The sequence below is a fragment of the Sphingomonas faeni genome (assembly GCF_040407505.1).
Lineage (GTDB): Bacteria > Pseudomonadota > Alphaproteobacteria > Sphingomonadales > Sphingomonadaceae > Sphingomonas > Sphingomonas faeni_E.
On record NZ_JAPZPQ010000012.1, the window covers coordinates 1 to 54,268 of the forward strand.

At 61.2% G+C, this 54,268-nt stretch carries 37 protein-coding genes, 1 tRNA gene and 2 pseudogenes; 19 read left to right on the top strand and 21 right to left on the bottom strand.

Features of this window, described 5'->3' with window-relative positions:
• A tRNA-Met gene (locus O6X71_RS20450) sits at nt 1–77 on the top strand.
• Here the strand turns inward: O6X71_RS20450 and O6X71_RS20455 are convergent.
• From O6X71_RS20455 to O6X71_RS20470, 4 genes are all read right to left on the bottom strand, one after another.
• Nucleotides 34–1,701, bottom strand: coding sequence for a recombinase family protein (locus O6X71_RS20455; RefSeq protein WP_353467536.1), 1,668 nt, complete (start codon nt 1,699–1,701; stop codon nt 34–36). The genes O6X71_RS20450 and O6X71_RS20455 overlap by 44 nt on opposite strands.
• Nucleotides 1,702–1,950: 249 nt before the next feature.
• Entirely contained in the window at nt 1,951–3,225 is a 1,275-nt protein-coding gene (locus O6X71_RS20460) for a hypothetical protein (RefSeq protein WP_353467501.1), read from the bottom strand.
• Between the two features lie 687 nt (nt 3,226–3,912).
• Nucleotides 3,913–4,878 carry an SAM-dependent methyltransferase gene (locus O6X71_RS20465; RefSeq protein ID WP_353467502.1) on the bottom strand — a complete coding sequence of 322 codons (966 nt, stop codon included), beginning with the start codon at nt 4,876–4,878 and terminating at the stop codon, nt 3,913–3,915.
• 102 nt (nt 4,879–4,980) lie between these two features.
• The gene (locus O6X71_RS20470) at nt 4,981–5,883 is read right to left on the bottom strand and encodes a hypothetical protein (protein ID WP_353467503.1); all 903 of its coding nucleotides are present in this window, start codon (nt 5,881–5,883) and stop codon (nt 4,981–4,983) included.
• A gap of 368 nt (nt 5,884–6,251) precedes the next feature.
• On the opposite strand from O6X71_RS20470, the gene O6X71_RS20475 reads away from it, so the two are divergent.
• The 9 genes from O6X71_RS20475 to O6X71_RS20515 all read left to right on the top strand — a co-directional run bounded on the left by O6X71_RS20475 (nt 6,252) and on the right by O6X71_RS20515 (nt 16,978).
• Nucleotides 6,252–10,109: a MobA/MobL family protein gene (locus O6X71_RS20475; RefSeq protein WP_353467504.1), complete on the top strand. Its 3,858-nt coding sequence runs from the start codon at nt 6,252–6,254 to the stop codon at nt 10,107–10,109.
• Between the two features lie 165 nt (nt 10,110–10,274).
• On the top strand, nt 10,275–10,511 hold the full coding sequence (locus O6X71_RS20480; protein WP_353467505.1) for a hypothetical protein: 237 nt from the start codon (nt 10,275–10,277) through the stop codon (nt 10,509–10,511).
• A 50-nt stretch (nt 10,512–10,561) separates the two neighbouring features.
• Complete coding sequence (locus O6X71_RS20485) at nt 10,562–10,837, top strand: hypothetical protein (protein WP_353467506.1); 276 nt, start codon at nt 10,562–10,564, stop codon at nt 10,835–10,837.
• A gap of 412 nt (nt 10,838–11,249) precedes the next feature.
• Entirely contained in the window at nt 11,250–11,747 is a 498-nt protein-coding gene (locus O6X71_RS20490) for a hypothetical protein (RefSeq protein WP_353467507.1), read from the top strand.
• 1 nt (nt 11,748) lies between these two features.
• A complete protein-coding gene (locus O6X71_RS20495) occupies nt 11,749–12,375 on the top strand; it encodes a hypothetical protein (RefSeq protein ID WP_353467508.1) in 627 nt (208 codons plus the stop codon).
• A gap of 109 nt (nt 12,376–12,484) precedes the next feature.
• The gene (locus tag O6X71_RS20500) at nt 12,485–12,829 is read left to right on the top strand and encodes a hypothetical protein (RefSeq protein ID WP_353467509.1); all 345 of its coding nucleotides are present in this window, start codon (nt 12,485–12,487) and stop codon (nt 12,827–12,829) included.
• Between the two features lie 48 nt (nt 12,830–12,877).
• Nucleotides 12,878–13,396, top strand: coding sequence for a hypothetical protein (locus O6X71_RS20505; RefSeq protein ID WP_353467510.1), 519 nt, complete (start codon nt 12,878–12,880; stop codon nt 13,394–13,396).
• A 213-nt stretch (nt 13,397–13,609) separates the two neighbouring features.
• The gene (locus tag O6X71_RS20510; protein WP_353467511.1) at nt 13,610–14,845 is read left to right on the top strand and encodes an integrase; all 1,236 of its coding nucleotides are present in this window, start codon (nt 13,610–13,612) and stop codon (nt 14,843–14,845) included.
• A 252-nt stretch (nt 14,846–15,097) separates the two neighbouring features.
• Nucleotides 15,098–16,978 carry a sensor domain-containing phosphodiesterase gene (locus O6X71_RS20515; RefSeq protein ID WP_353467512.1) on the top strand — a complete coding sequence of 627 codons (1,881 nt, stop codon included), beginning with the start codon at nt 15,098–15,100 and terminating at the stop codon, nt 16,976–16,978.
• A 148-nt stretch (nt 16,979–17,126) separates the two neighbouring features.
• Here the strand turns inward: O6X71_RS20515 and O6X71_RS20520 are convergent, their stop codons facing one another.
• A complete protein-coding gene (locus O6X71_RS20520; protein WP_353467513.1) occupies nt 17,127–17,351 on the bottom strand; it encodes a hypothetical protein in 225 nt (74 codons plus the stop codon).
• Between the two features lie 408 nt (nt 17,352–17,759).
• Complete coding sequence (locus O6X71_RS20525) at nt 17,760–18,077, bottom strand: hypothetical protein (RefSeq protein ID WP_353467514.1); 318 nt, start codon at nt 18,075–18,077, stop codon at nt 17,760–17,762.
• Nucleotides 18,078–18,316: 239 nt separating this feature from the next.
• Here O6X71_RS20525 and O6X71_RS20530 point away from each other — a divergent pair, with 239 nt between their 5' ends.
• A complete protein-coding gene (locus O6X71_RS20530) occupies nt 18,317–18,616 on the top strand; it encodes a hypothetical protein (RefSeq protein ID WP_353467515.1) in 300 nt (99 codons plus the stop codon).
• 160 nt (nt 18,617–18,776) lie between these two features.
• Nucleotides 18,777–19,754 carry an SDR family oxidoreductase gene (locus O6X71_RS20535; protein WP_353467516.1) on the top strand — a complete coding sequence of 326 codons (978 nt, stop codon included), beginning with the start codon at nt 18,777–18,779 and terminating at the stop codon, nt 19,752–19,754.
• Nucleotides 19,755–19,791: 37 nt separating this feature from the next.
• Here the strand turns inward: O6X71_RS20535 and O6X71_RS20540 are convergent.
• From O6X71_RS20540 to O6X71_RS20580, 9 genes and pseudogenes are all read right to left on the bottom strand, one after another.
• Nucleotides 19,792–19,899 (bottom strand): annotated as a pseudogene (locus O6X71_RS20540) (LacI family DNA-binding transcriptional regulator); the annotation flags it as partial.
• Between the two features lie 192 nt (nt 19,900–20,091).
• A complete protein-coding gene (locus tag O6X71_RS20545; protein WP_353467537.1) occupies nt 20,092–20,916 on the bottom strand; it encodes a class I mannose-6-phosphate isomerase in 825 nt (274 codons plus the stop codon).
• 121 nt (nt 20,917–21,037) lie between these two features.
• Nucleotides 21,038–24,514 (bottom strand): glycosyl hydrolase 2 galactose-binding domain-containing protein, encoded by a 3,477-nt coding sequence (locus O6X71_RS20550; protein WP_353467518.1) that lies wholly within the window; start codon nt 24,512–24,514, stop codon nt 21,038–21,040.
• A pseudogene (gene uxuA / locus O6X71_RS20555) lies at nt 24,511–25,682 on the bottom strand (mannonate dehydratase). The gene O6X71_RS20550 and the pseudogene uxuA overlap by 4 nt, the downstream one beginning before the upstream one ends.
• A 29-nt stretch (nt 25,683–25,711) precedes the next feature.
• Entirely contained in the window at nt 25,712–27,025 is a 1,314-nt protein-coding gene (locus tag O6X71_RS20560; protein ID WP_353467519.1) for a gluconate:H+ symporter, read from the bottom strand.
• Between the two features lie 106 nt (nt 27,026–27,131).
• Nucleotides 27,132–28,277: a hypothetical protein gene (locus tag O6X71_RS20565; protein WP_353467520.1), complete on the bottom strand. Its 1,146-nt coding sequence runs from the start codon at nt 28,275–28,277 to the stop codon at nt 27,132–27,134.
• Nucleotides 28,278–28,370: 93 nt separating this feature from the next.
• Nucleotides 28,371–31,826, bottom strand: a complete 3,456-nt coding sequence (locus tag O6X71_RS20570; protein WP_353467521.1) for a glycosyl hydrolase 2 galactose-binding domain-containing protein — start codon at nt 31,824–31,826, stop codon at nt 28,371–28,373.
• A 56-nt stretch (nt 31,827–31,882) separates the two neighbouring features.
• Nucleotides 31,883–32,902, bottom strand: a complete 1,020-nt coding sequence (locus tag O6X71_RS20575; protein ID WP_353467522.1) for an ROK family protein — start codon at nt 32,900–32,902, stop codon at nt 31,883–31,885.
• Nucleotides 32,866–36,324, bottom strand: a complete 3,459-nt coding sequence (locus O6X71_RS20580) for a glycosyl hydrolase 2 galactose-binding domain-containing protein (protein WP_435368518.1) — start codon at nt 36,322–36,324, stop codon at nt 32,866–32,868. The genes O6X71_RS20575 and O6X71_RS20580 overlap by 37 nt, the downstream gene beginning before the upstream one ends.
• A 254-nt stretch (nt 36,325–36,578) precedes the next feature.
• On the opposite strand from O6X71_RS20580, the gene O6X71_RS20585 reads away from it, so the two are divergent.
• The 4 genes from O6X71_RS20585 to O6X71_RS20600 all read left to right on the top strand — a co-directional run bounded on the left by O6X71_RS20585 (nt 36,579) and on the right by O6X71_RS20600 (nt 44,952).
• Nucleotides 36,579–39,461, top strand: a complete 2,883-nt coding sequence (locus O6X71_RS20585; RefSeq protein WP_353467523.1) for a TonB-dependent receptor — start codon at nt 36,579–36,581, stop codon at nt 39,459–39,461.
• Nucleotides 39,458–40,423 carry an alpha/beta hydrolase family esterase gene (locus tag O6X71_RS20590; protein ID WP_353467524.1) on the top strand — a complete coding sequence of 322 codons (966 nt, stop codon included), beginning with the start codon at nt 39,458–39,460 and terminating at the stop codon, nt 40,421–40,423. The genes O6X71_RS20585 and O6X71_RS20590 overlap by 4 nt, the downstream gene beginning before the upstream one ends.
• A gap of 190 nt (nt 40,424–40,613) precedes the next feature.
• Nucleotides 40,614–43,556 (top strand): TonB-dependent receptor, encoded by a 2,943-nt coding sequence (locus O6X71_RS20595; protein WP_353467525.1) that lies wholly within the window; start codon nt 40,614–40,616, stop codon nt 43,554–43,556.
• Between the two features lie 136 nt (nt 43,557–43,692).
• Nucleotides 43,693–44,952, top strand: coding sequence for an ROK family transcriptional regulator (locus tag O6X71_RS20600; RefSeq protein WP_353467526.1), 1,260 nt, complete (start codon nt 43,693–43,695; stop codon nt 44,950–44,952).
• Nucleotides 44,953–45,019: 67 nt separating this feature from the next.
• Here the strand turns inward: O6X71_RS20600 and O6X71_RS20605 are convergent, their stop codons facing one another.
• Nucleotides 45,020–45,343 carry a dienelactone hydrolase family protein gene (locus tag O6X71_RS20605; protein WP_353467527.1) on the bottom strand — a complete coding sequence of 108 codons (324 nt, stop codon included), beginning with the start codon at nt 45,341–45,343 and terminating at the stop codon, nt 45,020–45,022.
• Here O6X71_RS20605 and O6X71_RS20610 point away from each other — a divergent pair.
• Complete coding sequence (locus O6X71_RS20610) at nt 45,326–45,610, top strand: SDR family oxidoreductase (protein WP_353467528.1); 285 nt, start codon at nt 45,326–45,328, stop codon at nt 45,608–45,610. The two genes, O6X71_RS20605 and O6X71_RS20610, sit on opposite strands and share 18 nt — an antisense overlap.
• A gap of 701 nt (nt 45,611–46,311) precedes the next feature.
• Here O6X71_RS20610 and O6X71_RS20615 read toward each other — a convergent pair.
• The 4 genes from O6X71_RS20615 to O6X71_RS20630 all read right to left on the bottom strand — a co-directional run bounded on the left by O6X71_RS20615 (nt 46,312) and on the right by O6X71_RS20630 (nt 52,512).
• A complete protein-coding gene (locus O6X71_RS20615; RefSeq protein ID WP_353467529.1) occupies nt 46,312–48,924 on the bottom strand; it encodes a TonB-dependent receptor plug domain-containing protein in 2,613 nt (870 codons plus the stop codon).
• A gap of 119 nt (nt 48,925–49,043) precedes the next feature.
• Nucleotides 49,044–50,339, bottom strand: coding sequence for an ABC transporter permease (locus O6X71_RS20620; RefSeq protein WP_353467530.1), 1,296 nt, complete (start codon nt 50,337–50,339; stop codon nt 49,044–49,046).
• A complete protein-coding gene (locus O6X71_RS20625; RefSeq protein WP_353467531.1) occupies nt 50,336–51,775 on the bottom strand; it encodes an ABC transporter permease in 1,440 nt (479 codons plus the stop codon). Before O6X71_RS20625 ends, O6X71_RS20620 begins: the two co-directional genes overlap by 4 nt.
• A complete protein-coding gene (locus tag O6X71_RS20630; RefSeq protein WP_353467532.1) occupies nt 51,772–52,512 on the bottom strand; it encodes an ABC transporter ATP-binding protein in 741 nt (246 codons plus the stop codon). The genes O6X71_RS20625 and O6X71_RS20630 overlap by 4 nt, the downstream gene beginning before the upstream one ends.
• 224 nt (nt 52,513–52,736) lie before the next feature.
• Between O6X71_RS20630 and O6X71_RS20635 the strand changes: the two genes are divergently transcribed.
• The gene (locus O6X71_RS20635) at nt 52,737–52,994 is read left to right on the top strand and encodes a PepSY domain-containing protein (protein ID WP_353467533.1); all 258 of its coding nucleotides are present in this window, start codon (nt 52,737–52,739) and stop codon (nt 52,992–52,994) included.
• 126 nt (nt 52,995–53,120) lie between these two features.
• On the opposite strand, the gene O6X71_RS20640 is transcribed toward O6X71_RS20635, so the two are convergent.
• Nucleotides 53,121–53,702, bottom strand: coding sequence for an NUDIX hydrolase (locus O6X71_RS20640; RefSeq protein WP_353467534.1), 582 nt, complete (start codon nt 53,700–53,702; stop codon nt 53,121–53,123).
• Between the two features lie 3 nt (nt 53,703–53,705).
• On the opposite strand from O6X71_RS20640, the gene O6X71_RS20645 reads away from it, so the two are divergent.
• Entirely contained in the window at nt 53,706–53,867 is a 162-nt protein-coding gene (locus tag O6X71_RS20645; RefSeq protein WP_353467535.1) for a hypothetical protein, read from the top strand.
• The last annotated feature ends 401 nt before the right edge of the window (nt 53,868–54,268 follow it).

The following is a 54,268-nucleotide window of genomic DNA, read 5'->3' on the forward strand; positions in this document are numbered from 1 at the left end:
CGCGGGGTGGAGCAGCCCGGTAGCTCGTCAGGCTCATAACCTGAAGGTCACAGGTTCAAATCCTGTCCCCGCAACCACCACCATAGAACTCGACATGCCGCCCTCACGGGCGGCGTTGTCGTTTGTGGCAAAGGCGACGAGGTCTGCGACCTTAGCGACGACCTCCGCCTCCGGGCCATCCCTGCCGTCCGGGTAGATCGTCACGCTTTCGATGAGCGTCGACAGGATTTCTGCCGCTTCGCCGCGGACCGTCTCAGCGTCGAGCGCCTCGCGCAACCGGCTGACTTTCTCCTTGAACAGTTGCTGCACAGCCGGATGCGACAGGATCGTAGCGGAGGGCGCGACCGCCGTTGGCATACTCAATTGTTTCTCCAGGCGCGCTTTCTCGGACTCGCGGTCGCCAAGGAGCTTCAGCAGGGCGGGGCTGGCCACCGCTGCCAGCATGTTGGCGGCCAGCGTGTCGATCTCGCGGGTGACGACGGCGAGGCGGTCGATGATCGATTGATCCTGCCTCGCCGACGTGCTCGTCAGCCGCGCCAGCTCCCGCTGGAACTCCTCGGCGAACAGCCGAGCATGATCCTCGGTCAGCAACTGGTGTTGGAGAATCGAGAGGGTCGCCGTTTCGAGGGGGCCCTTTCGGACCGAGACCGTGTTCGAGCAGGTGCCGCGCTCCTTCTGGCCGGCGCAGCGATAATAGTCCTTGCCCGAAATAGTGTAGCCCGACCCGCAACAGCTGCAGCGGATGAGTCCCGACAGCAAGTGCTTCCTGCGGTTCTGACGGGCGACCGGAACATCGGTGCTGGGACGCGAACGCTGCTTGATCTGTGTCTGAACCGCGCTCCACTGTGCGTCATCGACGATGCGCAGTTCCGGCACGGCAACCTCGATCCATTCTGAATGTTCGCGTAGGCGATAGCGTCGCTCGCGCTTTTCGCTGTCGGGGTTGCGACGCCATTGCCGGCGTCCCCATACCAGCCGGCCAACATAAAGCGGGTTGTTGAGAATGCCGGTCGCCTTTTTCGGGTCGCCGCGGACCGTAGAGGCATTCCACTGCCCGCCACGTGGGCCAGGCACGCCGTCGGTATTCAGCTTGGTCGCTATCTGGATGGACGAAGCGCCGGCCGCGAACTCGGTGAATATGCGCTCGACGATGGCGGCCTGCGCCTCGTCGATCTCGAGCAGGCCACGAATACGCTCACCGCGGTCATCAAGGCGGATGACCCGCCTGTAGCCGTAGGAGCGACCACCGGCGCACCGCCCCGCAAGCACTGCCGCCTCCATGCCGCGCAGGGTCTTGTCGACGAGGTGTTTGAGGAAGATCGCTCCCAGCAGCCCGGCAACCGCGAACTTGATCTCGTCGACATGGCCCTCGCTCACGGTGTGCAATTGCACACGGTGGTAGGCCAGCTTTTTGCCGAGCCACGCGACATCCTCCGCATCGCGCGCAAGCCTGTCGAGCGCTTCGCAGACGATCAAGTCGACTGTTCCCGACTCGATGTCCGCCAGCAGTTTCCTCAGGCCCGCCCGATCACGGCGATAGCCGGACTGTTCGGGGTCATGATACGTCGCCATCACGGTGCCGCCAACATAGGTGACGAGCTTCATGCACGATTCGGTCTGATCAATACTCGATGTGGCCGTCTGCATCGCGGTCGAGTGGCGCCCGTAGAGGACGATGCGGGGGGCAGGGCGCATCAGCATGGCAGAGGAGCACCTTCTGTCAGGAGTATATTAAGCGGCGGGCGTGCCGGGATCATTGGTTGCCCGAGAGGCGGGCGCGCAGCGTTCATAATGGTCGGCTGCCGCCTGCTTCGCCATCAGCCGGACGAGCTTCGCCATGCCGATGGCGAAGGCCGGATTGGCAGCGTCGGGTGGGGTGGCGCGAACAGGAGTGGCAGCGGGTCTCATCCATGATGGGATGACGACTCGGACGATGAGTGAACAGGGTATCTAAAACTCGCCGTTTCGCCGCAACCACTCTGGCATTAGCAGCTGAAACTGCTCGAGACTGGCTGCTGGCATCGGTTCCGCCAGCCGGGACTCAACGCGGTCAAGCAGCGTCGATCCAGAGTTATTGTCCGAATTGGTACTCCTGTCTCCCACATTACGGTCGCAGCCGCTGATGGCTTTCAGCGCACTGGCGGTGCGGCACACCTTCGCGCGGCCGCCCACGGGAACGGCTGGCACGGGTGAGAGGGCTGGAAGACCGCAACCGCCGTCCAGCGCCTTCATGGCCTTTCGCACCTGCCCCTTGAGGCAGACAAGGTTTATCGCGAGGACGGTAACCGCCTCGGGAACGGACATGCCGAGTTGCGCCTCGGCAAGGGTCTCGCGTCCGAAACCTTCTTTACGTAGCATCGCAGGCGTAATGGCCGTTAACGGGGCTATTTCGGTTCGTATTGCGCGAACGAGCGCAGTGAATGCGTCTCCATGGAGATCGACATCGCTGAGCTGCTCAGAGATTCTTTCGGCCATTTGCAACAGCCGGGGATCATACTCGAACTGCGCGGACGCGAATGCCTCCTGCGGCGTGTCGTAAACTTTGTCGCGGTCTAGCTTGCTCAGGAGCTGGTCAAGGCTTTTTGCAGGTCTGGCGAGACGATCGGCAAACAGGGCCCCGCGCTTTACCCAAATCGGATCGTCGATATCCAGGCGGGGTCCCATCGGCTCGGTTGCCATACGACGGAGATATTCGGCAAGCATGCGTGCACGAAGGGCCCCGATGAGGATCGTGTGATCATGAACCACACTCCGGATCAGGCCCGCGTGCTGCGGCGTCGTTTCCGCCAGCTGATAAAGCCCGAGAAGGTTTCCACGGACCAACCGCCGCCATCCTATAAGGCATGAGTCCCGCAGGATATGCAGGTTGGCTGCGTGACGATCGAGGTCCAGCCCAAGGTCTTTCTGCAGTTGTTCCGGTTTGTCGATGTTGCAACCGCCGAAGAGCATCCGGGTCACCCACCATTTTGGGTTACCAGCCGGGCGATAGCGGGGCGGCACCGTCAACTTTGTTAATAGGGAAGGAGTGGCGACGTTGCGCAGATCGCTCTGCGAGCCCTCCCAAACAATACCCGGGGTGGGTTCGGGCGGGGGTGACGCGTTGATAGCGGTGCTGGAGGGCGACCCATTAGCCTCGCCTGTCAGAGTCGAGCGAATGTAACCTACCGCGCGTGCCTCGATGTGCGCCGATGTGACGTCAGAGGCAAAAACCGCATGCGTCGCCATGCGCGATGCACGCAGGCGGGTAGCCGAACGCGGCGTAGATAGAACGGAAGTCGTCATGAGTTGTACTCGGGTCGGCGAGACCGCTTCCGGTGCCCCGCATGCCCGAACCTCGCGGTCCAAGCCGGCCCGCGCTCACACGGGCGGGGAGAGGAAAGGCAGGGTTGATAGCGCGCCCCGGCAACCTATCGTGCAACCACTCCGAGCAGCAGTCGAATACCTGTGCCTCGTTCGCGCATCTCAAAACGAGGCATGGTGAATATAATTCGCGAAACGCCTCATGTCCAGCCGATAAATTTTAGTTGCGCCAACAGCACGTGGCGGACTGCGTCCAACGCAAGACGAGTATAATAGGCGCCGCTGCGAGGCTGATCGTAATCGCATGGCCATGGTGAAAGCGCGGAACCTTTTTGCGAGCGGGTGCGGTTGGTGACAGCGTAATCGCTTAAGCGTCGGCAAAGCATTGGGCGTCAAAAGACGGAGCGCTCGCTCTCCCGCCCACGCCGGGTGTTCTGTTCTGGCAAGCCATTTACGTCAGCGGTGTATGGTCGAAATGCGAATACGCTGTTCCGGCACACCGCCGAAAAACTAGGTTGATTTCCGAACTGTCGCGATCTGACAGACACTGAGGTTTCTCCCGCCGAAATGCCGATTGTATTCGATGCTCGGGAGGAACCGTAGCTTCAGGTACTAAAGCTGTTTGGTAATGATACGCGAGCTACCGTTGATTTTCGAATTCTTTAATTTCCACTCGCGATATAGCGCGACGATTTCGGACTTTGCGAGGCTGGGATTGCCTGCAACGTCGCCAGTGACTCTAGCGAAGTCAATTTGTTCCATGGCGTGCCTGACGTTCCCCTCGATGAAGTAATGCGCAGACGGGCTCTTGGAAAAGTCCTGATGCACTCGACCGGCCTGTCCACCTACGCGCTGAATGGCGAAATCGGCACATTCCTTCGTCGTGAATTTGAAGTCGGGGTGTCGCGTCTCGACTGGCCGCGGTTTGCGGAGTTCCGGCTTGCGACGCCAGATCTGGAATACCGCTGGCACATCGTACGGCTTGGACCGGAACAGGAATGCGTCGGCAGGCACATCCCATTCGCGCACCAGATGGAAGGAACGATCAAGCCGGTTCACGATCGATGCCTTCCGGAACGTCCTTGGTAGAATGAACGCAATTACGCTGGACTGGCGAGCAGCATGGTTGAAGAATCGGACTGCTGTGCTGGAGTTCTTGCCAAAAGGCGGATTGCCGATGATTGCAATTGGTCGGTCAGTTTTGATTATAACGTCGAGAAAGTTGGCGTTAATGATGCCAGGGTATTTAGGTTCGATATCAAAGGCGATACTGCCGCTGGGCAATATCTTGTAAAACGATCCCGTCCCGGCGCTAGGCTCGACCATTCTGTATTCGGAAGGATCGAAATATTCTTTGAAACAGTCGTAGAAAAAGGCGGCGACATCTGGTAGCGTATAGTACTGATCGTACTTCCTGTCTGACGCGCTATTGTCGTTGCTTGCCGCTCGTTTCGTCATGGCTGACGGCTTTGGTTCGAACGTCAACTTCGGGGAGGATGAGGCGGCCTTCCGAAGGCCGCTTACCGGATGTGTCGAAACCCTGGAGGCTGTGGTCTTAACGTCGTTGATCTTGCCCATCGTCTTTGCTCCTCATTCATGTCCGTATGTTCGACGAAAAAATCCCGGCTGCTCGACAATTTGAGCCGAGCAGCCACTCGCATTTGCTTCCCACGAATGAACTCACGCGGGCTCGTCGTTGTCATTGGAAGCGTCAGACCGCAGGCTCGCGAAGGCATCGAAAACATCGATGACGTCTGCCCGCGGTGCGGCCGGGTGGACGTCGCGCTGTTGCGCCTCGGAGGTGCGGCGTACCGCCTGTCGCTTCCTGACGGTGGGCAACCTCTGACCAGCTTCACGCGCTGCCGCGTTCTCGGCCTCCCTCTCGTCATGAAAGGCCCGAATCACCTTCAGCATGGCGCGATGAAGCTTCAGTTCGAGCGCCTGCTCGCCTGCGTAGCGGTCGAGCCGGTCGAGCATCTCGCGACTGTCTTGTTCGCGGGTTTGGCGACGCTCGTTCAGGAGGATACGCCCCTGATCGTCGAGTGCGTTTTCGAACGCCAGATCCTGCTGCAGATAGGGTGAGACCGCGCGCGCGAGGGCATAGAGAGGACCCAGCGCGATACCGGATGCCTGACGGCCAATCTCGACCATGATTCGGTAGACGACCACAGCGCGGAGCTGGTCTGCACTACGTTGACGGTCTGCTTGGGCAACTACCTGTTCCTGCTTCGCCTGCAGCAGCTGCGCTTCCAGACGGGCGACTTTATCCATTGCCGACTGATGCTTGGTCGTCGCTGCTTGCACTGCGCCACGTGCGGATGGCCGGGCGCTGTTCTCCGGGTTCTGCAGACTGGCCGGGACTGGCGGCTGGTCGCCCTGTATCCAGGCAATCCATTGGCCGGCATCGATCGTTGCAGGCAGGATGCCGAACAGCAATTCGGTGACGAGATCACGTCGCGCAGGCATATCGATCAGAGCGGCGATCCGGTCCATACTCCACGGTTGCCGATTGGCCGTGATGCCTAGTTCAACGGCGAGAGCAGCGAGCACACCCGTGATGGCGGGGTCGGTTTTATCGGTCATTGTCTTTGGCTCCTGATGATGCGACAGTGCGTCATCGACCATGTTTTAAGGCGGCTGACCGAGCCCCTGACAGGGTACCTAAATCTTCATTTCACACAGGCGCGGATGTGCGCGCCTTCACCCATGACGTGCTCACCCGCACATGCGTGTTCGCGTGCACGTGTACGCGAGGGGGAGGAAACAGTGGGAAGTTCAGGTTTTTGTGCAAAGCTGCAAACAACGGCTCAAGCCGTTATTTGCGCGCGCTGCGCTATAATCGGATTTCCGCGTGCGGAAGTCGGGGGCAGGGTCGGCCTGCACGCCGAGCGCGCAGGGGTCCTCTGGCTGTGCCTCCGGAAGGCGGGGCAGGGGCAGCATATCTTGGGCGATTGTTAGTTACCCATTACTGCGTATCGCCATTCGGGCATGCTGGTTGTCGCACCATCATCCTGGACACCGAGATGCCCGTTCCCGCCGACATAACTCATATGACCGAAGCGCTGCGTCGACGTATCGATTGGCAGGAGCGGGAAGCGCTTGTCGGGACAGTCAGACCCGGACGGGAGCGTGGAATCCAAGCCGTGACGAGCCGGAAGTCTCGTTGGGTCGGTACCATCAATCTTCAACGACCGGCTGCCGGCGAACGGCCGACCGCGGCGAACGGCGCAACCAGTTTTCACACGCGCCTTTCGACGATCTCCAGAAGCGACGGCGTGACCGCAGCAGGCCGTAGTTCAGTCAATGCTGCCGTAGGGCAAGAACGGTATCTTACCGACAACTGGGCCCGTGAATTGTCGAGGGCAGCAGGTTCCGAGCGCTATGTCGTCGATGGTGATCAAGCCGATGATTCAGTCAACGACCCGGACTCTCGCGTCGTCTTCATTCACTCGAACATATCGGACGTTGGTGTAGAACGCATCGCGTTCTGGGAAGAAGCTTGGAGGGTCGAACGCAAGGCCGGTGCGCCGCGCCTGCGATTGAACCTGACCACGATGAGCGAAAGCGATTGGGAGATGCTGAGCGCCGACCCGAACGCCCCAGCAGCTCTGATCGACATTGTTGCGGCGCTCAGGAGAGGGGAGCAAATTGATCAAGGTCGCTGCTACGTCCGCGATGGCAGCCGGTTGCTGGAACTCGAGCTTCGACAAGAAGATCTCGACTGGGCAGGACAGCTTGGCACAACCTACGGCGCGGACCTGAAGACACGAGGGCTGCACTTCGTTCGACCACGTTTTGGGCAAGTGCAAAAACAGTTCGTAGCATCACTGCCAGCCGAGCTTGATGCCGCCGCGCATAGGGACATCGTCACACAGTTTGGTGCAGAGCTTGACACCCTTGGCCTTCCCTTCACAGCAGCACTTCACAGACCCAATGGCTACAACCACCGCGCCAATCATCATCCTCATTTCATATTCTATCCAGCGATTTGCAGGCGCGGCGCGGACGGTCGCTTTGATCTTGCTTCGGGCCGCAAGCTCCGTCCTGGCGAACTGGCGGGCTGGACGAAGGAACGTCGGCAAAGCACGTTTCATCAAACCAGTGCCAGCGCAGACGTTGTTGCCCTGCGCAAACGTTTTGCCGACATATGTAACTTCCATCTCACGCGGGCACGTTCCGGACGGTTGTACGATCCGCGCACCTACGAACAGATGGGCATAGCAGCGGCGCCGATGATGTCGCTCGGCAAGGCGGCTTCGGCGTTGGTGAAGGCGGGCATCGATGTGCCGAAAGATCGCGACAATGCGCAAACATACTGGTCTGCACGCAAGCTCGAGCTGGCCAACCGTTCGCGCGAGCGCCGTGATCGTCACGTCGAAATTCTTAAGGCCTTTCGAGCGGTCGAGCCGCGTGTTGGCGACGTGCCGATGGCAAAGCTACGAGACGAGCTCACTGGCATATTTCAACATATCGAAGAAGGCCGTGATGCACTTGATGAGGTGGCTCTACAGCTTGAAATGGCTTTGTCAGCGGCAGTTCGGCTGGCCGAGAACTGCGCTCGCCTTATTGCGGATATCGATGCCGGGCTGGCGAAATCGGCGGATGTTCGAGAGCGGAGCAGGATCGCGGCCAGGCACCAGCTGGCGCTCGCCCACATGGACGAAATTGAGCAGGCGATCGCGCCGTATCAAGCCGCCGCGCAACACCATACATTGGAAATGGAGCGCCTGGAAGCACGGGCACAAAAGCTGTGTGACCGGATTGCGTTAGAGCAGGCCTGGGTTGCGGGCTCGGTGTTGGCGGCGCAGCATATCACTCGTCTTTCATCACACCGGCACTTCGACGAGCTCATCCGATACATTCACCGGCATCCACAACAGGCTGATGACGCTACGACGTTTGTTCACCTGTGGCGTGAGGACGGGCGCACGCAGTTTAAGGGGCTCAAGTCGCTCGACCTTGAATTGCTCGTAAACCCCGCCTTTGCGTTTCGTGCAGACCGTGCTCTTGAAGCGGCCATCTTGGCGCAGACCGACGGCGTTGGGCGCCTGCTCCGCTACGTCGCGAAACACGGTGTTGACCAACTTAAAGTCCGGACACGGCACCCGAAAACAGCCAACGATGCGATAGCAACACTTAACCGGCGTTATGGGGCGCATCCGCTGTTTCTGCGAGGCCGCTTCGACGCTGACGTTGCCTTCGTCAACAGGAATGCGCCGAACGAGAAAATCTTGATTGGCAAGCCGCATGCGACGCAAGAACGCGGCGAGATGATGAAACCCGTAACGGATCACTCGACGGTAAAACTGGTGTCGGCACTCTCGCCGCTACGTGCCGGTTCAGGCGGAGTCAGCGCTGCTGTTGTCCCAGTCGCGACCCGGACGTTTCGGCCAAACGACGCCGGGCTGTTCGCAAAACAACCGACATCTGCAGAGACCAAGTCTGTGGAAACTACGGCCCCGATTACCGCCAGTTGGAATCTTGACGAGGATGTCAGGGCCGCACTGGGCGCAGCAAACTTCTACCCACGCTTGAGCGGCGAAGACGATGGTGGACCGGGATCGATTTCTAGGGCGGACGTCCAGGCCCATGCCATGGACGCTCCAGATACGAGGGGGAAGGATATCGCCCTAAGCCAGCTCTCAGAGGTAGAAATAAGCGAGAATGATCAAGCCGAAAACGAGGCGAGGATCCATGATCGTCCCTTCCGAGAATCCGGAAACATCGATTTTACTGATTCGCCAAAACCGCCGAATACCGCTGACAAGCCGATGTCGGCTTCTGCCGCTCGCATGAAGCCGATCTCGGGCGATGCGGTTGGACTAATCGGTCCCGACACCGTTGCGACTAATGCGACGCTTCAGAATGAGCCAGACCCACACGCGCAAATTAACGGTCCCTCGTCGGACAATCCGCTGACCCGTTCGTCAGATGAAGCTTCTCCGAATGGTTCGGCTAAGCAAGCGAGCGCCGTTGATCCCAATGAGCCAGCGCCGGAGCTAACAGACGATCGCATCCCACGGAGTCCGAAACGCCGTCCAATTTCGCCGGTCATCGCGATGGATCCCGCCTCTGTCGCGGCTCAGGAGACGCTGCCCCGCGGGAAGAAGCAGTCGGAGACTGAAGAGACTGGGAGCGAGGACGGAATCCGCTCGAAAGCAGACAACAGCCAGATGCCGAAAATGCTGGCGAAAGGCGAAAGTCGCGTAAAGTCATCTACAGAGCGTGCCCGCGATATCGCTAAAACTCGGACCATTGATCGAGCGGCTCCTCCGATGCCAGAAAAAGCTCAGAACGGTGCGTTGCTTGACATCGCAGGTCGTCCTGTAGAGGGCCAAGCAACGCCGACGACGTCGGCGCGTGCGCAAGCGACGGCTCCAGATAGCAAACCTGTCGGGCGCGCTCACTTGGCCGTTAAAGAGGCACTTTTTCCTGAACCTTGGCTCTCCAATCAGCTAGCCGCCCACCGAGAGTCACCGCAGTATCGGGCGTTGCCAAGCCCGCAGCGCGATCTTCTCGATGAAGCGGCCGCGATGCCATTGCATTACCTTGGGGCAGGTCTTGGTGCGATCGTGCGAAGCGACAATTGCATCAATATCGGCTTCAGTTCTGCAGCGGTCTGGGAAAGCTTTTGCGCGTTACGGGACATTCCCGGTGGATGGCAAATGCTCAACGCCGTTGCGCGGCCATCGTCAGCAAACGATAAATTTAAGTCCAATCTTCAATGGAACCGAATACTCATCACAGATCAGGTCGAGGCAGAAATGCCGAGTTCTGGTATTGGTAGACCTCGCGATCGCGGGCGCTGACACCGTCAAGGCCTGATTAGAAATATCAAGTCCAGCCAATGTCTCTGTCGTGATTGTCCTACTACCCAAAGATCCCTGATACGAAGTTGAAGCCTGAGGAGCGTCGGGTCGTGATGGGAAGGAGCAAAAGGCAGTTCGCCTGGGCCCCCGCGACGCGGAGGACATATGGACGGTCTCAACAACGTGCGGGCAGCGCACGAGTATTGGGCAGGTTTGCGCGGTATCATCGCCCGGCTCGATGGATTTATCTCGTCACTGGCCGATCGAACGATCGCACAAACGGCTTGCGGCGGCGAGCAGGTCGAGTGGCGCATGACCATCACGGAGGTCGCATATCTAGCGGCGCTAGCGGAGATCCACTGTGCATGCGCGCGCCGCCAGATCGCTCAGGTGACATTGTGAGAGGCGGCCGTCGGCTTGTCCTACCGCCTCACTGGACGACCGTGCGCGGCTTGTGGCTGCGATCGTCCGGCCTGAACGGAAGTGTGCTGACCGACAGCGAAACGATCTGGACCTTTGAGCAGCGGCGCGTGATTGAGGTGGATGTCCGTAGCTGGACCATCATCGAAATCATCGAATGCCTGGCGACTTTAAAGACGCCACCGTTCGCTCAGCCTGAACTGCGTCATCTCGCGGCAGCCGATTTGGAACCTCTGGTCGCCTGTAAGGCAATCGGTCACATCGAGGCGCTTCGGCTCATGGCGCTCGTTCCTGGTTGGCAACCCTGAACTAAAAGCGTCGCCCAGCAGGGTAGTTAATTGTCGATGAGCTGGCTAATCGAGCCGAAGATTGGAAACCTGCACTGAAGGCGCGCGCGTCTTAGGTCACGAAGCAAGCCTGGACACGCACGCTCGCGTCCCGGCCAAAACTGATTCGAATTGGGCCTTCGGCTACTTACTGACAAGGTTTCAGCGCCTCAGCTCGCATGCTGGCGAACAGGCCAAATCTAGGCGAGCCAGTTTACAAGCCAAGACGATCTGTACGCACCGATGAGCCGGCTGCACCGCAGCGGCATGACGTTAACCCAGAGACGAGTGAAGAGAGGGTGGGGGGAGCCTTTCGGCTGAACCGGAAGGTGAAATGATCCCTGACAGGCGCCGCGAACAGCCCGCGCGCCTGCTCCCTAGAGAGACGAACATAATGAACCATTATTCGAACGAGGCTGCCGCCATCGCGGCAGCGCTCATGGTTGCACGCTTGGCGGCTTTGCGCTTCGAACCCGACCTAGACGTGCCGATGTCGAGAGTCCGCAACTATCTCCATGCGCGCACTGCACGGCTGCTACTCGTGCCGTCCATCGTGTCGGATGGCAGCGATGTCGCCGACGTGGGTGAGGTGATAACGGCGTTCGGGTGCGACGCGCTGGTGGGGCGGGCAGATGGCGCCGATACAACGAGCGTCCGCTTCACGGTCGGCCTGCATGGACATCGCCTGTTCTGGTCGATGCCTGCCCGGCTGTGGCTCGGAGCAGGCGCACCGGCGCATTTCGTCCCCAATCACCCAGACGACACCGTCTTTGCGCTCTTCAGCGTAGGCCTGCGCGGTTGCGAGGTGCCACCATGGAGCAGCGACGAGGAGCGCGAAGATGGGTTCGCGCTCGGCGCCGACGCGCTTGCGGCCTTGATGGCGGGGCGCTGATATGAGCCGTCTCCAGGTTTGGGCCAGCCCCAGCGAAGCGTCGGACATGATGTTCGATGTGCGCCAGCCGGGCGTGACGGGTCTTGGCTATGCGCTGTTACGTCCCCGCTCCAAGGGGAAGGAGCGCAGCCTGTCGCGGCTCGCATTCGCCAAGATGAACCCAATCGAGCCCGGACCGATCAGCCCGCAAACCCGCTGCGGCATGCCGACCACTGCTCGGGATCACCGACTGCTGCTCGCGCCGGGTGTCGCAGACCCGGTGTCGCTCGAACGCCTGTTCGCCGATTATGACGAGGCGGTGCCCGAGCATCAGCGGTTGCTCGCTGCCGTCCTGACGCTGCCGTTCGTTCGCGGTGAACCGCTGCACGATCAGTTCGACAAGGCGACCACCTGGGCCATGCTGCATCTGGCACGGGCGAGGCAGCTCACCAGCCTTGCCGTGCTGCACGCGCCCGGTGATCAACTCGCCGCGGAAGCGCCGCACGCTCACATCGTCGTGCTCAGCCGTATCCATAATGCGTGCGGATGGGCTCAGCTGCATCCGGACCTCGCCGAAAGCGAGCATGGCGCCTGGGCCGAGCGATGGCTCGACTTCTGCGAAGCATGGCGTCGCAGGCCGGAGGCGTGAAGGTGAGGGTTCCGAGCGCCTCCGGCAATCGGCACCACCGGCATCCGGATCCCGGTGGCCAGACGCAGGATGATCTCGACGGGGAAACAAGCCCGATGGAGAAAAGACGATGATCGCGCGCAATCCACCCATGGTGTTCCGCTTCGCCGCCATGCTGCTGCTCAGTTCTGCCGTGCTCGGTCAGTGGTGGCAGCTGCAGCCGCTGGGCGCCGATGGCCATGCTTTAGTGACCATGATGCACTCCTATTGTCCTGACGTAGGTGGCGGAGCTGGCCCGCTCACCGTGGCGGACAGCGCCCGTTTGCTCGACCGCTGGGGCTACGCCCTTCTCGGCGATCTAATTGGATGGAACGGCAGGGATCGCTGCACGCTGCCGCGACCGCGGAAAGGGGAAGGGATCGGAAGGACAGGCAGGCGAAGCCCGGGAAGCGCGATGAAAAGCGAACGGGCCTGATCCGAACCAGTCGGTTCGGGGATCACGCCAAAAAGAAGGTCTACCGTCATGCACCGCATGCTCCACGAACCGCTGCCGTCCACGTCGAACGCGTTGCTCGACTATTTCCTCGCCGCGCTCGGCGGCGAAACCTACTACCCGCTCGGCGGCTACACTGGCTTGCCCGCCGGCGCCCTCGAGAGTCTCGACCACAATGTCGTGCTGGCCGCCACCCCGGTCAGCGTCCGCGTTTTCGACGAGGCGCTGCTGCGATCGGCTAAGTATCGCGATACGCTCCTCGTGCGTCACGGCTTCTACCCCGAGACGCTCGACCCGGTGCGGGTCGACGTCGCCCTCAGGTCGACCACCGGGCCGATCCTCCTGCCTGACCTCAGTCTCTTCCGCGACCTGGATGGGCAGCTCCACCTCGTGCCACAGCACCAGGACCTGTTCCTCACGGTCGGCCCCGATGGGATCTGGGTGTCGCTCATCGCACCGTTCGACCGGTGGACCGATCGTGCGGCTGGGCTTGAGCGAGCCGCAGCTGATGTGGTTCGAGCCTGTTGCAAAGCACGAGCCGGTCAATAGGTACCGAAATGCGGGCGGGGCGGCTTTACTAACGCCCCGCCTCAAACTTGGATTTCGTAGTGACCTCGATGCTCAATGCAGACGACGCCTACTATGTTTGCTTGGTTTTCAGAGAGCGCCGAAGCACTTACCATAATCGGACATTATGGTAATTACAGCGATGTGCTACGAAGCCGGAATGCAGGGTAAATCGAACCAGCGGGCGCGGCCCTTATGAGCGAAATCATCGTCCATCGCACCGATGGGGAGGGGCTTCCGGTCCGGGCACGGCATGGGATCGTCGAGCCAATCGATGTCCGCGTTACCCGGTTGCTGGGCCTTGCGCTGCCCGCTGATGCCGGCCCCGTCAGCGAGATCGGCTTTTCCGTGCAGCTTGGCGCGATGGCAGCAGCGAGCAAGGCGGCGCTGGCGTCGGACTTGGCCTGCTATCTGCGTTGGTGTGAGGACATCCGTGTCGCCCCGCTGCCCGCCGAGCCCGAAAACCTGGTCCGCTACATTGCCATGCTCGAGGCGCGGGGCGCTAAACCCGCGACGGTCGCCCGGCGGGTTGCAAGTCTTGCCACCGCACACGGCCTGTCAGGGATGCAGGAGAGGGGGCATGCGCCCACCAGCCACGTCATGGTCCGCGCCGCGCTCAAGGGTCTGCGCCGACGGCGTGGCGCTGCCCAACGCCAGGCGGCCCCGTTGCGCTTCGGGGCCTCGCTAGATCCCCATACCAAGGGGTTCACGCTGACGGCGCTGCTCGGCGCCTGTAGCGGCGATCTCCAGGGGCTGCGTGATGCCGCGCTCCTCTCGCTTGGCTATGACGCTGGACTGCGCGTCAGCGAGCTTGTCGCCGTCACCGTAGCGCATATCGATCCGCACAGCGATGGTTCGGCGCTCTTGTTCATTCCGTCGTCCAAGACCGATCAGGAAGGGCAGGGGGCCTGGGGCTGGCTGTCCGCGGACACGATGCGCCGCGTTGGCGCCTGGCTGGTAGCGAGTGCCATCACCGAGGGGCCCGTCTTCCGCCGTGTGGGGGTTGATCGGCGCCGTCTGCGCGCCGCGGTTCCGCCGATGGCGTACGAGGCGATCCCGGGCCACACGCGGCACTGGCAGGAGAAGCTGAAGGGCAAGAAGGCCGAACCGGCGAGGACGGTCTACACCGTCGGGACGGCCTCGCTTAGTTGGCAGGGCGTCAACGGGATCTATCGGAGGGTGGCGCTGAGCGCCTTCGATCAGGGGCTGGTCGAGATGCCGATCGCGAAGGTTGAGGAGGCGGCGAGGGCGCTGTCCAGCCACTCGCTGCGGGTAGGGCTGACGCAGGATCTGTTTGCGGCCGGGGAGGACGGCGTTGGCATTGCCCAGGCACTACGCTGGTCTTCGCCATCGACCGCACTGCGCTATGGGCGGAAACTCGCCGCGCGCAGCAATGTCGCGGCGCGCGTCCTATCTCGGATCAGAAGCTGAAGGTGGAGAACCGACGGCCGCATCGGCATGCAATTGGCTTGGCAACGTAGTAACGCGTTTCAAATTCTATCGTTGATGATCATCAGCGATCGGTTTTAATATTGACTTTGTAATCATCAGTCGAGTTCGCGCTGGATTGTAGAATCGTATTCCGGAAGACGAGAAAAACATCCAGAACGTATGTTTTTAATATACGGGTTTCATTCAAGCTTTAAAGAAATATAAAGCGGCTTTGCGATAGGCTCTGTTTCCATGGGACTTTCTGAAACCGATCCATATCATGGAGGCTATGATACAGTAACTGTACTGCTTCATCTTCAGAACGCCATTTTGAAAATGATTGCCAAAGGTGCCGGGCTTGCACCAACGTGTACCACGCTGTGTGTAGAAGTAGAGCGGATCCTTCCGGAGGTAATCTGTTCGGTTTTAATAGTCGATGTAGCAGGCCTGCTTCATCCGCTGGCCGGGCCAAGCCTACCGGAAGCATATTCCCAAGCGTTGGATGGCCTGTCCGTCGGCCCGTTAGCCGGCTCCTGCGGTACTGCTGCCTATCTGAAAACAGATGTTACGGTCGTTGATATCGAGACCGACGTCCGCTGGGCGCAGTTCAAACACCTTGCACTTCCGCACGGGCTGCGCGCCTGCTGGTCCAGTCCGATATGTGATGCAGACGGTCGCGCGATCGCGACATTTGCTTTTTACTATCGCAGCGTCCGAGCGCCGACGGCCTTCGAACGCGAGGTGGTGGATAAGTGCGTTCACCTCACGCAAATTGCTATCGAGCGACATGAGCGTGTCCTCGAGCACCAGCGCCGGGCCTTTACCGACGCCTTGACGGGTTGCCCCAATCGGGCTGCGTATCATGCCGCACTTTCCAAACTTGAAGGCGCTGCGGTCGGTAGTTGGGCGCTGTTCGTGCTGGATCTCGATAATCTCAAGGTCGTGAACGACACGTTCGGGCATCATGCGGGTGACGAGCTTCTTCAGATTGCCAGCGACAGGATCGCAGCAGCGGTCAGCCCCGGGCGAACGTTTCGCGTCGGGGGCGACGAGTTCGCAGTCATTCTCCAGGTTCCTGAAGCTCTTCGTGATCTGGAGAACATCGCTGATGAGGTTCTAGGCGCGCTCTCGGTTGCTGCCGACTGCGGCGGGCATAGCATCGTCCCGCGCGCTACTATCGGAGGCGCTACATTCTCACCGGATGACGCCGGGGTGGGAAGTGTGCGGCAAAATGCCGACTTTGCCCTGTACCACGCCAAAGAGACCGGTCGTGGCGGCTTCGTACGATACTGGGCAGGGCTGCGCTCGAACATGACGCGGCGTATGGGCGCGATCAGGGACCTGAGCGCGGCTTTGCGAGAGGACCGGATCGAGGCCCATTATCAACCGATCTTCCGACTAGACACGCGCGAGATCGTCGGCCTGGAAGCGCTTTGCCGCATGCGCATCGGCGATAATCTGGTCTCAGCTGCCTCTTTTCATGAGGCGACTGCCGACGCCCAGGTTGCGACCTCACTCACTGCCAGGATGATGGCTCTTGTCGCGGCTGACCTACGCCGTTGGCTGGATCTGGGTATTCCGTTCCAACACGTCGGTATCAACGTCTCGTCTGCGGATTTAAGTGGCGGTGCCGTAGGACAGGTTCTAGCCGCAGCGCTCGAGCGCGAACGGGTCCCTCTCGATCACGTCATCCTCGAGGTAACCGAGACGGTGTACATGGGCCGCGGTGACCAAGCGATACAGCAAGCGATCAGGGCATTACGCGCTGACGGCATACGGGTCGCGCTGGACGACTTCGGAACGGGTTTCGCATCGCTGACGCACCTGCTCACCGTTCCCGTCGATGTCATCAAGATCGACAAACTGTTCGTTGATCACCTCGAACCCGACGGCGTCAGCGTGACCATCGTCGAAGGCCTTATCCGTATCGCGAAAAAGATGGGCATCAGGATCGTCGCCGAGGGGATCGAAACCGAAGAACAAGTCGAGCAGCTTCGTGCGATCGGTTGTACGTTAGGGCAGGGGTACATCTTCTCGCCCGCAGTTAACCGCGATACGACGACGGACCTTCTCCTTGGCCATGCGCAGGGCGTTGCACAACCGACGATTGCGACGCGATCTGGCGTGGGCTGATTGACGATCCAGCCCTGAAAGGAATGGAGCACTCAGCGGCAGGATGTCGGATTGATGAATTGCCGCAGTTGCGTGTTGCCGCGGATCATCGGGTGACGATCACCGTGTTTATCAGGCCTTACGGAACAGACAGCGGACCGGGCAACTGTCAAGGAAACCACGTCAGGAGGGCGTCCGACAGCGCCGTAGCGACAACGGAAGGGGCGCCCGTTCGTGTGCCGCTAGCGCGCACCGTGGTCGCCTGCCCCGTCCATACGACGTGATTGTCGCGGCGCAGCGATACCGTCACCTGGAGACGGGTTACGATCAGTCCGCGCAATTGATCCTTCCCCGAAGGCAAAGTCAGCGACAGGCCGCCAAGCCCGGCCGCCATGCCCGGTCGGTCTGATCGGTTGCTGCCGGACCGTACGACGCCGCGCTGTGTCTGCGATACCTCAACCTTGGCGACGTAAAGGCTGTGGTTCGCGTCGGGCAGGGGCAGGAAGGCTGTTCGAAGGAGGGTTCGCTGAACGGCGTCCGTGAACGTTTTCGTGATAGTGGGAGACGTGGTCGGACTGTCAGCAGCAACGATCGCTATCGTGCCCGGCTTCACCACGGATCCGGCAACCGGAGATTGCACTAGGGCTGCGGCCGCAGCGAAAAGGAGAACGTACATCTGACAGGCGCCGATCAATTACAGGAGTGAGGAGCGCCAACGGCATCGGGCCGGCAATCCGCGTTAAAGTGGTGATGAACCGTGATCAAAATCCGGTCGTGATCGCGCTCTCCGTTCGAGAGCTCTCTATTCGAGCTTCTCGGCGTGTCGATCAGCCCATTCCTTGCCCTCATCGCCTCCCCAGAGAAGCCAGGCGATGTAGCCGGCAGAAGGATCAGTGTCCGATCCCCACTCATATGTTTTGCCGTCTTTATCGACCTCATGACGCGCGAAGTAGCTATGCATCGACTTCACATCTTCGGCGGTCACATCGTCCTGCGCTGCCAGTTGCTCGGCGCGACGAACCCCGACGTCCGTACCGCCTCGCCCGAAATCGTCGCGTAACTTTAGCCCCTTCTTTGCATTGGCGGCGATTTTTTCAGTTGGTTTGAACGTATCGGGCATCATGCTCTCCCTGTGAGGATGTTCAAAACGCCTAGATTTTCGAACATATCCATGAGGGCGTAGCGGCGGAATTTGCCTCTGATCTTCCCAGGTGATGCTGCATGAATGGCCATGAGGTGGGGTGGGCCGAGACGGTGTTCTCAGGGGTTCCTGTCTCCTGACAACAAGGATTTAAATCATTGAGTTGATCGGAAACTAGCCTCGCTTGGAAGGTTCTAGAGCGAGCAAAGGAGATCGACATGGCAACCGAACAGCCGAACATTGCACCTGACGACATAAAGCCGGAGCCGAACGACGCGGATAACGCGGCGATCGTTTTAGACGATGCGCAGATGATCGAAACGCCGGGCGGCGGGGGGCTAGGCGGTGCCGATGCCGCGGATGTCCTGAGCGGATCGGAAAAGCTTAGCGGTGGTGCAACGCCGAACAGCCCTATCGATGTGCCAGTTCCACATGGCGGTGGTGGTGACCCAACTCGTGAAGCGCAGCTCAGATCGTTGAACGATGGCCCCAAGGAACCGCATACCAATCCGAACTGATCATCCCTGCAGCGATCCCGAGGAACATCGTGCTGTCTCTCGTGGACACCCCGGCGCCTCCGGGACGTTGAGTGCCTATGCATGATGATAGGACAGTTCGTCTAACGCGCCCGCGTTGTCTTCCCGTAGGTGTAAAGTCAGCCGCCTTGAGCATCGTCCGATGAGCGCTGATCGTAACCTGGCCGGGCGCCGCGTGGTAATCACCGGTGCATCGAGCGGTATCGGCGCGGCAACGGCGATGGCTTTCGCAAAAGCGGGAGCGCGGCTTGTCCTAGGGTCTCGCGGCGAGGACGGGCTGGACGACGTCGCGCAGCGCTGCGTCGAAGCTGGCGGCAGCGCAATCGTCCGACCAGTAGATTGCACCGACGCAGGCGCAGTGGCCGCATTCGCCGCTGAGGCGCGCGATCTGCTCGGTGGCATTGACCTGTGGTTCAGCTGCGAAGGCGTCGGTGTGCTTGGCCGGTACGAAGACGTCCCGATCGCGGATCACGCCCGTGTCGTCGATGTGAACCTCGTCGCCCACATGAACGGCGTCCATGCCGTACTGCCGATCTTCCTCGCGCAGGATCACGGCACTTGGGTAAACATGATCTCAGCCGGCGGTTTTGTCGCTACGCCTTATGCCGCGGCCTATTCGGCGAGCAAGTTCGGGTTGCGCGGATTCAGTTCCGCATTGCGCGGTGAGGTGTCAAAGCGCCCGCATATCCACATATGCGACGTCTGCCCGACCTTTGTTGATACACCCGGCGTCGACCACGCCGGTAACTATACAGGTGCCCGGCTCTCGTTGCCCCCAGGTTCGCTTGGACCGGAGACGGTGGCGAAGGCAGTCGTGCGGCTTGCCACGCACCCTCGTAACCTTACCGCCGTCGGCGCACCGGCAATCGCATTCAAACTCGGCGAGTTCGCGGCGCCGAACCTGCTGGCGGCGATCATGAGCGGCTTTCTCGACTCCTGGTCGGCCCGTGCGGCCGACGGCAACGACAACGACGGGGTGTTGTTCGAACCTGGCGTCCCCGCCGGTCCAGATGGTGGCCGGCGCGATCCACACCGGGGGCGCAAGGTGGCAGCCGCGGCGGGCGGTATGGCGATTCTTGGCCTTGCGGGGGTCGGTGTCTGGCTCGGCCGTCGTCGGTGATTGAGGACGACCGCTATCTCGCGGTGCGCTCGGGCATACGGCTATCGATACTGACGCCTCCGCTGCCGCGCAGGGCCTTCGAGACGGTCGATTGGGATACCCCGGCCCCCTCGGCGACGTCGAACGAAGTGCATTTTCTGGTCATCCGGTGATCAACTCGGCCGGGAGCCGCTGATGCTGGATCCTAAACACCATGCTGTCCCTAAGCCCGCTCAACACCAAGCCGCACCCATCAGGCGGCCCGCTAACAGCGGGGCGTCACTATCGTCGCTGCGCGATGCAACACATCTAACCCAAGTGACGTGAGACATGTCGCGTCCGCTCGCCTCTAACCCGGTCAAATCCGGGCCGCGCCAGGGTAGGCGAACAGGAGATCCGCATCGTCCGATGCGTCCAGATCCTCGTTTCCCGTCACGATAAGACATTCCCCTGCCTTCCACGCGATCCCGCCTACGCTTCCCGTGCCGCGTACCGGAACGAGCCAGCCTCGGGCATTCCCAGGCATATCGATCCTGCGATCACCGCCGGTCCAGCGTTCGAGAACGAACGTCGGGCCTTCGACCAGTATCTCACGGCCGGGTTCGACGACCCCGCCTTGGGGCTCCGCCGTCCAAGGATCGAGTTCCGCTACGGCGACGCCGTCGTCCAGATGGAGCTCCCTCGGTCGGCCGTAGTCGAACAGGCGATAGGTCGTATCGGAGTTCTGCTGGACCTCGATCAGCGTGAGACCCGCCCCGATCGCGTGGACGACACCCGACTTCGAATAAAAGAAGTCGCCTGGCTTGGCCGGCTTCCAGTCCAGTCTGCCTTCCAAGGTGCCGTTTTCTGCGCTTGCGCGGAGAACCTCTCGGGTCATGGGTTCCAAAGGACCTAAAGCGATCGTCGAGTCTGGCTCCGCGTCGAGTATGATCCAGCACTCGTCCTTGCCACGCGGAAGGCCACGTTTTGCGGCTTCCATGTCGGAGGGATGATTCTGCACGGATAGCTTTTCGCTGGTGAACAAATACTTGATCAGAAGCTCCGGGTCGGACAGTTCGGAGGATTGAAACCAGATCTCCCCGATCGGTCCGTCGTTCTCGGCCGGGTCTGTGAAGCCCCCGTAGAGGCTGTGGCGACCCCAGGGTTTCTCCACTCGTTTCGTCGTGAGCAGCTCAGCAGGCATGTCGTGTGTGTTCCTGATCGAGAAGGGCGGGTGGCAGGCCCGCTTGGCCAGCCATTCGCACAAGGTGGGCAGGTGGAGGTGGATTCGGATCTCTGGTCGAACCGACGTTCTCTCCCGATTTTCAGCCGCCCTTTCGGGAGGAGAAGGAAAGCGACGCGGGTTCGACGTTCCAGCCTCGAACCCGAAGCTCACCGAGCTTCCGGTCAGCCGGTATCTGCAGACGCAGTCGTCTCGTTTCGCCGGGGAGAAGGGAGACGTAGTTGTCCGTGAAGCAGGCAGGTAGTATCTGCACTCCCGCCGCATCGAACGGCGTCAGCTTTGCTTGGAGCACGGGCGAAGTGGACGTGTTGCGTATGATGACGTCGATCCCAGCATCGGAATTCGGTGACGTGCCACCAAACGCGATATCCAATCGGATCCTGGGCAGGTCGTCTAGCGCCTTGAACGCTGCCGGATCGCTCGCATCCCAGTAGAGATTTTCAGACAACAGAACGCCTTTGGCGCTCGTCGCCGTGAGCTTGACGAACCTCAATCCGTCATCCCTACCGACGTCGAGATTACGTATATCGGCTATGTCATCGGCTGCGGCGCTAACCACGGCCGACTTTGTGGCTAGTTCCTGCCCGCTGGGCGATACGATGCGAGCGGTGACCGTGACGTCCTGCAACGGGGCATTGGTGGTGTTCACCAGCGTTAGGCTGCGATCCGGCAGGTTCATCTGTATATGGATGGGCTCCGTCCCTTTACGCGTTCCATAGAAAGAAGCGTGCGTGTCGTAGTCGGACGAATAGATCTGAAAATTCGCCGATGGCCATGCCGGATGCGACATCCAGAGCATGCGGGCGCTGTTCGTTCTCCACAGCCCGGCATTCATGCCCTCGAAGATCGCACGATGGGACTCGTAGTTCAGCAGCTGAGCCTTGCGCTCGAAGTCGGGCAGGCTCGTCGCCTCCCCCAAGCGCAGCTTCATCGCATCCATGAAGCTGGCCACTGAGACCGCTCGTTCCTGATGCCAGTCATGGTAGGCCCAAGTGTCGTTTATAGGCCATTGATCGGCCCCGGGGACCGCCTTCTGCCACGCTTCGAGCGTGGGAAAGCTCGGCGTGCCTACTTCGACCGCGAAGCCCTTCGCGAAATCGGTGAAGTAGCCTTCCGGGGAACGCCAGTTGTATGGCCCGGATCCGCCAAGGTTTATGATCCGTGACGAACCCTTGTAAAGTCGGCCTCCATCCTCCTCCCAGATCATGTTCTGCAACGCCGTCTGCAGGATCGGCTGAGGTACACCCTCGTTACGACCGATCCACATAACGATAGACGGATGGGTCCTGAAACGTCGGACGACGTCGCGCGCGTTCTCCAGGAACAGAGGGACGTCCTCGGCTTCCGCGTTGTTGTCCTGCGTGGACTCCCAGAAATCGTTGAGGACCATCATGCCGTATTCGTCGGCGAGCTGGAAAAAGTTCTCCTCAGTGCTCTGGCCCATCCAGTTTCGGATGATGTTCAGACCGGCGTCGCGGTGAAGGCGAAAATAGGGTTCGAGCCGCTCTCGCTCCACCCGCTTCATCATCTCGTCCATGCCCCAGTTGCCGCCACGCGCCGCGATCCGGACTCCGTTGACCCTCAGGACGAGGTTCGGAGAAAGGCGCGGGTCGCTGACGACCTTGCGGACCGCCGGTGACAGCTCGGAACCGGGCCGCAACGAGTTCGCCCACCCATTGGGGACCTTTCGAAGAGCCGCGTTCCGCTCGTCGATGATCGGGGTCCCAAGTCGCTTCGCCTCCGCGAGATCGACCTCGACGCGCTCCAGGTCACCGTGCGGATCAAGCGAGGACAGTTCGTAGGTCACCTTCCGCATTCCGAAGGACAGCTGCCGTCGATCGGACACCGTGCCCCCGGCATCCACGGAAAGCCTGAGCTGGTGCAGCGCCGGGGCGCCATATCCGTTTGGCCACCAGAGCTTCGGGTTCCTAACGTGCAGGGCGGTGTATTCCGATGGGTTGAAGCGCGCCGTCACGGTCGACCTGGGCGGTACGCTGATCCGGCGAGCTACAGAGACATCGTCGAAGGCGGCGTTCACGGTAGTATCCATCGCGGTATCACCAACGTTCGTCACAGGCACGTCAATGAAGACATCCGCAAGCGAGTTATCGTCCTTGGGCAGATCCGTGGACACTTCGGGATCGCCGATAGCCAGGGGACCTGTGGATTGCAGTTCGACGCCTTGCCATAACCCGGTGTTGCGGTCGCGGATGCCGGGTATCCAATCCCACCCCTCGCTGGCGGTGAAGGTCGGGCCATCGATCATCATGGCGCCGCCATTCTCGCCCCGCCCGCCCGTCATCGACTGCTCATGGGGGATGCCGGGATGGGGCGGCGGGGATACGCGGATCGCGATCGCGTTCGAGCTACCGGGCATTAGCAGGCTCGTAACGTCGAACCGACCTCGCACGAAAGCGCCTTTGACGTCTCCCACCCGTCGACCATTGACCCAGACGTCGGCATGATAGTTGACGCCGTTCAGAACAAGCCGCTGCCTCTTGCCCCCTTCCGTTCGAGGAAGGGTGAATTCGGTCCGATACCAGTAGTCCTGCCGCGCAAGCCGTTCGGGGATGGCCATGTTATTCAGTCCCACGCGCGGGTCCGGATAGACCCCACGATCAACCAGGGTCGTCAGCGCGGTTCCGGGGACCGTCGCGTGAAACCATCTGCTTGCATCGTAGCCAGCGCTCGATAGCAGCTCCGGCGTGCTCGAGACGCTCGGAGCTTCGACCATTCTCCAGCCGTTGACCGCGAACAGGCCATCTTGAACCGGAGTCAGCGGGCTGCCTACCACCGCGGGCGAGGGCTGAGGGCGCGAGAACGGCGCGATGCCCTTCGGAAGGGTCCAGGCCCGCTGCGGCACGGCCTCACCGTACTGCGTTCGCACCTGAAGAGGCCAACTGGGGCTGTTTGTCTCGAAACGGACGAGATTTTCATCCGGCACGACTGCAGCCTCACTACGTATCCGTTCGGCGGAGTAGGCCTGCGGAGCGGCAACGAAAGCCGCGAGGCGGCCAGCATAGCCTGGCTTGCCGAGCGTGCGCGAGCCGAGCACGATCAGCGCTTCGGGCGAGGACGCCGACGTGGTCCCTTTACCGACTTCGCGCCCATTGACGTAGAGACGGGCTGTTCCGCCGTCGCTGACTGCGACCACGTGGTGCCATCTGCCGATCTCGAGCGGCCCACCGCCTCGGAGGGATCGTCCACCCATTGATAAGCTCAATCGTCCATCGACCAGATCCAACGAGCGCGAAGCATCGTCCCCGGGCCTGCCGACGCCGGCGACCTCGACCCGGCCAGGCACGAGCCTTGCCGGTTTGATCCAGGCAGACATCGTCCATGCCGCGCCTGCGGGAATGTGCTCGCCTTCGGCATAGCCCTGAGCGCGCTTCGATATGGTGTCCCCACCAGCGATGAACTCGGCGTCGTAGGGGCCAAACGCATCCATTTTCGGCTGCTGGAGTCGCGGGGAAGCCCAGTCGACCTGCTGCGCGGTTCCGGGGACCGCTCCTGCGGCCACTAACGCCAGAAGGACGCTCTTCAAAACGATGCGCTTCACTGCAATTCTCCTTCATGGGCGGCAATGCCGATTTCAAGCCCGCGCAGTTCGGCGAGCCCCCTGAGCCGCCCAATCGCGGAATAGCCAAGGTTGCTTCCCGACTTCTTCAGGTCGTCGAGTATCCGGTAACCGTGATCTGGACGCATTAGGATCGAACGCCGTCCCGACATCGATATCGAACGGATGGCCTTCATGATCGCGACCATGTCACTGGACCCACCCAGGTGTGTGGCCTCGTGGAATCCGCCACTTGCTTCGCGCCGCACGTTTCTGAGATGGAGAAAGTGAAAACGGTCGCCGAAGCGGCGTATCATCGCGGGCAGATCGTTCTGCGCGGCGACGTCGAAAGAGCCGACGCAGAAGCAGAGACCGTTCGAGACGTTGGGCACAGCTGCGAACAGCTTGTCCAGGTCGTCTGCGGATCCGACCACTCGCGGCAAGCCGAAGAGCTCGAAGGGCGGATCGTCAGGGTGGATCACCAGTCGCATGTCGAGCTCGTCCGCGAGCGGGCATACCGCGCGCAGGAAGCCACAGAGATTTTCACGCAGGTCTGCGCGTCGATCTCGCGATAGCCTTCTATCGCGGCAAGGAATGCCGCAGAGCCAAAGCTTTCCTCGCTACCGGGAAGTCCGGCGATGATCGTGCGCTCCAGGCAGTGACGCGCCGCGCTGTCCATCGAAGCGAAATAGACTGCGGCGCGAGCCTTGACGTGATCGGAATAGCTCCGTTCGGCCGAAGGGCGTCGCAGGATGTGAATGTCGTAGGCCGCCAGCGCTTCTGGTTCGAACCTCAAGGCCAACGCGCCATCGGGAAGCTCGTAGGCAAGATCGGTCCGCGTCCAGTCGAGAAGTGGCATGAAGTTGTAGGTCACCGTCGTGACGCCGCATGCATGGAGGTTGACCAGGCTCTTTTTGTAGTTCGCCAACGCGTCCTCCCGGCTCGGGCCGCCAAGCTTGATCGCCTCGTGAACCGGCAGGCTTTCGACCACCGACCACCTGAGACCGGCCTGCTCGATGAGCGCCTTGCGATGCGCGATCGCCTCGATAGGCCACACCGCGCCATTGGGTATCTCGTGGAGCGCCGTGACGACGCCCGTGCACCCGGCCTGTCGAATGTCGGACAACGAGACAGGATCAGGCGGGCCGAACCACCGCATTGTCTGTTCCATGGGGTATGGAAACGAAAGGGACCGATCGTTTATACGATTAGGCTCAGCATGAGAGTGAAAACGAGGCCGAACACGCCGACCAGCGTCTCCATGACCGACCAGGACCGGAAGGTGTCCGCCAGGCTCAGTCCGAAGTATTCCTTGAACATCCAGAAGCCGGAGTCGTTGACGTGGCTGCACATCAGGCTGCCGGCACCTATGGCGAGAACCATCAGACTGGGATCGACATGCTGCGAGGCCACCAACGGCTGCACCATGCCGGCCGCGGTCAGGCCTGCCACCGTGGCCGATCCCAGAGCCAGCCGGATCGCGAGGGCGATGGTCCAGCCGAGAACGAGAGGCGGAACGTGAAGTCCTGAAAGCCAGCCGGCCAACGCAACATCCGCCCCGCCGTCAATGAACACCTGCTTGAGCGCGCCGGCACCTGCAATGACGAGAAGAATGCCGGCGATGTCCTTGATGGCGTCGACCGAGCCTGCGGACATGTCGGAAGCGCGTCTGCCTTGCGCAACGCCGAGCACGATGCTCGCGATGAGTAGCGAACTGAGCATCACCACGTTCGCATCGCCTGCGACGGCAGCCGCCATCAGCACCTCCGGCCGCATGCCGTCAAAGGACGTGAGGAGGGTTGCACCGGCTAGCAGCGCGACCGGCAGGAGCGCGACCCCGAAACTGGCGGCGACGCCAGGAACACGAAGACTTTGCGAGCTACTGTCCGGCCGGGACATATGCGGCTTTGCCACTATGCCCTTTAGCGTATGGGCGAACAACGGCCCGGCAATCAGCAGCGTAGGAATCCCAACGATCAGCCCATAGACGAGGGTCCTACCCATGTTCGCGCCAAAGAGCCCGACGAGGGCTGTGGGGGAGGGATGGGGCGGCAGAAACCCATGGGCGATCGACAGACCGGCCAGCATTGGTATTCCAAGATATACCGCAGGCAGGCTCGAGCGCTGCTGGACCGACAGGATGAGTGGTACCATCAGAACGAAGCCGACGTTGTAAAACAGCGGAATCCCGACAAGGAACCCGGAGGCCGCCAGGGCAAGCGTTATCCGCTTTATCCCCGCAATGCGTATCAGCGTGTCCGCGATCCTGCGTGCAGCACCGCTGTCAGCGACGATCCTTCCGAACATGGCTCCAAGACACAGAATCGCGGTCAAGGAGCCGAGCATGTCACCGATACCGTGGTTCAAGCTGGTGGTGATGCTGGTCATCGGACGTCCGAGCAGCAGGGCCGCGACGATTGCGGCGATAAGGAACGCCACGAAGGGATGCAGCTTGACGACGGAGATCAGAAGCACCAGCGTCCCCACCGCGACCAGCACGGCAAGCAGGGTCATATTGAACCCCGGCGGATCACGTTGCGCTGAGAACCTGGTTCGGAAACATGCCGATCCACGCATCCTTCCGAACCGCTACTCATCGGCGACAGCATGATGGACGCGATCAATTCGCTACTCCTCGGTCGGCTGGTTCACAGTTGTCGGATTGGGAACTGAATCGACCCAGCGTCTCCAGCTCTCCGCCGATGTCGTCGTTGATCTTCGGGCAAAGCACGCCCTGAGGCATGAGGCGATCTTCGATCAGCATTGCGGCAGCCCCGATAGCGACGGCGTAATCGGGGGTGGTTGCCGGACATACCAGCGATCCGCCTCCGCGGAGTTTGCCAAGCGCTGTGGCTAGATCGACAGCGATCAGATCCGTGACGTAACCTCCCACGTACAACGTCGTGGGTACCGACCTGCCATATGCCTCGTGCAGAGCGAGATGAAGATCCCCTGCGCAATCGGCCACCGTGTCCTTGCCATCAGTTGTCGTCGTAGCGGTTGGCTTTGCTTCACTTGCCGCGTGCAACCTTGCGGCGATTTTCGCACCCTGGGGAATGCGCTTGGCCTCTACATGAAGATGCCCCGTGGACCGTCCGGTGACCGTCACGAGCGAAGGTGTGTCACTGAGATGAACGTACCCGAAGCGCTCTGCCTCATGATCGGTCCTTTGAAATGGCTCCATCGCCGCCAATGCGTCGTAGCTTGAGACGAAAGTCAGCTCGTTTTCCGAGGCAGGCTGATCCCCGCGCCCACCGAGCCTAACGATCGCGTTGGTGGCGGCTTCACCCCGGTCTGCATGGTCGATCCAAGAACCACACCGCGCCACGGCGACGCCGATGACTTTGCGCGCGTCGACGATTCCGCTGGCAGTCAGTTCAGCGACGGCGTCGACAATCGTAGCGCAAACCACCGCCTCGTCTGCGACATCTAGCGCCTGTGTCCGACGGTGAACGACCTGTCCGGCGAGATTGACGGCAACGAGGCGCATCATGGAGGAACCGACATCGACGCCAATGCAGATCGCTCGTTCCTTCACCATCTGCAGTCGGATCGCCGGTTGGCCCCTGTTACCGCTCGTTCGACCGGATTCCCGGACAAAGCCGTCCTTGATCAGAAGACCTGCGATGTTCGCGATCGCCGGCATGGATAGGCCGGTGACGGCTGCAAGCTCGCGCCGGGTCTTCTGACCGGACGTTCGAAGGATTTGCAGTAACATCCGCCGGTTCCACTCGGCCGCGACTTCCAGATTTATCCCGTGCAGCATGACGCACCGTCTCCACTGCTAAAAGAATGTCGCGGGCTCCGACTTCCATCGTGAGCCACGACCCAAATCAGCCACCGCAAGCGGCAGCCCTTTTCAACGAAGCTTGATGACGGAGTTGACCACGTTCCATCCCCGTACCGACACGGAGGACGCCTTGTTCGGCGCATCGTCGCATTGAATTGCAACGGTACGCGTCTCGCCGGGAAGGAGGTTGAGATAGTTGTCCCCGTAATAGGCCGGCAGCACGCGCTCGCCTCGTTCGTCCAACACGGTCATCTTGATGCCCAGAACGGGCTGGGCGCCACGGTTGGTCACCCTCACGCCGATCGTGGACTTCGCGCCGACCGTCGCCTGCACGTCCAGCTTCTGGGGCACCAAGGCGTTCAGCTTGCGATAGGCGGCGTCATCGGCGCCCTGCCAGTAGAAGTTCCTGCTCAGTTCCGTCCCGCTTCCGTCGGTCAGGGTCAGGGACACAAAGACGAGCTTCTCCTGATCCAGGAGCGGCTGAAGACCGAGAGCGGGGAGCGTAGTGGTCGCGTTGGCCGGGGCATCGACGGCCCGTTCGTTCTCGAGCAGCACCTTGTTATCCACCGTAACGACCTTCGTCGCGAGTCTCAGACCAGCTCGAGGCTCCAGCGTCGTGTTGACCGCTGCCAGCGAATAGTCAGGCAGGTTCATCTGCGCGTGCACAGGTTCCAGCGCCGACTTCGTTCCGAAATAGGCACCGGGCGTGTCATAGTCGTAGCTGTACATCTGCCAATGGTTTGAGGGCCACGCGGGATGGGTCATCCAAAGCATGCGCCCGCTGTTCTTGGTCCAGAGATGGGCCGACATGCCTTCGAAGATCGCCTTGTAGTCAGCGACATTCATAAGCTGTGCCTTGCGTTCGAAATCCTCGAGACTGGTGGCCTTGCCCAGTTGCGCGTCCATCGTATCCATGAACGACTTTACGTCTCCGTTTCCGCCGAAGTGCCAGTCGTGATACGCAAGGGTGTCGCTGATCGGCCAGAGTTCCGACTTCGGCATCATCGCCTTCAACGCTTCCAAGGTGTTGAGTGACGGAGTGCCTGTCTCGACCGAGAACCCCGACGCCAGATTCGTGAAGTAACCGACGGGAGGGCGATAGTTGTATGGACCGGAACCCTGCAGGCCCACGACGTTCGAACTGGGCATGTAGAGCCGGGTCCCGTCCAGTTCGTGGACCAGAGTATCCATCCCCTCGTTCATCAGCGGCGGTGGAACCCCCTCATTGCGTCCGAACCACAAAAGCACGGACGGGTGATTGCGATAGCGGCTGATGACGTCGCGGGCGTTGGCTAGAAAGAGCTGCGGATCTTCGGGTTCTACCTGAAAGTTCTGGGTCGACATGAAGAAGTCGTTCGTGATCAGCATGCCGTATTCATCGGCGAGGTCATAGAACACGTCTTCGGTGTTCTGACCGACCCAGTTCCGGATGATATTTACGTTGGCATTCTTGTGCAGCTTGAAGAACGGCTCCATACGTTCGCGTGGCACGCGCTTCATGAAGTCGTCCATGCCCCAGTTTCCGCCGCGTGCAGCAATTTTCACGCCGTTCACGAACACGGTGAGGTGCGGGAGCGCCATCGTCTTTTCAATCGGCCGCACTGCTGGCGACGTCTCTCCCGCTGGGGTCAACGATTCGACCCAACCGTCCGGCGTTTCTTTGATGGCCTCATGGCGTGAATCGACGAGCCTCTCTTTCGAGTCCGTCGGAGAGACCGCAACCCGGCGTAGGGATCCCGTTTGATCGAAAAGGGACAACCCGTAGCTCAGCTCGCGCATGCCGAACCGCAGAGTCCTGCTGTCGGAGGAGTGGCCACCTTGCGACGCCGAGACCTTCAAGGTGTAGAGGTTCTGCGGCCCGTATCCATTCGGCCACCACAGGCGGGGGTTGCGCACGTTCAGTGCCGAGAATTCAGCCGGTGTGAACTCGACGGTCGTGCTTCCAGGAGCCAGGACGACGTCTTTCGAGACGTCGACGCCATCGAAGCTAGCGGTGATCCGCGAGGCGACGGGTGCGGCATCAAGGTTCGTGACGGGGACGCGCACAGTGACCCCGGCGCTATCTGTCCGTGGCAATGGGAGGTCGGTAACCACCTGCGCGTCGCCAATGCGCAGCGCCTCGCTCGTCTGCAGTTCCACAGGCTGCCAGATGCCCATGTTGCGATCGCGAACGCCAGGAATCCAGTCCCAGCCTTCGGCCGCGACGAACGTCGGTCCGTCAATGGTCAGGTTTCCCCCGTTCATGCCCGGCCCGGCCGCGACGGATTCTTCGTGCGGGATGCCCGGATGCGGCGGTCGGATGATCTTGACGGCGATCGCATTGCGACCTGCCCGCAACAACCCCGAGACATCGAACTGCCCCCGGATGAAGGCGCCGCGCACGTCGCCCACGCCGGTGCCGTTGACCCAGATCTCCGCTGCGTAGTTGATGCCCTTGAAGACGAGGAACCGTTTCCCGCCAGCCTCCGACGGCATGTCGAATTCGGTGCGATACCAATAGTCCTGTCGAGCAAGACTTTCCGGAATGGCCATGTTGTTCAGGCCGTACGCGGGATCGGGATACACGCCGCGATCGACCAACGTGGTCAGAACGGTGCCGGGCACGGTGGCCTTGTACCATTGGCCCTGTTCGAAGCCGGTGGCCGACAACTGCGCACCGGTCGCCAAAGTCTTTTCGGCGAACGCGAGGTCCCAGTTACCGATCTGCCAACGGTTCTCCGCGAGACGCGTCATGGACGGCCTCGCGCCGAGTGGTTTGGCAACAGGCTTGGCGGGAGGTGTCGCGCTTTTCGGAAGGGTCCAGTAGTCCTGTGGCTGGAAATAGCCCCGCCACTGCTTCTCCTGCCACTCCCAGCCAACGCCGGGCTTGGCGAGTTGCGCGGGCATGACCTCGGGCCTCGTCTTGGCCAGCGCCTTCAGCTCCGACGGAGACGCAACCCTCGACAGCATTCGGAGTTCGAAGATGTCCCCGCCGAAATGCTGAACGTCGGCAAGCGCGCCGGTGCCAGACGCCGGAGCCAGAGCCAGCACCGGCGTCAATGGCGACGAATTCGGCGTGGAAGTTCCGACCATGACGCCGTCGGCAAACAGTCGAACGGATCGACCGTCGCTCGACGCCGTCACGAACGTCCAGCGTCCGACCGGCACCGACGCTCTCGTCCGCGTCGGCGTGCCTTGCCCGTTCCAGAAGGCGAGATGGCCGCCGTCGATTATGATGGCCCTAACTGCATCGCCGCGTCCAACCTGCGCGACAATGCTCCGGCCAGATCGTTCCACGTTGGGCCGGATCCAGGTCGATATCGTCCATGGGTCGCTGGGCTTGAGCCCGGGAGCGGTCGCGGGCAGTTCGCGTTCGAGGCCGATACCATCCGCAAGAATGGTGGCGCTGTGCGGTCCGGTTGCGGCAGACTCGCCTCGATCCACAACTTCGGACGGGTCCTGAGCGCTGCCTTGTGCAGCACTGAACGCCAGCATGGCGATGCCGCACAACGAAGCTAGCCGAAGGCGTCTTTGGTAAAGGTTCATCGATTTTCCTCTCAATCTCGAGGCTGTCCGCGTTGTTCGTGGGCGACCTTCGAGGATCAGGCGTAGGTGGCAGCGTTGGGTGTTACCGTTGCATCCAAGGCATCCAAGGCCAGAGCGAGCGAGCCCAGCGGACCAGCTTCGTCGCCAAGACCCGGCGCTACCAGCAGCGTCTCGAGCTGCGCCGTGATCACATCCGAACCGGCATAGCCGCCCATCCGCGGTTCCAGCCGGCTGCGGATCATGGGGATAAGGAACGGCCGCCGAGATGGGACGCCACCTCCCAACAGAATGCGCTCCGGCACGACAGTGAAGAGCATGTTGTGCATCATGGTCGCCAACGCATCCGCGACGCGCTCCCATACCGGGTGATCGTCCGCGATGGCGTCACCTGACATGCCGGTCCGACTTTCTATCGCCGGACCGGAAACCAGACCTTCGACGCAGTCCCCGTGGAACGGGCATGCGCCTTCCCACTCATCACCAGGCTCGCGCCTCACGAGCATGTGTCCCGCCTCGGGATGGCCGAGCCCATGAACGGTCTGCCCACCAACCACGATGCCTGCACCCACCCCCGTGCCAACGGTAATGTAGGTCCAGCTCGAAAGTCCTCGGGCTGCACCCCATCGGCCTTCGGCCAGTGCTGCAGCGTTCACGTCCGTGTCGGCCCCGGTCGGGACGTCGTAGCGTCGCATCAGCCGCTGGACCACGTCCGCGCCATGCCATCCGGGTTTGGTCGTCTTCCCGATGCGGCCGAAATCGTCGGACGACCGGTTCAGTTCAATCGGCCCGAAGCTGCCTATGCCGAGCGCCCGCACATCATGCGTCCGCATCCAGCCATCAAGTATCTTCTCGATGTCGGCGAGCGTCGAGACAGGGTCGCGCGTCGCAAGCCTTCTTGTCTCGACGATGTCGTCATGGCCTCGGGCCAGTGTGCAGATGATCTTGGTGCCACCGAGCTCTATCCCGACGATGCAGTCCCCGCGGAGCGCCTTAGCCGTCGGCTCCGCCCCGGGACGTATGTCCTGAGTGTGCACTTCCATCATCGCACCGCCACAGTCGAAGGCGTCACATTCCATCCGCTCAGGCGAACGCTTACTGATCCGGTCGCGCGGCTCGTCGGGTATCGCACGGCGATCACCCGTTCTTCTCCTGGGAGAAGAGAGACGTAGTTGTCGGTGAAGTAGGCTGGCAGAACCTGTTTTCCGGCTGCGTCGAAAAGCGTGGCCTTCGCCTCAATGATCGGCGTCTGAGTGGCATTGCGAAGCGTGATGGTAGCGGCTGTCTCCGTTCCGTCGATCCGTGCCGTCGTGGACGCCGTTAGTCCGACCTTAGGCATTGCCGTCATACCCTTCAGGTCTGATGGCTGGCGGCCCTCCCAATAGAAGTTTCGCGAGAGGCTCGTGCCCTTTGCATCCATGGCTTCGAGACTGACCAGCGTCACCGGATTCGAACTCAACGTTTCAGGAGCGATCGTCATGGCGTCTGAAACGCCTTCGCCAGCCGCATCCAACTGCGCGGAACGATCCGCGATGACCTTGCCTTGCAGATCGGTCATCCTCACTCGAACCTTCAGCCCGCGCAGCGGTTCGCGCGTGTTGTTGACCACCACGATCTTGTGATCCGGCAGGTTCATCTGCACGTGGACCGGTTCCGACGACTTCTGGACCGCGTAGTAGGACGCCTGCGTATCGTAATCCGAGCTGAAGATGTTCCATGCGCTGGACGGCCAGGCAGGTTGGGTCATCCACAGCATCCGAGCGCTGTTCGTCTTCCAGATGCCGGCGTTGAACCCTTCGAAGATGGCCCGATGCGAGTCATACTGCAGAAGCTGCGCCTTGCCGCTGAAGTCCTCAAGGCTGGTCGGTTCACCGAAACGAACGCGCATGGCGTCCATGTAGGTCTTGACCGATCCGCCCCGATCCTGATGCCAGTCGTGGTAGGCCCATGCGTCGCTGATCGGCCAGAGATCCTCCTTCGGGATCGCGCGCTTCCAGCTTTCCAGAGTAGGGAATGACGGCGTGCCGAGTTCCACCGCAAAACCCTTGGCATGCTCGGTGAAGTAGGTTTCGGGTTCCCGCCAGTCATAGGGCCCGCTTCCGGCAAGATTCACGTTATTGGAGGAGCCCATGTAAAGCCGGGTTCCGTCCTCCTTTTCGATCAGCGACTGCAAAGCAACGTTGAGCGACGGCTGCGGAACACCCTCGTTCCGGCCGATCCACGCAACGATCGATGGGTGATTCCGATACCGGGCCACGACGTCCTGCGCATTGTTCATGAACAGGGGCACATCGTCGACCTGCTGGTTGTAATCCTGTGTCGATTCCCAGAAATCGTTGAGAACCATCAGGCCATATTCGTCCGCCAGATCGAAGAACACGTCCTCGGTGTTCTGGCCGACCCAGTTGCGGATGATGTTCATGTTGCCGTCACGGTGCAGGCGGAAGAAAGGCTCCAGTCGGTCGCGCTCGATGCGCTTCATGAAATCGTCCATGCCGATGTTCCCGCCCCGAGCGGCGATGCGGACGCCGTTCACGCGGATGACGAGATGCGGCGCGAGCTCCTCCTCGCCATCGATCCGCGTTACAGCGGCCGACTTGAGCGCACCTGGCGCCAGGGATGCGGCCCAGCCGCCCTTGACCTTGCGGATTCCGTCGTGAGTGCCATCGACGATATGCTGTCCCATCGATCTGGCGCGAGAAAGATCGATGCCGACCCGACGCAGCTCTCCCGCATCGTCCATCAACGACATGTCGTAGGTCACCTGCCGAATCCCGAAGCGCGTCGTGCGCTCGTCGGACTTCCTCCCTGCGATCGACGTCTCGATGCGCAGATCGTGGAGGTTCGGCTTGCCGTAGCCGTTAGGCCACCAGAGTAGCGGGTTCCGGACGGTGAGTTGCGGGAACTCGCCGGGCATGAACGCGACGACGGTCTTCTGCCGCGGGGCGAGTTGAACGGAACGGCTGACGGCGACGTCGTCGAAGCTCGCGCGCACGACGGTTTCGACAGGCTGATCCGTAAGGTTCTCGACCGGGACGCGAACCTCGACGTTCGCGAGGCTGTTGTCAGGCTTTGGAAGCGTCGTGACGATCTGCGGATCGCCTATCCGCGCCGCGCTGACCTGTTCGATCAGCACGGGCTGCCAAATCCCCATGTTCCGATCGCGGATGGACGGTATCCAGTCCCAGCCTTCGGCTGCGACAAAGGTGGGGCCGTCAAGGACGAGCATGCCACCGTTCTCGCCGGCACCGGCCTTCAAGGACTCCTCCTGGGCGATGCCGGGATGGGGCGGGGGAAGGATCTTCACGGCGACTGCGGCGATGGTGCCAGGCGCAGCCACCTTCGAGATGTCGAAGCGGCCGCGAACGAATGCGCCCTTCACATCGCCGACGAGCTGCCCGTTGACCCAGATCTCCCCGGCATAGTTGATCCCCTTGAACGTGAGGAACGTGTTCGTCGCGGCTTTTCCCGCTGGCACGCGGAACTGTGTGCGATACCAGTAGGCCTGCCGGCTGAGCTTCTCCGGAATGGCCATGTTGTTGAGGCCGTAACCAGGATCAGGATAGACGCCCCGATCTACCAGAGTCGTCAGGACGGTTCCCGGCACCGTGGCGACGTGCCAGCGGCTGACGTCGTATCCAGCCCTGGACACGACCGCTCCTGCGTCGTGGATGTCCGGTGCGGCAACGAGGCGCCAGCCGTTCAGCGTCCAGCGCCCGTCCGCGCCGCTCGCCAGAACCGGCAGATCCGGAATCGGCTTGGCGATCGGAGCCGAAAAGGGCGCACCTGACTTCGGGAGCGTATCGGCGGACTGAGGTGCCTCCATACCGATCTGCTGCTTCTTCTGCACCGGCCATTTCGGGCTGTTCGTCGCGAAGCCGATGAGATCCGGATTAGGAAGCCGACCCGCCTCAGATTCGATCGTTGCTGACGGGGTCCCGGACTGGTCCAGGCGAACGTCCGCCAAGCGGCCTGCGAACGTCTGGTAGCCGGACTGGCGTGGCGCGACAGTCATCGATCCCTGGGAAGCGAACCCTTCTAGGCGTCGCGCCCGCCCCGCGGTTCTGCCATTGACGTACAGGACGAGGCCGTTGGCATCGTTGATCACCGCAAAATGGGTCCAACGCCCGACCGGCATCGTCGCATTGGCTGTAATTCTGGTCGAGCCCGCAATGAAGATAGGACGCCCCTTGACCAGGTTCAGCGCGAACGCGACCTTCCCCTGATCAGCTTGCGCCATCAGCGGCGCGTCCGCTGCCGAAGCGTCCTTGGGCAATACCCACCCGCTCAGTGTGAAGTCACCGGTTCGAGCCGTAGCGTTCGCTGACCACGCCGCGATTGGGACCTTAACGCTGTCGCCGCCACGCGCGATGTCGACGTTGATGGGACCGCCCACGACGGCTGATGGCTCGCTAGCCGAGGCCTGCCACCCGCTAAGCGCCGTTGCCGCAAGCGCTACCGCCAAATACTTCATGCTTCCTCCCTCAGGCGTCAAAACCATTTGCTGCCTACCAGTTCGGGGCAGCCATGATCGATCGTCGATGACTGGGATAGCACCGCCCTGAATTTATTCAATCAAATTGAATAAGTCTTGATCTCGGCTTCTCGGTGTGTTTCTCTGCAACTCTAAGACAGGGCTTAGACACCGGTCGTCACAGGAGAGGACTCGACGCTGCGGCAACCGCGGCGCTCGTCCCCGCTTGCGCGATCAACACAGGGGACGACACCATGCGCACGGGCAGACAACTCATCGCAATGCGCCTGCTTGCAGGCTCGGCAGCTATTCTGATGCATCCTGACGCTGCATTGGCGCAGCAAGAGGTATCGTCTGCCGCACAGGAGGACGTTTCGCAGGATATCGTCGTCACAGGCGTCCGCGGCGCGCAGCAGAAGGCGATCAACGTCAAGCGCGATGCAGCGCAAATCGTGGACTCGATCGCGGCGGAAGACATCGGCAAGCTGCCGGATGCGACCATCGCGGACTCTCTGCAGCGGGTGCCCGGCGTCCAGATCACGCGATCCGCAGGGGAGGGGGCTTCCCTAAACATCCGCGGTCTGGGTCAGGTGCTCACGACATTGAACGGGGAGCAGTTTCTAGGTGCCTCAAACATAACGGGAGCGCAGCCAAACCTCACCGACGTCCCATCGGAACTCTTCGCCGGCGTCGACGTGATAAAGTCACCAACGGCGCGCAACCTGTCCGGCGGTGTCTCCGGGATCGTCGATCTCAAGACGCGCCGCCCCTTCGACCTACCCAAGGGGTTGACCGCATCGGTGTCGGGTCAGCACGTCTACGGAAACCGCACCAAGGACTGGAGCCAGCAGTATTCGGCGCTAGTCGGATGGAACAACGGCCGGTTCGGCGGACTGCTTGCGGTAGCATACGACGACCTGACGCTGTCAAATCAGCGCCCATCGATCACCAACGGCATCCGCAAGACGACGGACAGGGCGGCGGGTTTCGACACGAGAGGCGATGGCGACATCACGAACAGCACCCTGCGCGCCGATGGCGACTACTTCTACAATCCCGTCGCCTTCGAAATGAGCAACTCGATCACTGATCGACAGAGGCTGGGCGCGAACGCGTCGGCGCAGTATCAGATCACGGACTCGCTCCAGCTCATTGGAGATCTGGCCTACACGCGCCTGCGAAACCGAGACTCCGGCGTTTCGGCTGTGCTGCACAACAATTTTTCCGACAACGCCTACCAGTCCAGTTCGATCATCGACGGAAACGGCGTGCTGGAGGTCGGAAACGCGAACCTGTTCCGTTTCCACACATCGACCATCAACAACTATACCAAGGCTCGTTCGCTTAACACGAACATTGAACTGCGCTTCGACGACGGAGGCCCGTTCACAGCGTCGGCGCGCTGGGTGCAGGCGGATTCGAAATCGAGCTACATCTCCGGCAACGTCGATGCATGGGCCACTAGAAGCATTCTCGTTCCGAGGAGCTCGAGCGTCGCCGACTGCACGGCGACGCCAGCGTCCTGCGTCTACGGCAATCCGGGCGGTCTTCCCAGCGTCCTTGCCAGCATCGACTTCCGCAACCACTACCCTGCGGTGTCGTTCGCGAGCGACGTGACGAACCCTGCGCTTTACTCGCTGACGTCCACATGGGCCTTCGGAAACCGCTCCGAAGCGCAGCTCGACGCGTATCGGATTGATGGGGCCTACCAGATCAGCGACGACGGCCTTCTGCGAAAGCTACAGTTCGGCGGCCGATACGGGACGCGTGACGTCAGCAACGACGCTTTCCGGCTCTTGTCTCCGATCTCATTCGGCGGGACGCCTTATCTCTACTACTTCAAGGACGCGACTGGCATTAACCGGGTCAACGGGCTCAACCGCTCCCTCTTGCCGGTGCGCAAGTTCGCCGACATTCCCGGCCTGACCACGATGGCCACCGGCTTTGGTCCCATTACGGGCATTCCAGCCCTACCAGCGATCAATCCGACCGCGCTCAACGATGTCCGGCAGTTCAATGAGGCATTGTTTCCTGGTACGCGGGAATTCGCAAACCCGACCCAGTCGTATCGCGTCAACAGTCGCGACGTCGCCGCCTACCTTCAGGCGGACGTCGGCGGGCAGCTGATCGTTCCGTTCACTGGGAACGTCGGATTGCGCTACGCGCGCAATTCGCTCGACATCTTTACCAACCCAGCGAACGGGATCGCCTTCGTCGGATTGAACGCCAACAACGGCGTCCAGCTGGCGCTGCCCACCGTAAAATACAAGAACGACAGCGACTTCTGGCTACCGAATGCCAACCTCAATTTCGAGCTGGCGAGCGACATGCGACTGCGGTTCGCGTTCGCCAAGGTTGTCGGGACCTACGATCTGGCCACGCTCGGGCAGGGCTTCGCGTTCAGTTACGTTATCAACGGTTCGCGGACGTTCAACGGGCAGCCCCTCCCGTCGGATCTGAAGCGCTTCAACTCGGGATCCGCCGGAAACCCATCTCTGAAGCTTCCGCAGTCGACGAACTACAATGTTTCCTATGAATGGTATTTCTCGCGCAACAGCATCCTGTCGGTGGCTGCCTTCCTGTTCGACGTCAAATCGTTCCTACAGACGAACACGGCGATAGAAGCGCAGCCAGACGAAGACGACGTCGTTCGCGAGGGGGGGCCGGTGACGCGTCCTGCTAATGGGAAGGGCGGGATCATCAAAGGTGTGGAGATTGGGCTCCAGACGACCTTCGACTATCTGCCTGGTCTGCTCAGCGGCTTCGGCACGCAGCTGAACTACACGTTGTCCGACAGCAGCAGCTCGAACGTCGATCTCTTTGGAAGGACGCTGCCCGTTCCAGACAATTCGCGGCATCAGGTCAACGCGGTCGTTTTCTATCAGAAGGGTCCATTCCAGGGACGGGTGGCAATGAACTACCGCAGCAAGCGCTTCAACGGCCTGACGCCGGCCGGAAGCGATAATCTGGCCGTGTTCACCAAGCCGACGAACTATCTGGACGCGTCGCTCAGCTATGATGTCACGCCGCGCTTCACGGTATACGTGCAGGGCACCAATCTCACGCAGGAGAACGAAGAGCGCTACGCCCAGTTCAAGAACTTCTATCTCGACCAGGCTATCTTCGAACGTCGCGTCCTGGGCGGGGTTCGGATACGGCTATGAAGCGCAGGAACGCATCTGCTCAGCTTGCAGGCTATATCGTCCGCAGCGCGATTGCGATCGTCGCGCTTGCGGGCGCCAGCGCAGCATCCGCGGCACTTCCTCGCTGCGAACTGACCCCATCCGGGCGGCAGATTATCGAGATCGGTGCGACGGGCGTAACGCGTCCGGTATTGCTCTACGTGCCTCACGCGCCCCGGTCCTGGAAGGCTCTGCCACTCATTCTCAACCTGCATGGTAGCGGCTCGAATGGCGCACAGCAGCTCGACCGTTCGGGATTGATGGAGCTTGCGGATCGCCACCACGCGATCGTGGCCTCGCCGGATGGGGGGCTTACGCTTCCGTCCGGTGGCTTGGCGTGGAACATCCCAGGCATGCCGACCACGGCCGGGACCTTGCCGCCAGCCGATGCGCCCGATGACGTCGCGCACATCCTGGCGTTGATCGACACGTTGATCGCAAAGGGCTGCACCGACCCCGGACGGGTTTACGCGACCGGTCTTTCCGGAGGCGGCCGGATGGTCTCGCTGCTTGGCTGCGTTCTGTCCGATCGTCTGGCGGCGATTGCACCGGTTGTAGGACTCAGGGCGGGGGCGCCCGATCGCTCGACACCTGCCAAGCCTGATTTGATGAGCTGCCGTCCGACAACGCCAGTTCCGGTCATCGCCTTCTCGGGCGGCGCCGACACCACAAATCCGATCGATGGCGGTGGGGCGAAGTACTGGCAATATGGACTGCTGGCAGCGGAGCGCCGCTGGGCGGATATTGATGGATGCCAAGGCTTCGCCGAAACTGAACCTAGCAGGTCTGGAAGAACGAAGCGCCGCTATCTCGGCTGCCGACCGGGGGCGGACGTGGTCTCCTACGTGACTAAAAACGGCACACACAAATGGGATGTCGCGGACACGCGACTCATGTGGCGCTTCATGTCCGCTCATAGCCGTCATCTCAAAGCGCGTTGGTAGCCGGCGCTGGCGATGAGGGATGATCTACGTACTTTTATTCAATCAAATTGAATAAGTATTGCAAACGCAACTGAAAGCTGCTTTTCAGGCAAGACCAAGAGGGCTTGGAAAGAGCCGAGTGGGGGAGGGAACATGACACTGCGCCGAAGCGCCGTGCACGTTCGAGTTCCCTCCCGGTCAGGATGAGGGGATGAAGGCAATGCGTAAACTCACAGCACTCCGATCGGTTCTATTCACGGCTAGCTCCGTTGTAGCGCTTCTAGGCGCACAGTCCGCGACGGCGCAGCAGACCACGTCGGACGGTCCGGCAGCAGCGGCCCCGGATGCTGCAACGCCACCAGTTCAGGACGGCGCCAACGAGCAGGACATCGTCGTGACAGGCGTCCGTGGAGCGCAGCAGAAGGCTATCAACGTCAAGCGCGAGGCGTCGCAAATCGTCGACTCGATTGCCGCCGAAGACATTGGCAAGCTGCCCGACGTCACCATTGCTGATTCACTTCAACGCGTCACCGGCGTGCAGATCACGCGTTCTGCCGGACAGGGGGCGTCAGTCAACATCCGAGGCCTGGCCAACGTCCTGACGACGCTGAACGGCGAGCAGTTCCTCGGCGCATCCAACATCACCGGGGCGCAGCCTAACCTGACGGACATCCCGTCGACGCTGTTCGCCGGTGTCGACGTCATCAAGTCGCCAACGGCCGCAGACCTAACGGGCGGCAACTCGGGCATCATCGCTCTGAAGACCCGCCGACCCTTCGATCTCCATAAGGGGCTGACGGCGACGGGCTCGGTGCAGGACACGTACGGGAACATCACCAAGGACTGGAGCCAGAACGCTTCTGCCCTGGTCGCATACAACGGCAGCCGCATCGGGTTTCTTCTTGCCGGCTCGTATGATCACGAGATCCTGAGCAACAAGAACCCGCGCGTGACCAACGGCATCCTGAAGACGACCGATGCCCAGGCCGGCTTCGACGTCCGCAAGGACGGCGACATCACGAACAGCACGAAGCTTGCCGACAAGGACTATTTCTACAACCCCGTCGCTCTCGAGTTCGACAATGGGCAGACGCAGCGCGAGCGCATCGGGGCGAACGCTTCGGTGCAGTACGACGTCACGGATTCTATCCAGCTCATCGGCGACGTCGCCTACACCCGATTCCGCAACAGGAATTCGGGCAACACGGCTGTGCTGCACGGCAACTTCTCGAACGACAGCTACCTCCCGTCGTCGATCATCGATAGCAACGGCGTCGTACAGTTCGCCGATCTGAACCTGTCGCGGTTTCAGGTTCACACGCTGAACGCGTACAACAAGGCTCGATCGCTCAATACGAACCTTGAGGCTCGCTTCAAAAACGACGGACCGTTCAGCGCGACCCTGCGCTACGTGCATGGGGATTCGCGGAACAGCTCCACCCAGACCGACATCGACTCCTGGGCGACTAGAGCCGGCGTCGTTCCCCGTTCGCTTCCGACCAGCTGCGCGGGAGCCACGATTCCGGCCAACTGCAGCTACGCTAACCCAGGAGGCTTGGCTGCCGTTCGCGCTACGGTGGACTTCCGCGGATCAGAGCCTTCGGTGAACTTCCTCACGGACGTGACGAACCCAGCCAACTACTCCCTGACCTCCACTTGGTCGCAAGCGTCGAAGCAGAAGGCTACGCTCGACGTCTACCGCGCGGACGCGCAATACGATACCGACCTGGGTCCGCTCAAAAACATCCGCATCGGCGGCAGGTACGGCAATCGCGACGCCGGCAACAACGCATTCCGATATCTGTCGCCTATCGGTCCGGCCGGCCATCTGTACTTCTACAGGGATCCCCTCGTTGTCGATACGTTGGGTTACAGCGTAGTGCCAATTCGCAAGTTCAACGATCTGCCGGGGCTGGTAACGTCGGCGGGCGGCTTTGGACCAATTAGCGGCATTCCCAACCTCCCAGCTATCTCACCCAACGCACTTAACGACGTGAACGCATACAACGCACTGCTTTTCCCGGGCACGAAAGCATACCTTGATCCGCAGAACAGCTACCGCGTTACCCAACGCCAGATTAGCGCGTACGCCGAAGCCAACTTCGATGGATCGGTAGGTTCACTCGATTTTACCGGCAACGCCGGCGTACGATACGTGAAGACTAAGCTTGGTATTTACTCCTTCCCAACGGGTAATCAGTTTATTGGGGATCAATCGTTCAACGGCGTTGCAATCGCGACCGGGACGTCAAAGTCAAACAATGATAGTGAAGACTTCCTGCCGGACGCAAACCTTAGCCTGCACGTGCGCCAGGACATGTATCTGCGCTTCGCTTACGCCAAGACGCTAGGACAGCTCGACCTTTCCCAGTTCGGTCGTGGTCTGGCATCATCGTACGCAGTGAATGGAACGCGGACCTATCAAGGGGTGGCGCTTAATCCAAGCCTACAGCGCTACAGTTCCGGATCGGCAGGTAACCCCAATCTCGAGCTGCCGCGATCGGCCAACTACAACGTCTCATACGAATGGTATTTTAATCAGAGCAGCCTTCTATCTGTTGCCGCCTTTTGGTTCGACGTTGAGAGCTTCCTGCAGACGAACACCCTGATTGAGGCGCAGCCTGACGCCGATGGCGTCGTCCGGGAAGGTGGCCCGGTCACGCGACCGGTCAACGGTAAGGGTGGCTCCATCAAGGGCGTCGAAGTCGGTTTTCAGACCGTCTTCGATTGGCTGCCTGGTGTGCTCAGCGGCTTCGGCGGCCAGCTTAACTACACCTACTCCGACAGCGGCAGTTCCAACGTCGATCTATTCGGCAAGTCGCTGCCCGTTCCGGACAACTCGAAGCATCAGGCCAACGCAGTGCTGTTCTATCAGAAGGGCCCAGTGCAGGGCCGTGTGGCCTACAACTATCGCAGTAAGCGCTTCGGTGGGTTCGTCGCTGCGGCCGATGACAATCTGGCCGTCTGGAACCGCGCGACAGGCTATCTGGACGCGTCCGCGAGCTATGACGTGACACCGAAGTTCACGATGTTCGTGCAAGGGTCGAACCTGACCAAGGAGAACGAGGAGCAATACGCCCAGTTCAAGAACTTCTGGTATGGCTCGAGCATCTTCGAACGACGAGTGACGTTTGGCGTCCGCATCCGCAACTGAGCTTCACGCGATACCCTAGGCTGGTTCTCCTCCCCTTGACCAGCCACTCACGGGGTTCACTCAGGCCGCAGCGACATTTCGCTGCGGCCATATTTTTGTTCGCGTCACCAGCCGTATTTGATGCAATATGGAGGGGATGAATGATAGCGGTAACGGCAAGATGGTGGCGACGGTGTCCAAGGACGACGGCATGCGTGGCAACGACCGGCAGCCTCGGCTGACCGTTGGCCTGTCTGGCAGCAATCTTGTCCGCGTCAGCGACTTCAACCAGCGGGTGGTCCTGCAGGCCATCCGTGTCGCAGGAGGCGAGGTTTCGCGTTCCGAACTCGCCGCGGCGACCGGCCTCACGTTTCCCACCATAGCCAACATCACCCGTCGTCTCATCGACGAGGGTCTCATCCACGAGACCGCCCGCATCAAAGGCCCCAGAGGTAGCCCCGCTTCGCGGCTCGCGATCGATCCCGATGGGTGCTTCTCTTTAGGGGTAAACATCGATCGGGATCATGTCGCCGTCGTGATCCTCGACCTCGCGGGGGGCGTTCGCGCGCGATCCGTCAAGGAAGTCGATTTCCCTAGTCCTGAAATGGTCGTCAACTTCGTTCAGGAGTGGTACGCCGTGACGACTGACGCATTGAAACTGGACCGAGAACGCTTCATCGGTATCGGTCTTGCGATACCTGACGATATCGGAACAATCGCGCTGCCGAAGATGCCGGACGCATACGGCGTATGGGCAACGACGAACGTCTCACTTCTGCTTCAAGACGGACTAGGTCTACCCGTCCTTCGTGACAACGACGCCGCAGCGGCAGCGATCGGAGAAGCGCAGTTCGGTAATGGACGGCAGTTCACTGACTTCTTTTACGTGTTGATCAGCGCCGGACTGGGCGGTGCCGTCGTCGTAGACAACGAGTATGTGCGCGGCGGAAACGGGCGAGCAGGTGAACTTGGCCTCCTTCCGGCGGACTTCAACCATCCCGGAGGGCCGACCGTCCAGGACTGCGTGTCCCTGTCCGAACTCAGGCTTAGGCTGGAGAAAGCGGGATATGCGGGTAGCGTGGCGGAACTTCGCGCAGACGTTGAACGCCACAACCCGGTCGTCCGCGCTTGGTCCCTGGAGGCGGCAAAGACTCTCACGCTCCCCATCATGACGGTGAACGCCCTCCTCAACCCGACCGCGATCTTCATCGGCGCGCGACTGCCGTCGTGTCTGCTGGACAGCCTCATACTCGAACTGAATCGTAACATCGCCGCGCTCGGAAGCGCGGTCCCGAACATGGCTTTGATCCAACGAGCGAGTCATGACGAGGACGCCGTCGCTATCGGTGCGGCCATTTTGCCGTTCATAGCCCATACGTTGCCGTCGCACGCTGCACTCATGAAGAACCTTAGCTGACGCCCTGCTCCCGATCGTCGCGTCCCGACATGGCGCGGCGGTAGAAGTCCAACGTCAGCGTCACGGACTACAGGAACAGCGCCGGGTCAAAGCGCGGCCCTTCGTCTCTCAGGAACGCAAGCTGTGCGTTCACCTCATGCCATTCGTAGTGCGCAGCGACGTCCTGCAACCGCGCACGGATCATCTCCCGTCCTGCAAAGGGGACGGGTGGATCCTGCCGCCCCCAAACGAACATGGTTTCGGCCTTCAAGTCCGACATGCGCTTCAGGCTGTCGTCCGACCCACCTTCTCCGAGTGTGGCCGAGTGGATGTCGGTGGGGTAAAAGCAGGCGGCCGCAGACACCCGCGGATCGAGTGCCGCCCGATAGGGGAGATGGCCACTGAGGCACACGCCGAACGTGCCAAGTCTGCCATCGGCAGCCGCGGCAGCCGCGGCATCACGGCCAACACCGTCGCCCCCGGCGCGATCGAGACCGACTTCCTGGGCGGTGCCGTGCGCGAGATCCCCCATTACAACCAGGCATTCGCCGGCATGACGGCGCTCGGCCGCGTCGGCCTGCCTGACGACATCGGCCCCATGGTCGCTAGCTTGCTCGGTACAGACAACCGCTGGGTCAACGGCCAGCGCATCAAAGTGTCCGGCGGACAGACGATGTGAATCACTGCGAGTGCCGCTGTCGCGAGGTACTCCCACATTCCGGACCTCAGATATCTCATGCCCAAGATGTTGATTCATTCTCCTGCCGGCACGTTCGATGCGGCGGATCGGCAGCGGGTAGCGAGCGCCCTCATGACGCTTGGGCTCGATTGCGAGCGCCTGCCGCACTCGCCCCTAGTGCGAAGTACCGTCTGGACCTACTTCAGCGATTACCATGCTGATGCAGTCTTCATGGGTGACGAACCCGCACGGCTCCCCGTGGTCACGCTACAGATCTACGTATTGCGAGCGGGTGGAGCGTATCGCGCGAGCGGGCCGGTTGCGAATGCCCGTAGAGCGCTCGGTGGCGCTGATCCATGCTGCCGGAGTCGGCACGGTGACGACCTTGCTTGCACTTCCCGAGGCGAGCGCTACCCGCAGCTATCGCCCGCGACGCGGGATGCCGCACTCGCATCCATCGTTACGAGCTTGCCCAAGCAGGACCATGCCGATCTGGCATCATTGGCGGTCGGACTGCGGGCTCACCTCGATAGCCTCGCCTAAGCCAGCGAGGTTGCGAGGGCTCAAACTGGCTTCGTCGTTCAGACAGTGCGAAGGGCGGGAGACTCCAGTCTGAGCCAGCGTCGCCTTCGAAGGAAGCGACGCAGCAGGGCCCTTTCAACTATCGCTACGATCAACATTCCGCCCTCGATCACGGCGTCCTAAAAGCTATAACTCCCGCGTATGAACGCTGATCTACCGTTAAATCCGAAGGGGGAAACGGCGTTGTAAGGCTGGGTGCCGGCATTGTCGGCGCCATTGCTCCCGACCGCAACGCTAGAGACCGTTGAGGCGATATTTTCGTCCGGATAGATGTCAAAGACGTTCTGCGCTCCCACGCTCAGCTTAAGCGCACGGGTTGCCTGCCAGCCGACATCGATATCCGTCAGGATTTTGGCACCAAAGCGCTGGACGATGTCTGAGTTCGCCGCACTACCCGTCGAGGGAACCAAGCGAACGTCATAGCCCTGAACCAATGCTGCGACTTGGGCCGGCGTACGATTAAGCAACGCTACCGTAGCGACGCGCCCATACCGGGTGTTCGTGACGGACAACGTAAACGGTCCCCGCGCATAATTCAGATCCAGTGTGATCTTGTCGCGCGGTAGGCTGTCCGAAAAGCGAAGTTGCTGGGTTAGGTCAAAGAGTGGCGTAGTGATGCCCAGCGCCGCGATCGGTACCGGGGTGCCCGCGATCCTGTCGAACGTCGTCTTGTTATAATTGCCGGCAAGCGTGGCTGTGATCCGGCTTCCATCTCCAAAGCGATGTCGGTAGTTCATGACTAGATCGATGCCCTTGGTTTCCGTGTCGACCGCGTTGGTCAGGAACGACAACGCAGCAAAGCCAGACTGCCCATTGGTGGCCAGATAGTTGGTCAGGCGGGCGTCCTGAAAGGTCGATGAGATCGCGATGCGGTCGCGCACCTTAATCCGGTAGGCATCGAGCGTCGCCGTGAAACCGCCGGCCTCGAAGACGGTACCGATAGACACGTTGCTTGACTGTTCAGGTTTCAGGTCAGTCGCGCCCGCTAGCCGCGCTGCAGGATTGTTGACTGCCGCCACCCGCACGATCGCCTGGGCGCCGTTGAGGATCAGCGTATTCGATGCGTTATAGCCGGACTGTGCCAGCGCAGGCGCGCGAAAGCCGGTGTTGTAAGAGCCTCGCAACGCCAGTCCGCCGAACAGACCGAGCCGCCCGGCAGCCTTGAAATTTGTGGTACTGCCGAAGTCGGAATACCGTTCGTGCCTGGCCGCACCTGACAGCAGCAGCCGGCCGAAAAACTGCTTTTCCACTTCGCCATACATCGCGACGCTGTCGCGAGCGATCGACGCACGATCATCGGGTCCGTTGCTTGGTCCGGGTTGCGAACCTATCGGCCCCGGACGACCGGCGTTGGGGCCATCCGGAATCAATACCCCGCCATTGCGATAGCCATCAGGCGCCCCCGAGAAAAGACGGTAGGCTTCCTCGCGATACTCGGCGCCGAAAGCCAGCCTGAACGGCTGATCGTCACCGACCGGGATCTCTCGCGTGAAATCGAGGTTCGAGGTCCACTGATAGAAGTCGCTCCCGCCACGGTAAAAGCGCGATGGGGAGGCAGCCCCCAAGGACACGTTGACGCTGTCGACGTAAGTCGTGCGGACGGTGCTGACGCCATAGACGGTCGACAGGTCCCAACCGAACCCCGCCAGGTCGTCTCCACGCAGACCGATCGCGGTGGAAATGTTCTCCAGCCTGGTGTCGAGGCCTGGGCTGTAACCGTCCGGGTAGAGCGCGCGTACCGTCTCGTCCTGTCCAGGACGGCGGAAGAAATACTGGATGTCGCCATCGAGGCGATTGTACCCACCAAAGCTGTAAAGTTCGGTCCCCCCTGGCAGGGGCGCGACGAGGTTGTAGAAGAGCTGGTAGTTTCGGTTTGGCTGATCGCCCTGCTGGAATACGTTCCGGTCGAACCCGGCTTCCCGCGGGTCAAGCGTCCCGTTCGATGGTGTCAGTCCAACACCGGAGCCATAGTTGCCAGAAGGCGCGACTGGCCGACCAGCGGCGTTCGTCCCGAGATACTGCTGCCGCGTATCTGCCCGCGCACGATTGGTGCCGTCCCGGTCTTGGTAAGCTGCGGTCAGGCGCAGGACGCCGTTCGCTCCGAGCGGGATGCCGGTGGAGGCGCTCGCCTCGTAGGTGTCACCGTCGCCCTTCGTGGTCTGCACATAGCCTGCCTGCGCGATGGTGCCGAGCGAGCGGTCGAGGATCATGTTGATGACCCCTGAGATCGCGTCGGAGCCGTATTGGGCGGCAGCACCATCGCGCAGCACTTCGATCCTCGACATGGCAAGGGTCGGGATGGCGTTGAAATCAACCGCGACGTCGCCGCGACCGATGCCGTTGCTCGAATTGAGGTCGGCCGTGGTGTGGCGACGTTTGCCATTGATCAGCACGAGCAGTTCGCCGGCCCCTAGTCCGCGCAGGGACGGTGGCTGGATGAAATCGCCGACACCTGATGCCAGCGGTCGCGGAGCGCTGAAGCTCGGCACCTGAACCTTCAGCATCTGGATGAGATCGACACGCCCGCTCTGTTGCAGCGCCTCGCGCGATATGGCGTCTACCGGCGTCGACGATTGCGTTGCCGTGCGGCCACCAAAACGACTGCCGGTAACGATGATCTCGCCGGCCTCATCGTCGTCTTCGACTGCGTCGGCTTCCCGAACGACCTCCTGCGCCAACACAGGCATCGGCATCGCAGCGGTGGCGGCAAGCGCTATCGCGAATGATCGCATGTAGATCCCCTGAAGTGATGTTATCTTATTATGTTTGGCGAGTTGCCGATGGCCGCTTTTTTGACGAGCGGAAGGTCCGGTAGCTCCGGGTTAGCGTTTACTGCGGTGAAGGGGTGGTATCAGCGCCGGTCAGCGGCTTTTCTTGATCCATCCGCTGTATGCACTTGAGCGGTAAAGATCGGTGCCCGACCGAAGTCGACCCTGCCAAACGGCCGGTCGCGAAACAGATACCCGTAGTAGAAATTGCGCAGCCTGGCGTGGAAGGCACGCACTCGGTCCTGATACCCCAACTGTGCGCGAACGTCGGTGTCAGCCAGCCGGGTCAGCAAAGCCTGCACCCCCACCGAGGGCAGCACCCACCCAAGCATGCGCGCAGCGGCATCGCGGCGCTCCAAACCGCTTCGATAGGCACGGACCTTGGTCGCGACGCTTTCGTCACCGACCTGATGGAAGGCGAAATACCATTTGTAATGGAAGGCCGACCCAAGCGGGGCAGAGTCCGCCCATTCGGGATGACCGGCATAGAAGCGACGCATCGTCGTTTCGCGGGGAATGTCCCAGGCGCGGTTGACCATCTCACGCTGGGCCAGCGCGATCTCTGCGCCCTGACCAATCGGCACGGCGCGGTTGATTGCGACGTGCGCCAGTGTCGGCAGGACGAGCACCAGTACAAGCCAGCAGGCTGCCAGCGTTGCGGCGTTTGCGACCGAGCTCCAGCGGAGTCTCGCGACCAGTGCGGCGAGCGCCATCCAGAACAGAAGGTAGGCAAGGATCACGGCGAGGACCGCGAGAATGGCTGCGCCCCCGACGCCGGACGCTACCGCGGCAACGGTGAAGGGTACGGCAAGTGCGACCCATAACAGCGCGATACGCAGCAGCATACGTCGCCGGAACAGCGTTGCGCCGCCCCGCGGTAGAGCATCCAGCATCCGTAGCCGGCCCGCCTCGCGTTCTCCGGACGTCAGATCATGGAACAGCGCCACCACGAACAGCGGCGCGAGGAAGACAAGGACGAACGCGAAATCGAACCGGCCTGGCAGAGCAAGTTCAGGATTGAAGACGTCGCCGTCATAGATCTGCGCCTCCAGCCCCAAGGCGCGGACGCGCAGGATGTAGGGTGAGACGTCGCGCATCCCGAGTGCGGCGAAGGCCAACGGGGACGGTGCGTCCCAGGTTGGGTGGAAGCTGTAATAGCCCGCACTGCCTGCGTCCTTGGTCCGGTCGACATAGTTGGCAACGGCCGTGATATCTTCGGATTGTGCGGCCGGGATTGCAGCGATCGCGGTACGCTGCCGGGAGATTTCCACCATGCCTGCGGTGACCGCAGCAGCGGTGAGTATGGCCATCAGGATCAGTGCCACGACGCTTAACCGCGCACGGAGCAGCAGGCGCAGTTCATGCATCCACAGGGTCATTGACGGGCTCCCAGACGGCGAGTCACCCGCGTGAGCAGCAGGGTGGCGACTGCCAACCACAGTCCCAGAATACTGATCCCGGGCAGCGCCGCCGCCGCAAGCGCTGCGGCACTTGGCGCAACGAAGGCGAAATCGGGCATATGTTGCCAATTGTCCGCGGCAATCCGCTTGCGGCGATCGGCACCCGCATCCTCGGCTATATCGTCGGCGTAGCTGACATTCTTTGCCTCCATCCGGTTAAGACGCTGCACAAGGGCGTAGCGATACGTTTCCGCCTGTTCGAGGAAGCGACGGTGTCCGGCAAAGTCGGTGTCCGCCGCAGCCATCGACAGCGCGCGGATCGCGATCGTTGGGCTCAGGACACCGATCGCGTCGACCAACCGGTTCTGAGCGGTCTGTGCCGCGAAGCTGGCACCTGCATAGCGATCGAACAGACCGGACGTCAGCCGCTCCCCCTCCATCGCCAGCAATCCCTTGTAGTTCACCGGCAGATCCTCGACCCGGGTTACGCCGTAGCGTTGCAGGACCGACTGCTTGAAGGCTGCCAGATGCGGATCGTCGGGATTGTGACTGTCACCCAGCTGGCGCAGGTCTCGCGCGATGGCGACATCGGTCTGAAGACGGTTCTGGAGCGGCACCGCAGCCCCCGCGATGTCGGGGGCGATGCGCGGCAGCAGCACGACCGCGACCGTCCATATTGCCAGCAGTGCAAGGAGGGCATCGCGCCCGCGCCGAGCAAAGCCCGACGCTAGCAGGATCAGGACGACCCACAGGGCAAGATACAGCGCATAGCCAAGTCCGATGGCCGCCATTGGCAACGCCAGCGTGCCGGGTTGCGCGACGACGGCGACAAAACCTACCATCGCCGGCAATCCGACGATCACGGCCACGATCCCGAGCGCGGCAAGCTTGCCGCGTACCAGCTGTCCGCGCGAGACACCCTGCAGCATCAGTAATCGCAGTGTTCCTCGTTCGGTCTCGCGCGCCAGCACGCCGAAGCCTAGGAAGATCAGCAGTAATGGGGCGACTACCTGGAGGACGAAGGCGGGGGTGAGTTGCCCAAAACGTACCAGCAGCGAGCTTTGCCGCACATCGCCAAAATTGGCACTGTTCTGGCGGTGGCCTTCGAGAAACATGCTGTTGCCCGTGAAGGCATCGACACCGGGATCGAACGCGGCCAACGCACCCAGCGGCCGATAGATGAAGGTGCCGTAATGGACCATGCGGTGCGGGTGGCGATCGGGTTGAGCCTTGAACGCCGCAGCGGCCACCTGCTGATGCCGCGCGCGCAACTCGGCAATGGCCCGCTGGTGCGACCATGAACTGAGTACAGCCGACAGAGTCAGCAGGACGAGGAGAACAAGCGCGATCACCGCGACGCGGTTGCGTGCCATCAACCGGAGTTCGTCGCGCGCGATCAGGTGGATCGCGCTCATGCCGCACGGGTCCCTACGCCAATCTGGAACCGCGCGTGCAGGGCGCGAATGTCGAACCGTTCGGCCCCGGTGGCCGTGACATCCTCGACGATCCGGCCCTGTTCAAGGAAGGCGATGCGGTCGGCGACATCGGCGGCAGATAAGAGGTCGTGCGTTACCATAAGCACTGCGGTGCCGCGGTCGCGCACTTTCAGGAGCAGCGCGTTGAAGTCGGCGGTTGCGCGCGGGTCGAGACCAGAGGTCGGCTCGTCGAGCAGCAGCACCGGCACTTCGCGCAGCAACGCCACGGCAATCGCGACCTTCTGCCGCATACCCTTGGAGAAGCCGCCCAGCCGTTGGTCCCACGCACGGTCCTGCAATCCGGCAGCAGCCAGCGCAGCGGTGATCGTTCCCCGGTCCTGACGTTGATCAGCGAGTGCCAACATGTAATCGGCATTCTCAACCGCGCTCAGATGCTCGTACAGCGCGACGTTCTCGGGGAGATAGGCAATGCGGCGGCGTGCCGCGTCAGCATCAGCTCCTGGGTCGATGCCGCAGACTGCAATCTGCCCCGCATCCGCGCGCACAAAGCCAAGCAGAGCGGACAAAGTGGTCGACTTGCCCGCTCCGTTGCCGCCCAGCAACGCCGTGATGCTGCTGGCAGGAACGGTAAGCGAAAGACCGTCGAGAACGCGATGGTTGCCGTAGGCAAGCGCCAGTTCGTGGATAGCGATAGGGTTACCGTTGTTACCGGGCATAGGCCTCAATCTGCAAGCGACATGATATAGCGTATCATACGGCGTTGTTGCTGTGTTGCAACATTCCATGTCGAGACAGGGAGCAAGTAGCGCGCGAGACGCGGCTCCTCGCTGGCGAGGAACGATGATCATGGCTGCGTCCAAAGAGGTCGGCATTTTTCCAATGTCAGTCGGAACGACCGTCAGATGTTATGCGCTTGAACTCAGCGCATAAGGAGTTGATTATGTACAAGAAGATTCTTATCGCTGCGGTTGTAACCGCGGCACTTGGTTCCCCCGCCTTTGCAGATATGCCAGGCAAGAACTGGATCAGCAGCGCTAAGGTGAAGGCCATGCTTTCCAAGCGAGGTTATCGGGTCACGAAGCTGGAAGCCGACGATGGCCATTGGGAAGGCGAAGCCCGCAAAGCCAAGGCAAACTACGAGTTTCACGTCGATCCGCATTCAGGTGCCATCACAAAGATGGAGCGTGATCATTCCTAGTCGTGCGGACACGACGCGCGTTACGCCCACGTTGGACGTGGCGCCTTCGTGTCATAATTCTACTACGAAAAGACCGCTAGTTTAAGCCGGTTCGCGTTTTACTAGTAGATGGCGATCGCTAAAAACCTAGGTGACGTTGGTTAGTCCTTGAGCAAACACCACCAGCACCGCACGAAGCTCGCTATTTCTTACAGCTCCAATCGCTGTGTTGATGGGCATCCAGCATCGCTGTCGCTGGTGCATTTCCGGCCAGCTTTTGTTTTCCTGACGAACCAGCATCGGAAACGCCTGAACCGCTACCATCTTGGCCTGGCCGTCGTCTTGAGTTTTCAATTGATGGTAGGTCCCAACAAGTAAGGCGCTAATTGTGCCTGTAACGCCGGCTTCCTCAAACGCCTCACGAGCGGCAGATCGGTGCGCTGGCATTCCCTGCTTTACCTTACCCTTGGGCAATACCCATCGAGATCGCTTTCGAGAAGTGACTAGCAAAACCTCGATGCCATTCAGGCGGCTGTTGCGATATGGTATAGCGGCGGACTGCAAAATGATGTCACTACCTAATCGATGGCAATGCGGTGGGCACCATCTAACGTGGCCATGAGGAACCGCGCAATCGAAACGGCTACCGGTCTTGAAGATATGCTTTTGCCGGAGAGCCATGCTCGGCTGTTTCGATCGCACGCATCGAATTTGGACGACGTCGCGCATAGCATGAACGAGCAGATCGGCGAGGGTCGTTTCGACAAGATGCTCCGGCTTGCCCTTTCCGATCCCGATGGGGAGGTTTGGCGCTACACCATAGAGGTGACAGGGCATGTCGTTGCCCAAGCGATCCCAGAATATGGCGCTGTGATGCAGCATCGTCTGCTATAGCCACCGATAATACTGTGAGCGAATGTTGGCTAGCGAGACGTCGAAGGCAGATCGGAACGACTGACCACGGGCGAGGCCGGCCTAGCCGCTTTTGATCGCCTAATTTCCGCTATGCCCTGACGGAAAACACATGTTGGTTGGCGACGGCGTTTTGCGACGATCAAGAGGCTACCGTCCGAAATCACCTGTTTGTCGCACAACTATAATTACGACCGGGTTTTCCGCACATCCGGCCGCTGAACGGCGGGGAGCAGAACGGCAGCTTTCGGGAAGGCAGGTGGCATTAGCCGACATTGCGGGGCTCAGCTTTTCCCGAAAAGGATCCAGACTGTGCGGAAACTCGCCGTTGGCTGGTGCCGCGCCTTGGATGCACGGGATGAGGGCGGTGTTAGTGGCTGAGG

Bases quoted from the DNA above. Each gene is read 5' to 3' on its own strand.
- O6X71_RS20455 (WP_353467536.1), bottom strand. From the start codon at position 1,701: ATGCTGATGCGCCCTGCCCCCCGCATCGTCCTCTACGGGCGCCACTCG.
- O6X71_RS20460 (WP_353467501.1), bottom strand. From the start codon at position 3,225: ATGGCGACGCATGCGGTTTTTGCCTCTGACGTCACATCGGCGCACATC.
- O6X71_RS20465 (WP_353467502.1), bottom strand. From the start codon at position 4,878: ATGGGCAAGATCAACGACGTTAAGACCACAGCCTCCAGGGTTTCGACA.
- O6X71_RS20470 (WP_353467503.1), bottom strand. From the start codon at position 5,883: ATGACCGATAAAACCGACCCCGCCATCACGGGTGTGCTCGCTGCTCTC.
- O6X71_RS20480 (WP_353467505.1), top strand. From the start codon at position 10,275: ATGGACGGTCTCAACAACGTGCGGGCAGCGCACGAGTATTGGGCAGGT.
- O6X71_RS20490 (WP_353467507.1), top strand. From the start codon at position 11,250: ATGAACCATTATTCGAACGAGGCTGCCGCCATCGCGGCAGCGCTCATG.
- O6X71_RS20495 (WP_353467508.1), top strand. From the start codon at position 11,749: ATGAGCCGTCTCCAGGTTTGGGCCAGCCCCAGCGAAGCGTCGGACATG.
- O6X71_RS20500 (WP_353467509.1), top strand. From the start codon at position 12,485: ATGATCGCGCGCAATCCACCCATGGTGTTCCGCTTCGCCGCCATGCTG.
- O6X71_RS20505 (WP_353467510.1), top strand. From the start codon at position 12,878: ATGCACCGCATGCTCCACGAACCGCTGCCGTCCACGTCGAACGCGTTG.
- O6X71_RS20510 (WP_353467511.1), top strand. From the start codon at position 13,610: ATGAGCGAAATCATCGTCCATCGCACCGATGGGGAGGGGCTTCCGGTC.
- O6X71_RS20515 (WP_353467512.1), top strand. From the start codon at position 15,098: ATGGGACTTTCTGAAACCGATCCATATCATGGAGGCTATGATACAGTA.
- O6X71_RS20520 (WP_353467513.1), bottom strand. From the start codon at position 17,351: ATGGCGGCCGGGCTTGGCGGCCTGTCGCTGACTTTGCCTTCGGGGAAG.
- O6X71_RS20525 (WP_353467514.1), bottom strand. From the start codon at position 18,077: ATGCCCGATACGTTCAAACCAACTGAAAAAATCGCCGCCAATGCAAAG.
- O6X71_RS20530 (WP_353467515.1), top strand. From the start codon at position 18,317: ATGGCAACCGAACAGCCGAACATTGCACCTGACGACATAAAGCCGGAG.
- O6X71_RS20535 (WP_353467516.1), top strand. From the start codon at position 18,777: ATGAGCGCTGATCGTAACCTGGCCGGGCGCCGCGTGGTAATCACCGGT.
- O6X71_RS20545 (WP_353467537.1), bottom strand. From the start codon at position 20,916: ATGCCTGCTGAGCTGCTCACGACGAAACGAGTGGAGAAACCCTGGGGT.
- O6X71_RS20560 (WP_353467519.1), bottom strand. From the start codon at position 27,025: ATGACCCTGCTTGCCGTGCTGGTCGCGGTGGGGACGCTGGTGCTTCTG.
- O6X71_RS20565 (WP_353467520.1), bottom strand. From the start codon at position 28,277: ATGCTGCACGGGATAAATCTGGAAGTCGCGGCCGAGTGGAACCGGCGG.
- O6X71_RS20570 (WP_353467521.1), bottom strand. From the start codon at position 31,826: ATGAACCTTTACCAAAGACGCCTTCGGCTAGCTTCGTTGTGCGGCATC.
- O6X71_RS20575 (WP_353467522.1), bottom strand. From the start codon at position 32,902: ATGGAATGTGACGCCTTCGACTGTGGCGGTGCGATGATGGAAGTGCAC.
- O6X71_RS20580 (WP_435368518.1), bottom strand. From the start codon at position 36,324: ATGGTTTTGACGCCTGAGGGAGGAAGCATGAAGTATTTGGCGGTAGCG.
- O6X71_RS20585 (WP_353467523.1), top strand. From the start codon at position 36,579: ATGCGCCTGCTTGCAGGCTCGGCAGCTATTCTGATGCATCCTGACGCT.
- O6X71_RS20590 (WP_353467524.1), top strand. From the start codon at position 39,458: ATGAAGCGCAGGAACGCATCTGCTCAGCTTGCAGGCTATATCGTCCGC.
- O6X71_RS20595 (WP_353467525.1), top strand. From the start codon at position 40,614: ATGAAGGCAATGCGTAAACTCACAGCACTCCGATCGGTTCTATTCACG.
- O6X71_RS20600 (WP_353467526.1), top strand. From the start codon at position 43,693: ATGAATGATAGCGGTAACGGCAAGATGGTGGCGACGGTGTCCAAGGAC.
- O6X71_RS20610 (WP_353467528.1), top strand. From the start codon at position 45,326: ATGGCCACTGAGGCACACGCCGAACGTGCCAAGTCTGCCATCGGCAGC.
- O6X71_RS20615 (WP_353467529.1), bottom strand. From the start codon at position 48,924: ATGCGATCATTCGCGATAGCGCTTGCCGCCACCGCTGCGATGCCGATG.
- O6X71_RS20620 (WP_353467530.1), bottom strand. From the start codon at position 50,339: ATGACCCTGTGGATGCATGAACTGCGCCTGCTGCTCCGTGCGCGGTTA.
- O6X71_RS20625 (WP_353467531.1), bottom strand. From the start codon at position 51,775: ATGAGCGCGATCCACCTGATCGCGCGCGACGAACTCCGGTTGATGGCA.
- O6X71_RS20630 (WP_353467532.1), bottom strand. From the start codon at position 52,512: ATGCCCGGTAACAACGGTAACCCTATCGCTATCCACGAACTGGCGCTT.
- O6X71_RS20635 (WP_353467533.1), top strand. From the start codon at position 52,737: ATGTACAAGAAGATTCTTATCGCTGCGGTTGTAACCGCGGCACTTGGT.
- O6X71_RS20640 (WP_353467534.1), bottom strand. From the start codon at position 53,702: ATGCGCGACGTCGTCCAAATTCGATGCGTGCGATCGAAACAGCCGAGC.
- O6X71_RS20645 (WP_353467535.1), top strand. From the start codon at position 53,706: ATGAACGAGCAGATCGGCGAGGGTCGTTTCGACAAGATGCTCCGGCTT.